This is a genomic window from Sphingobacterium sp. Mn56C, assembly GCF_049319645.1.
In the GTDB taxonomy this organism is placed as follows: Bacteria; Bacteroidota; Bacteroidia; order Sphingobacteriales; family Sphingobacteriaceae; genus Sphingobacterium.
In genome coordinates this window covers 115,344-173,014 of the sequence record NZ_JBMOUC010000002.1, presented here as the reverse complement: position 1 = coordinate 173,014, position 57,671 = coordinate 115,344, and the positions used below count along the sequence as shown (strand labels likewise).

The following is a 57,671-nucleotide window of genomic DNA, read 5'->3' as shown; positions in this document are numbered from 1 at the left end:
GCGGCTATTACAGATCAATTAAGTAAGATTGGTTTTTACTCTAATTCAATTGAGATTCCTGTACAACGACGATTGGCAAATTTATTGGGTGAGGTTTCCGGAAAAACAGATTATACTTTATTTCTATGCAACTCGGGTGCCGAGGCTAACGAGAATGCCTTGAAATTAGCTTCTTTTCATACCGGAAGGAAGAAGGTTATTGCATTTACGAAAGCTTTTCATGGCCGTACTTCGCTAACCGTGGCTGCTACAGATAACCCGGCTATCGTGGCGCCGGTAAATGAAACCGACAACGTCGTTTTTCTTCCTTTCAATGATGAACAGGCGCTGGCCGAAGCATTTGCTTTATATGGGGACGAAATTGCTGCCGTTATTATTGAGGGTATCCAGGGTGTAGGTGGTATCCGGGAAGCATCGGTAAACTTTTTAAGGCTTATTCGTAGCTTATGTGATCAGTTTGGTACTGTATTTATCGCCGATGCTGTACAATGTGGCTACGGGCGTACGGGCCTATTCTTTTCGCACGATTATGCGGGCGTAGATGCCGATATCTATGCTATGGCCAAAGGTATGGGCAATGGTTTCCCTGTCGCAGGTATTGCGATTTCGCCAAAATTTAAAGCCTCTTTCGGTTTGTTGGGCACTACTTTTGGTGGTAACCATTTGGCTTGTGCTGCAGCTGTCGCCGTATTGGAGGTTATTAAAGCCGACTCTTTGATGGAAAATGCGGAGAGGATAGGCGCTTATTTAATCCAAGAACTCCAGAAATTTGATAAGGTGTTAGAAGTACGTGGTCGGGGTTTAATGATTGGGGTGGAATTACCCGTTGAGCTAGCTCATGTGAAGAAAGATTTACTTTTAAAGAATAAAATCTTTACAGGGGAAGCGAAACCTAATGTTATTCGTATTTTGCCGGCATTAAATATTACAAAAGATATTGCCGATCGTTTCTTAACGGCTCTTGACGAAAGACTTAAAGCTTAATATTTTAATTTTTACTTTTAAATTTATACTTTTTCCATGAAGAAGTTCTTTTCTGTAGCCGATGTGGCTGATCTGAGCAGTATTGTACATGAAGCTTTGGAACTTAAAGCCGCTCCGCATGCAAACCAAGCCTTAGGGAAAAATAAAATGTTGGGTTTGGTATTTTTAAATCCCAGTTTACGTACGCGTTTGAGTACCCAAAAAGCCGCTTTAAACCTTGGCATGCAGGTGATGGTCATGAATATGGATAAAGATGGCTGGGCATTAGAAACACAGGATGGGGTTGTGATGAACGGTACCACGGTAGAACATATCCGCGAGGCAGCAGCTGTCATGGGGGAGTACTGTGATATCTTGGGCTTACGCTCATTCCCGTCTTTAAAAGACAAAGAGGCCGACTATACGGAAGATCTTTTTAATAAGTTTATAAAATTCTGTGCTGTACCTGTTGTATCGCTGGAGAGTGCAACACGGCATCCATTGCAGAGCTTAACCGATCTTATCACGATTACGGAACACAAAAAAACGGCTAAACCGAAGGTGGTTTTGGCATGGGCCCCTCATGTTAAGGCATTGCCGCAAGCTGTTCCTAATTCATTCGCCGAATGGATGACGAAGGCGCAAGAGCAAGGGTTGGTAGAATTTACGGTAGCCCATCCCGAAGGCTATGAACTGGCAGAAGAATTTACAACCGGTGCCAATATAACGCATAATCTTCAGGAAGCTTTAGCCGGTGCAGATTTTGTGTATGTAAAAAACTGGTCATCGTATAAGGAATACGGTGCCGTGTATCCGGTAGCGGACAACTGGATGATGGATAATGAAAAATTAAAACTTACCAACGATGCGCGGGTAATGCATTGCTTACCTGTACGTAGGGACTTGGAATTGTCTTCCGAAATTTTGGACGGTCCGAATTCTTTGGTTATTAAGGAAGCTAGCAATAGGGTATGGGCCGCTCAGGTTGTCTTAAAACGTATGTTAGAAGATTTAAATAAGTAATACAAATACAGTACAATATGTCAAATAGCACATTGAATATTATTAAGATTGGTGGAAATGTAATTGATGATGATGTTCAATTAGAGATTTTTTTAGAAAAATTCGCTGCCATACCAGGAAAAAAAATCCTGGTTCATGGTGGTGGTAAAATTGCTACCCGTATTGCTTCACAGTTGAATATTGAGGCCAAAATGGTAGATGGTCGTCGTATTACCGATGAGGCTATGTTGGATGTAGTTACCATGGTATATGCGGGGCTGACAAATAAAAAGCTGGTAGCAACGTTACAAAAGCATCAGTGTGATGCTATTGGACTTAGTGGTGCCGATGCCAATGTAATTAAGGCCGTTAAAAGGCCTGTGCGCGAAATAGATTATGGTTTTGTAGGCGATATTTTGGTCGATTCTGTTAATGGATTAGCGATTAAAAAATTCTTGGATGCAGGGTTTACGCCTGTATTCTCGGCTATAACACACAATGGTTCGGGGCAGCTTTTAAATACCAATGCGGATACTATTGCTTCGGCTTTATCAACAACTTTGGCGCAGCATTACGAGACGTCACTAATTTATTGCTTTGAAAAAAATGGTGTTTTGGAAAATGTTAACGATGAGAATTCGTTGATTGAAACAATCACTGCTGCACAATTTGACGAGTTCAAGGAGAAGGGGATTATCAGTGATGGTATGATTCCGAAATTGCAGAATGCTTTTGATGCCATAAACAAAGGGGTAAAATCTGTTTTTATTGGTAATGCAGCAAATCTGCACCTTTTTCAACAGCAAAAATTTGGGACCTGCTTAACGATTAAATAAATTAACTCAACATATCTATGTTAACAATAATTGGTTCTGGAAATATAGGTTTTTCATTGGCTAAAGGGCTGGTGAAATCTGGACAATATCAGGCACAGGATATCGTGCTTACCAAACGTTCCTCTACAGGGAATGAAGAGATTAGGGCTGCAGGCTTTCAGGTTAGCCATCAGAATAGCGACGCTATAGCTGGTGCTGATATTGTGGTACTGGCGGTTCTACCTCAACAGCTACGTAAGGTAATGGAAGAGATTGCTGATGCTGTATCTCCAAATCAGATTATTGTTTCTGTAGCTTCAGGGGTTTCTTGTGCAGATATTAAAGCTATCCTAGGTACGGATAAGATTGTTGTGCGTGCGATGCCAAACACGGCAATTGCCATTGGACAGTCGATGACTTGTATTGCTACGGATACGGCCGATGAGGCTACGGTAAAGCAGGTTGAGAAGTTGTTTGAGGCGGTAGGGGCAGTCGTGGTGATAAATGAGGATTTAATGACCTCGGCTACGGCACTTTGCGCCTGTGGTATTGCTTTTTTCTTGCGTGCTATTCGGGCCGCATCACAAGGGGGGGTAGAGATAGGTTTCCATGCGCATGATGCGTTAAAGATGGCTATTCAGACGGCAAAAGGTGCAGCGGATTTGCTGCTGCAAACCAAGAACCATCCGGAGAGTGAAATTGACAAGGTTACCTCGCCTAAAGGTTGTACCATTGCTGGACTAAACGAAATGGAGCATAACGGCTTAAGTTCTGCTTTTATTAAAGGTATTAAATTATCGGCGCAGAAAGCTGGAGGTTTATATAATGACTAATATGGAGAATTTAATTGCAGATAGTCAGGCTTTGTTGGTTCAACTTATTGAAACACCTTCTTTTAGTAGGGAAGAATTGCATACTGCTGAAGCAATAGAAAATTTTTTACATAGTCATGGGATACATACCAAGCGGGTAGGCTATAATGTGATTGCCTATAACCAATATTTTGATGCCGCGAAACCTACGATCCTCCTCAACTCCCATCACGATACCGTAAAACCTAATCCTGCGTATACTAAAGACCCTTTTTCTGCTATCGTGGAAGACGGGAAGCTGTATGGTTTGGGGTCTAATGATGCGGGCGGTTGTCTGGTATCGTTGATTGCAGCTTTTCGGTATTATTATTTTCGCGAGGATTTGCAGTATAACCTATGTTTAATTGCTTCTGCAGAAGAGGAGGTGTCTGGAAGTGGTGGTATAGAAGAGGCATACAAGCATGTTGTACCTTGTGATTTTGCGATTGTTGGCGAGCCTACTTTATTGGAGCTGGCTGTTGCGGAGAAGGGATTGATGGTATTAGACTGTGTTGCGCAGGGACAATCTGGACATGCCGCTCGTGAGGAAGGTGTAAATGCCATCTATAAAGCTATGGAAGATATAAACTGGTTCTCAAGTTTTCAATTTCCTAAAGTATCTTCCTTTTTAGGCCCTGTTAAAATGTCTGTAACGCTCATTGAGGCAGGATCTCAGCATAATGTCGTTCCGGCAGTATGCAACTTTGTTGTTGATGTAAGGACGACAGATGTTTATAGCAATGCCGAGGTGTTAGCGCTTATTCAAGATCATGTTCATGCGCGTGTTACCGCACGTTCTACACGGTTAAACTCGTCGACCATACCCTTGACACATCCTGTTGTACAGGCGGGTCTGGCGATGGGTAAAGGGACATATGGGAGCCCTACAATGAGCGATCAGGCTTTATTGCCTATACCGTCGCTAAAAGTGGGCCCTGGTGATTCTGCACGTTCACATACGGCAGATGAGTATATTTATTTGGAAGAAATACAGGCCGGGGTTCGGTTTTATATTGAAATCCTTGGAAAAGTTATTGTATAATCTAATAAAAAAAGGCTGTCATTTGACAGCCTTTTTTTATTAGATTAATTGTTTTAATAGATTATTCCAACCTACTAATTTTGTGATAATCGTATTCAGTTCATCTATTGCTACACGCTCTTGCTGCATGCTGTCACGGTGACGGATGGTAACGGTATTATCTTCCAATGTTTGGTGATCTACGGTAATACAGTATGGCGTACCGATTGCATCTTGACGACGATAACGTTTGCCAATGGCATCTTTCTCGTCGTATTGAATAGAAAATTCCATTTTTAAAGCCGCCATTATCTCGCGTGCTTTTTCGGGTAAACCATCTTTTTTCGTTAATGGTAATACAGCTGCTTTTACAGGAGCTATAGCCGGGTGGAATTTCAATACAACACGAGAATCTTGCTTTTCTTCTGTAGAAAGATCTTCATGTACCAAAGAGTTGGCAAATACCGTTAAGAATAAACGATCCAGCCCTACCGATGTTTCAACAACGTATGGGATATAGTTTTGATTTATCTCGGGATCGAAGTACTGCATCTTTTTCTTCGAAAACTCCTGGTGTTGTTTTAAGTCGAAATCTGTTCTGGAGTGGATTCCTTCAACCTCTTTAAAGCCAAATGGGAATTCGTACTCGATATCCACTGCAGCGTTTGCATAATGTGCTAATTTAACGTGGTCATGGAAGCGATATTTGGACGTATCAGCACCCAAAGCTAAGTGCCATTTTAAACGTGTTTCTTTCCATTTTGCAAACCATTCCAATTCCGAACCCGGGCGCACAAAAAATTGCATTTCCATCTGTTCAAATTCACGCATACGCATAATAAATTGGCGTGCAATAACCTCATTACGGAAAGCTTTACCGATTTGTGCAATACCAAAAGGAATTTTCATTCTTCCTGTTTTTTGCACATTTAAGAAGTTTACAAAAATACCTTGAGCAGTTTCCGGACGTAAGTATACCTGTTCGGCACCATCAGCCATGGCCCCCATCTGCGTAGCAAACATCAGGTTAAACTGACGCACATCCGTCCAGTTTTTAGTTCCCGAAACCGGGCAAACAATATTATGATCTTCGATAATTGTTTTTAAGCGCGCTAAGTCGTCGTTGTTCAGCGCCTCATCAAGGTCATGCTGCAAGGTCGCTGCTTTTTCGGTTTTACCATCTTTCTCGTAGCGATCAATTTTATCTTCAATTAACTGATCGGCACGGTAGCGTTTTTTGGAGTCCTTATTATCAATCATAGGATCGTTGAACCCATCCACATGCCCGGAAGCTTTCCAGGTTGTAGGGTGCATAAATATTGCAGCATCAATACCTACAATATTTTCATTTAACTGCACCATAGATTTCCACCAATAGGCTTTCAGGTTATTTTTTAATTCAGAACCTAATTGACCATAATCATAAACGGCGCTTAAACCGTCATAAATTTCACTCGAAGGAAATACAAAACCATATTCCTTAGCATGTGAAATAATACTTTTAAAAAAATCGTCTGTTTGCTTGCTCATAAGTAGCAAATATAGTATTTACAAGTGAATTTTTAACCACAATCTTTGGGGCATGGCAGAAACTAACGTACCCTTGTAAGGCGCTGTGGCCGCCATAACTACAGGTATAAAATTTTAGGCTTATTTTACCAATTCTAAAATCTGCTGTGCCGCATTTTTGTTGTCTACCTTTTTGATAATATGTTGGATAGTACCCTCTTCATCGATTACAAATGTAGTACGTGCTGTGCCCATATATTTTTTGCCATACATATTTTTTTCAACCCATACTCCGTAATCGTTTACAATTTTTTGATCTTCATCGGCAAGTAGGTTAAATGGCAGCTCATGTTTACTGATAAACTTAAGGTGCGATTGTTCGCTGTCTATACTTACGCCTAAAACCTCAAAATCATGCTTCAGCAACGATTGATAGTTGTCCCTAAAATTGCAGGCCTCTGTTGTACAACCTGGGGTATTATCTTTCGGGTAGAAATATAAGATTACTTTTTTACCCAAAAAGTCGGATAAATGAAGGGTATCTCCATTTTGATTTTTCGCAGTTATGGCGGGGGCTTTATCCCCGATAGCTAATGTTGACATAGCGTTTTGTTTTATAAGGTTTCAAGGATTAGCGTACGAAATTTGCTTCGTACACTTTTTCATTATTTTTCCAGTCTGTAACGATAAGTTTAAAGGTATGCTGTCCCTTGGGTAGTGCAGGGTCAAAGGTATGCCACAGGTGTTTATTTTTGGAATCGTACTCCATTAACACCCATTTGTTATCTATGTACCCGTTAAAAGACTGTATGCCCGAGAAGTTATCGCTAATGGTAAAGTCGATACGATTTTGGTTGCTCACATTTTTTCCAGCACTGAGATTCCGTGCGGTAATATTGGGGGCAATGGTATCTACGACGACATAAAAGCTTCCGAAATTTCGGGTATTTACCGTAACCCATCCGTTTTCATAATTCCCGCCTTCAGCACCATTTTCTGCAGATGCGATAAGCGCCTTATCCTGAAGATGTGGCGGCAATGTAGTGGGTTTTAGCGATAAACTGTAGCTATCGTACAGCGCTGTAAGGTTATTGTGTACCTGGTGTGTAGCAGAATAGGCATGTCCAGGTGAAGTCGTTTTTCTATATTCGAAATCGATGTCATCGTAAAGGCTGCCTTTGGGAATATGTATTTTAACCTCCTCGTTTTCAAAAGTATTTTCTTTTGCATAGGCAAAATACGCTTGGCCATTTCTTTTAGGGGCAGATGTGCTGCTTTTTACGGTATTGACAATAGTAAAATCCAGTTCGCTACAGTTTCCAGCGACATCCTTGACGACATATTTGGCGGCATAGCTTTTATTTTCCTGCAGTTCGATAACGCCATTATTTTTTAATCCTTTAAAAATCGCTAATGGGTTACCCGGATCACGGAAGCTTTTCTGCAGCTTAACTTTATTTTTTTTCCACTGTGGATAGTCTATGTACGAGAATAGGGTACGGGTGGTATTGAAATCCAGCTCTTCAAAAACGACGGTACTTATGGGTTGTCCATCAATAAAAAGCTCAATAGAATATAGTCCATTCTGAAATCCTCCGGCACGATGGCGGTCTATGGCATTTATACCAAAACCAAATTTGCCCGTTACGCTTATGGGGCTATTTTGTGTTAAACTATATACCCCAGAACGGATAGCCTTTACCGACAGTGGTTTTCGTGGGCTGTATTCGTTAAATGGTGCTTCATTTAGGTCATACAACATCAGACTATGGATTGTTGGCGGGAAGTTGTCGGTAAAACGTAAACCAAATAATTGGGGGTTAAGAGGCTTCTGGCTTTGAGTTTCACGAATCTCGAAATGTAAATGTGGGCCTGCCGAACCTCCGGTATTGCCGGTATAGCCAATCTGCTGCCCCTTACTAAGTGGTACTTTATTGGCTGCCACGGTAATATCTACATCAAAACGCTGCTGTTTATATTGTTCTGCACGGACAATGGCTGTCAGCTCATCGTTAAACCGGTCCATATGCAGGTAGGTGGTTGTAAAACCATTGGGATGGTCAATATACACTGAATTGCCACCACCACCAATCTGAACGCGTACGCGGGAAACATAACCCGCTGCTGCTGCATATAGTGGTAAACCGATTTTTTGTTGTGTACGATAGTCGTCACCCCCATGAAAGTGTGTAGCGCGCAGTTCTCCAAAAGTACCCGAAGCATCCATCGGTATATTCAAAGGATTTCGAAAGTACCCTTGCGGATAGTTTCTGGAAGTTATAATATTTTTGTTCTGTGCAAATATATGCGATACGCCAAGGGTTAAGGCTAACACAAAAAATACGGTTTTTTTCATACTATTTTATTTGAGTCACAAACATTTCTTTATCGCCTATATACCCTACTAAGCGGTCGCCGATAGCAACAGGGCCTACGCCTGCTGGGGTACCCGTATAAATCAAATCACCTTTTCGTAGGGTGATGTATTTTGAAATAAAGACAAGGAGGCTATCGATATCAAAAATCATGTCCTTGCTGTTTCCCTGCTGTACAATATCTCCATTTTTCTTTAGCGAGAATCCCAGATTGCCAAGGTCTTCAAATTCTGTTTTAGGAATTAATGGACTAATCACGGCGGAGTTATCAAAAGATTTTGCCAATTCCCAGGGTAATCCCTTTTCTTTATGTTTAGCCTGTATATCCCGCGCGGTAAAGTCTATGCCCAAGCCGATGGCATCATAATATTTATGGGCAAATTTCTGGGATATATGTTTTCCCTCATTACAAATACGGATCACAAGTTCGCATTCGTAATGAATATCGTTTGAAAACTCGGGGAAATAAAAATCCTTATTATCCTTAAGAACCGCTGTGTCGGGTTTCATAAAGATAACAGGTATTTCCGGTACCGGATTGTTCAACTCCTTAGCATGGTCTATATAGTTGCGGCCTACAGCAATTATTTTCATAGTTATATTTTTAACAAAAATAGTAATTATTTGATTTATGGTTGTTTTTAAAGAATTATGCCGCTGCCATCGACTTTTTTGTCGTATTTATTCTATAGTATACATTTAAATTAATAAAATATATAGCGCTTTAAAGGGCAAATCTATTATATTTACTTTATGCATTTCCTAATGCACATTCGACTAACTACAATTTACTAAGTGATAATGATGAAGCCTGATATTGATATTTTCGTTGTTACAGCCTTTGTTTCGGGGGATTCCAAAGCCTTTGCAATTGTTTATAATGCGTATGCGAAGGTAATTTTTAAAAGGCTACTGTACCTGCTTAAAGATGAAAATCTGGCGGAAGAGATGTTACAAAATGTTTTTCTTAAAGTATGGATAAATCGGGAAGGGATTGACGTTTCTAAAAATCTTTATTATTATTTGATAGCAATTGCCAATAATTTAGCGGTGGATAGTCTTCGCAAAGGTATACGTAAACAATTGTTGTATGAACAAATGCGTTTTCGTGCTCCGGTATTAAGTGAATCGGTGGAGGATCAATACCTGCATAAAGAAGATTGGGAAATTCTTAAGGCCGCTATCGCCAGTTTACCGCCACAGCGGCAGGTTATTTTTACGAAGTGTAAAATTGAAGGTAAGTCGTACGAGGAGGTAAGTGCCGAGTTAGCGATTTCTACCTCAACCATAAGCAACCAATTGGTATTGGCCATGAAATCTATACGCATCTTTGCGGCGCAGTATACGAAAGAAATAAAACCCCTTATTTTACTTTTTTTATTAGGAAATTAATTTTTTTCAATTTTCCAATAGTGAATTTTTCTTCTTCATACGTATTATAGTTTAAAAGGGTTCTAAAATACCCCTAACCCCTAATTATGGATTATATACGTATAAAATATCTGTTATCAGGATATCTAGATAATAAGTTGAGCCCTTTAGAACTTGAAGAGTTGGCGACATACATAAATAGGCTTTCTAATGTAGATATACAGCATATAATGGATGAAATAGATACGCCATCGCATATAGAACTCTCAGAGCCTGATACAGATCTAAGTACTAGAATAAACCGGGTGTACAGCAGGTTAAAAATAGATATAGACGCAATTTCTGAGGTAGACTTTAAGGCCGTAGAAAAAACGAAATCTTCAACGAAGCGGCATGTAGTTCGGCTGGCAGCAGTGGCTGCCGTAGCCTGTATAATTATGCTTGGCGCTGGGCTACTATGGATAGACTATAGGACTAAAAATACGAGTAAAGGCGATTTTACGACTGCTGTAGAGGATGTAAATCCGGCTTATGCAAATGCGGTTATTGCATTAGAAAATGGCGATAAAATCCAGATCGACACTTCAAAGGTTGGTTTATTGTATAATAAAAATGGTCTTAAAGTTTTCCAAAATGCCGATGGCGAAATTAGATATGAAAATAGCGACTCTTCTTTAGCGGAGGAGTCTTATGTAACGCTTATCACCCCAAAAGGAGGTTTTAAAAAGATTAAACTCTCGGATGGAACAGAAGTGGAACTGAATGCTGCCTCGTCCTTACGGTATCCTTTAACCTTTAAGCATAAAAAACGGGATGTGTATTTAGAGGGAGAGGCCTATTTTGATGTGCATCCTGACAAGGAAAGTCCGTTTCGTGTAATATCAGACAAACAAACCATCGAAGTGCTGGGAACCTCCTTTAATGTAATAAGCAGTAGCACGCAGGCGAAAACAACGCTGTTGGAGGGTAAAGTAAAGATTCTTGTAGCTAATAAATCGTATATGCTGAACCCTGGAGAGCAGGCCGTTGTAAAAGATGATGTGGTGATAAACGAAGTTAAGGTTGCTGAGGAAGTGGCCTGGAAAAATGACCAGTTTATTTTTGACAATAGCAATTTTATCGAGGTTCTCAAACAGATTGAAAACTGGTATAATGTTCAGCTAATTTTTCCATCTGCAGAAATAAAAAATGTAAAAATGTCGGGGCGTGTATCCCGAAGTGTTAAGCTCTCGGAGTTATTGAAGGTAATCGAATTAAATTCTACGTATAAATTTAAAATTGAAGGAAGGAGGGTTCTGGTCATACAATACTAAGTTTAAATGAAATCAGCATGAATAATACTGGAGGTGTTGGCGCACCCCCAGTGGATGGTTCTAAATCCAATTGACTAACTATTAAATTTTTAACCTGTACAAATATACAAATAGTTCACGAATACTAATTTGTATCCCTTTGTACCTAACTAAGTATTATGAAACATAGAAAGGGTAGGAGGCCTTATGAAATCTTTTCAGATCGCATAAGGAATCGACTAAGCTATTCAACACTTTTAGCGATGAAACTAAGCTCCATTATGGTCTTCGTATTTTGCCTCCAAGCTACAGCTTCAAGTTTTGGGCAGAATGTAAAGTTGGAATTGAGGAACCAACGCCTGGATGTTGCCTTAAAGGAGATTCAAAAGCAAACAGGCTATAGCTTTTTATTAAATTCAAGTTATTTAAAAGACGCTAATCTTGTTAATGTTGTTGCAAACAATGTGGGTTTAATTAAGGTTTTGGATCAAATTTTTGTCAATCAGCCATTTAATTATATTATTTCCAATAATATAATAACCGTAAATCCTGCTACTAAACTTATAGATGCTACGGTTCAGCAGCAGATAACAGGCCGCGTTGTGGATAATTTGGGGAATCCTATAGCTGGTGTAACGGTGATCGAAGAGGGTACCAAAAATGTAACCGCTACAAATGAAACCGGCAGGTTTACCCTTACCCCTACAAAAGCTGATGCTATACTAAAATTTACACTTGTCGGGCAACGATCGGTATCGAAAGCTGCCACAGCCAATATGATCGTAACAATGGTATTGGATGATAAGGATATTGATGAGGTTATTATTACGGGGTATCAGAAAATCGATAAGTCTAAGTTTACAGGTTCTGTGAGTCAGGTGGATATTAAAAATATCGATCGCTCTGGTTCTGTTGATGTATCCCGGATGTTGCAGGGGGCTGCCGCCGGTGTTAGCGTGCAAAATACCTCGGGAACTTTTGGTGCTACTCCAAAAATCCGTATCCGCGGTAACTCTTCTATATCTGCAAATCAAGAACCTTTGTATGTTATCAATGGGGTGCCCATTACTTCGCCTTCAAACGTTGCCGTAAATCAGCTTTATAGTGGCGATCCGGCATCGGTTTTAAGTTCTGCAATTGCCGGCCTTAATGCGCAGGATATTGCCGATATACAGATATTAAAGGATGGAGCGGCTACGGCGCTTTATGGTACCCGTGCGGCCAATGGTGTGATCTCGATTACAACGAAGAGAGGTGCTTTTAACAGTAGAAATATAAACCTTAGTTCGGCAATTTCTTATGGTATAAAGCCCAATGTGAACCAATTTAACTTAATGAATTCCAATCAGGAAATGCAGTTGTATAAGGAGATGTATGACAGAGGTTACCTATCGAATGCGAATTGGCCTTTCTCTACAGGTGCATTTACGGAAACGTATAAACAACTTGCCCTCCGTAATTATACCTTGGGCGATGCATATGCCGAATTAAACAGATCGGCCCGTGCCAACACCGATTGGTTTGATGTGCTATTCCGAAATAATGTCTTGCAAGAACATAGTTTATCGCTTTCGGGTGGTGGAGATAAAAATACCTATTATGTTTCGGGTAGTTATACGAAGGATGATGGCCAAGCTATAGGTTTCGGTATGGAGCGTTTTACCAGTGATGTGCGCACGACTTTTAATTTAACGTCTAGGCTTACTTTGGACGTTAACTTAAACTGGAATTATCGTAGTCAAAAAACTCCGGGAACGCATAATTCTACAACAAGCTACTCCGATATAAACCGTGAGTTTGAGATTAATCCTTTTATATATGCCATGACAACTAGTCGCGCCATGTATCCTTATAACCCCGATGGTTCGTATAAATATTATACCGAGAATTTGGCGCCTTTTAATATTGCAGAAGAGCTAAAGGAGAATTTTAATGATATTCGGGCGCAGGAAATACGGGCAATGGTAAAACCAACCTTTAAAATCTTAAAAAACCTAACCTACGACGGTACGTTTGCTATACGTAAAAATAACAACTCTCAGGAGCATACCATTACCGAGCGCTCTAATGTGGCAAATGCTTACCGTGTTGATTATAATGATGTTTTAAGAAGGCAAAATCCATATCTATACCAAGATCCGGCAGATCCGTTGGGCTACCGGCAGTCGTACTTGCCCGAAGGTGGATTTTTGATAAATCGAAGTAGTTGGCAATCGTATTGGAATGTACGTAATCAGTTGCTATTCAACGATAAATTTGGAGATCATAAAATCGATGCTTTGGTCGGTAGTGAAATAGAAGAGGTGTATATCGATCGATCGTACAATAAAGCTACGGGGTATCTGTATTATGGTGGAAAAATTATTTCGCCAAGTCGCTTAGCAATGATCCGTTCGGTGAATATGGATGATCGTACTTATATAAGCTCTTTTCAAAGAAAACGTAGTGTCGGTTTTTACGCGAGTTTACAGTATGCGTTGAAAGATAAATATAGTTTTGAAATGAGTGGCCGTATGGATGGTAGCAATATGTTTGGGAGGATGACGCGTTCAAAGTTCTTACCCAACTATAGTGCCGGTGTTGCCTGGAATATTAATCGCGAGGCCTTTTTTATGGCCTTGGATCCTGCCGGGGTCGTGAATAATCTTAAAGTAAGAGCCAGTTATGCGTTGCGCGGAAATAGTTTTGAGACTTCGCCGATGCGCGATGCGAATTATATCAACCTTACGCGTTTAGACGCTGTAAATAACAGTAAAGGAATTTCCATTTCCTCCCCTGAACTGTATAATTTGAATTGGGAGAAAGATTATATTACCAATATTGGGTTAGACCTGGGCTTGTTTCAAAGGATAACTTTTGCTGCGGAGTATTATTCAAGAAAACAGAAAGATTTGGTTATACCGTTTAATGTGTCCAACGAGGAGGGCTTTACTTCTAAAACCATCAACTTTGGTACCATGTCTAATAAGGGGGTGGATATTACCTTTGGAATCCGGAATTTATTGAATAAAAAAGATTTTTTATGGGATGTAAATCTTATTTATGGCTATGTTAAAAACAGACTTTTATCTGGAGAGTTGCAGTCGGCTTTGCTAACACAGCTAACGCGAAATGTAGGTTACCCTATTGAGGGGTATCCAATGGAGTCTTTATTTGCTTTTCGCTATGCTGGTTTGGATCAGACCGGACAGCCTACATTTTGGGATGGCGACCAACGCATTAATGGTTTAGTATCCAACGAGAGAAATAGAAACCTGGTGCAATACATGGGTTCCAGACAGCCTTTGGGTACGGGGTCTATTGCCAACTCTTTCCAGTATAAGGGCGTAGAACTTCGTGTGTTTTTGACATATGCATATGGGCACAAGGTTTTCACACAACCTGTTGCGATGCGTAGTTACGATGACTCTGGCGCCAAATCTGCTGATTTAAATTATAGGTGGCAGACCATTGGCGATGAGGCTTATACCGATATCCCGGGCTTAATAAGTACTATTCAACGGGTGCATTTAGGCTCCTTAAGTAATATTGATGATGTAGCCTATAATCGAAGTGATTTTAGAGTGGCCAATGCAAGTAGCCTACGTATTAACGAGATATTGATCGGCTATGATATTGGTAGCTTTTTAAGAAAATCTGTTCCTGCGGTGAAAAATGGACGGATTATGCTCTCCGCAAATAATATTCATTATTGGGCGAGTGGTCGTTTGCGCGGTGTAGACCCTGAGCTCTATATTAATGGGGGTACTTCGATGCCGAATCCACGTTCGTATTCCTTCAGGTTAATTTTAGGATTTTAAAAAGAGAAATAATGAAAAAGCAACTTTTTATCATAGTACTACTTTGTCTTGTAATCTTCTCTTCTTGTTCCAAGTTTTTAGACGCTTCATATGACAATCGTATCGAACTTAAGAGTGTGGAAGATTTGGAGGGCGTTATTGTTAATGCTTACCCTATGCGGGCCGATATGTTTACGGAAATTATGACGGACAATTATCATCATTATGCGAGTGCCATGCAGGCAAGTTTGATTGCAACCTATGTTCCTATGTATCTTTGGGAAGATAATTACTCGGAAGCGATTACAACGGCTACTCCGGCGCATGCATATTCGCATTATTACCGTAAAATATATGAGGCCAATACTGTTATTGAAGAAATAGATAAGGCCTCTGGTTCTGTAGCCAAGAAAAATGCCCTTTTGGGGGAGGCTTTAATTTTGAGGGCTTACAATTATTTTAGTTTAGTGAACTTGTTTGGCTTGCATTACAAGGAGGCCGATAATGCCAAAAACTTAGGCGTTCCTTTAATCTTGGAAGTTCCTAAAGAGAATAGACCCGTTTTTAACAGGGCTACTGTAAAGGAGGTTTACGATCAGATTGATAAGGACTTAAATGCTGGTTTAGCGCTGTTTAAGGAGAATGAAAGCCAATTGTCTCGTAGTCCTTATCGTTTTACTAGCGCCAGCTTGTATGCCTTTTTATCTAGGGTAAATTTGTATAAAAGTAATTGGGATGATGCTGTTAAATATTCCGATTTAGTAGTCTCCGAAAAGGGGACGGTGGTACGTAAATTATCGGAGGATCTTGCTCGTAAGGTAAATACGACAGAAGCTTATTTTGCACAAGAGATTATGAACCCGACAATTCATGCTAATTTATTATTGGTAAATCAAACAAATATCTTCCTTTGTCGGCCTTTTGGTTTCCGTTTAGCTGGGTTTTATTTGGCGCATGATGTTTATTACGATACCCCCAACAATGATCGCAGAGGAGAGTTATTTTTCAGTGGTGGAACGGTGATTGATAGCATTGCTCTGGTCGTGAAATATGCAAACCAGCCCAACAATCCAAATGCTTCACAGGCACGATACGATTGTTTTACTATGGAGGAGGTTTTGTTGAACCGCGCAGAAGCAAACCTTAGAAAAGCAAACCCTGATATTGCCAAAGCTATGGCAGATATCGAGGCCATACGTAAAGAACGTATTGTGCCGTATACGGCGTTGCCCGTTCCTACATCGGTAGAGGCAGCATTGAACATCGTTCTTAAAGAACGTAAGGCAGAACTTATCGGACAAGGGATGCGGTGGTATGATATAAAACGTCTGGGCCTGCGTATTGAGCATCGTAAGGTGCGTACCTCAGCACAGCCCGATGCGGTGTTGTTGCCTAATGACCTTCGAACAGCAATTCAAATACCTTTAGCCGCTAGAAGAGGAAACCCTTTGCTAGAGAATCAATTAAACCCTAGATAATGGATGTTATGAAAAAATTACTATACTTGGTTCTTTGCCTTTTTTTGGTTAGTTGTGTGAAAGACAATAACCCTTTAGGTGAGATTGATGAAAATACAGATTACTTTTCTAAACGAACGATAAAGCCGAAGGCTGAATGGAATGCATTGGATTATCTTTGCGATACCATCCAACGTGAATTTGGTGTGGAGATAATTTATGAATATACCCCTCGTATTATTTCTGGCAACACGTTTTTTATGCCTCCACAATACGATAAGGCATTGCCTTATACGCGTACAATGTTGTATAAGATGTGGCTGCAACCGCTGAAGCAGTCTTTTCCAAAATTCTTTAATACGGAAACGCCAATTGAATTTATTTTGGCGGGTGGTTTTATACACTTCAATGACCCTACTTTAACGGCCACTGCTGCGGGCGCCGGAATGAATGCGCAGTTTTACCGTTTGGGTATGGGGGGCGTAAATAATTATTCCACAAATAAAACTTGGTTGCAAAGTCATTTGGTAACGTTGTACCATGAACATGCCCATCAAATTGATCATAAATATGGCCGTGGAGATACGTACGACCGTATTTCTCAAGGGAAGTATTATGGCTTAGCGGGCTATAGAATAAATCCGAAAACGGGTCTGGAACGTACGGATGCCGAGTCTCAGGCGGATGGATTCTTTAAATCCTATGGTGGGTATGCGCCAGAGGAAGACTGGGCAACGAGTGTGGAATATATGGTGCGCTATCCTGAATCAACCATTAAAACCTTTGTGGCTCGAAGTGTGGATTTAGATAAAAAATATAGAATCGTCTATCAAAGGTATTTAGATATGGGTGTGGACTTGCATAAACTGCAGGGGGTTGTTGATTCTGTGGTGTTTAAGGTTAACTATTAATATTATGGATATGATGACTAATTATATAAAATCTGCGTTCCTGTTATTCTTTTTTTCCTTGTTTTTGACTTCCTGTGAAAAGGATAATGTTGCTAACAGTTATATAGATAATAATCCAGAGCGCATGGATAAAATAATAGCGGATTTAAAGAAGACGATGGTATCCGCAGAACATGGTTGGGTAATGATGGTGAAAACGGGTTTAAACGCTGATGTTTATACACCCATTGTTTTGGAGTTTGATACGTTGAGCAATAAGGTGCATATCACTACGGTTTATGGTGTTAAGGATGAGGTGGATGACTTTTTTCGGATTACTAAGGGTACAGGCTCCCCTCAGTTGATCTTTACAACTGGTTCTATTATGACGACCTTGTATCGTATAGGAACGCAAGCATCGGATATTACCGATCATATGTACAATGTACGTAGTGTATCGGAAAATGAAATTGAAATTCAGCCTTACCGGAGTGGGAAAGTGTATGCGAAGGAGGGGGGAGAAATTTATAAATTATTTAAACGCCCGGCAGATTGGACTTGGGCGGATAGTACTCAAATTTTCGATTGGACAAATCCTGAGTTTACCAATAATTTGGATAATGTGGAGGGCGAAATGACATTGGAGTACTTAAAAACGAATACAACTGTTACGAAAAATTGGCGTTTTTGGAGTTTGCCTAATCCAACCATTTATAGAATCCGTGATCCTTTTTCTGTCTCGTATAATATTGGAACCGGGGGCTTTAAACCTATGGACTATTTTCGTGTAACAGGGGAGGTGACAAATAATGTGAGTACCGTGGTAACGAACGGGTATAATGCGATTTCCTTCTATCCGATTCCGTATAATACTTCAACCAATCAGGCGGTTATTGCTCTGGGTAATACCCTTAAAACGCATTACCTGGTCTTCAAAAACCAAACGCGAAATGGTCGCCATGTTAAATTGGAGTTCGAGGCTTACGATAAGGACGGAAAGGTTATTGTAAAAGCCTTTTACGATAATAAACGCAATTAATTTTAGGTTTTAGGAAGGGGAGCTTATTCCCTTCCTTTTTAAGAGGTGTATGTATAGGATTTTTGGTTTTTATTTGCTGCTGTTGCTAATGGCCTGTGGCTCTACTAAGGAGGATAAGGCTAAAGTTTATTTTTCTGTCCAAAATTTGGCTATTGATTCCGTCGGGTTCAGGCTTTTACATTATATGGACGGCAAGGAGTTATTCGATACGCTGGTTAGTACGAAAGATCAACTTATCTTACCTGCATTACACGAGGATATGTACCTTGCTGTGTTGTATTGGCCGAGAACGTATATTCCACATGCTTTAATCAAAAATAAACTTTTTAACCTCGAGGAGGGCGACGATTATACCCTTACTAAGGCTTTTTACCTGGCACCGAAGGAAAAATTAAATTATACGTTCTATTTAGATTCGCCTTACCCTATAGCGGATATAGAAATACAACATATTAAAGCTATAAAAGTGGATACGGTGGGTTGTGAATCTTGCCGGGTAGCGGAGTTGTTCTGGGATAGGTATAATGCTTTTTTTTCTCGGAAAGATACATTGATTAGGACGGAAGATTTGAATTTTTATGCTGCCGTAGAAAATAAACATCCGGATGCATTGGCGAGATTTAAAACGATTGATTCTATTCGTAAAACGGTATGGATAGATTCTGTTTTTAATAGGCAGTTTGCTGGCTTGGTAAATGCGTATGCAACAAATAAGGCGACTTCTTTTTTTGTTTTTTATCAATTGTATACCGAACGGGATTTCCCGAAGTATAAAACGTTGTTTCATTCCTTATCGGGTGATGCTAAAAATGCTAAGTATTATGTTTTTTCGGATAAGGAATATCGTAAGCAAGCCAAGCGTTAAAAATATATTAATTTTTTTTCTTATCCAGCTCTACTTTATCAGTTATTAGGCAAAATGGCTACCTTTAGGTATGCAAAAAATTAATGCCGTACTTTTTGACCTCGATGGTACATTAATAGATTCTGAATCTTACTACTATGCTGGATGGCAGCCTATCCTAAAAGAAAATTATAACCTCGATATTACGTTTAACGATTGGTTGGATTATTTTGCCGGACATACTTTTTTGGCTAATATCGAGGTTTTGAAAAATCACTATGGCTTATCCGTGGATGAACATTTTATGGATAAAGCTGTTGCTGATTATTATGCTTTAACATCCATGACGCGTCTTGGTCTGATGCCTTTTGCGGAGGAGGCTTTAGCGCATTTTAAAGCTTTAGGAACGCGTATTGGTCTAGTAACCTCTTCTTATCGCAGCACAGTAGATACTGTTTTAGGGGGCTATGGACTGCTGGACAATTTTGAGTTTTTCGTAACCCGCGAAAAGGTTTTTTATGCTAAACCGAATCCGGAACCTTATTTGCTTGCAACGGATTTATTGCAGCTTCCCAAAGAAGAAATAATCGTTGTTGAAGATACCATTACCGGGGCTACGGCAGCCAAAGCTGCTGGTTTATACTGTTATGGTATTAGCCAACATGCCGTTGAACGCGAACGTCTGGTTAAAAAAGTTGATCAACTGTATTTTTCATTAGCGGAACTTATCGCTGCTACTGTAACCGCATAAATAAATTCCATCATTTGTTGTTAAAAGACCGCAATAGATTTGTTGTGTTGTGGTCTTTTAATTTCTTGTGGCTTAAACTGTTGCTTTAAGCTGTCTGCTAGGCTTCGTTGCTATATTCCTACTTATATGCTCAGCATTTCATGTTCACGTAGAAAGAGGATATGCTGTTGTACATTACCTTCTCGGATATTTTATAACCTTTAATTCAAAATTCAACATTTTAAATTCTAATACTAGTACAATATGCTGTAACCCTTTTATTGCTATAAGTTAGTAATTGTAGGTTGTTTATACTTGTTTCTTTACTTACTCGTTTTCAGGCGTCAACGTGTTTAACTATTAAAAGGAAGAATTTTTCTTTTATCAATTGTGTAGTTGTTACATAAACCAACTCAAATGGTATCAGCCCATTTGTCGCTTTGAAAGGGATGGATGTGATACTGCTCAAAGGTTACATCTTTATGATATGACTTGTGTTTTTTACGTTAAAACCTGTGTTTTTTTATGGTCTGTGCATAATCTATACGCGCTGTTTTTTATTTATTTAACGGCATTTGTTTTTTTTAATAATGGGCTTATAATTTGTTTGTTATCAATCGTTTACTGTTGATTTAACATTATTTCACATTTTTCTTGCTAAAACGTATTAAATTATCTTACTTAGTGATTAATAACTAATTATAAACCAAAATCGGACGATAAACAATTCACCTCTCCGCTTCTGTGTTGATACTAACTAAAACTTTTTTAAACAAAACTAGCTATGTGGAACACTAACAAATTTCATTTTGTGAAAGGTAAGTGCTGGATTATTCCGCTTACCCTATTAGCTACCTGTTATGGAACTGCCTTTGCAAGTAATCCGGTTTCCGGAATGTCCTTATCCAAGGAGCTTGTTAAACAGCAATCTATTTCGGGTACTGTAACGGATGCTGTATCAGGGCAACCTATCTCCGGAGTTACCATCACGGTAAAAGGTACCAATGAATCGGTACAAACGGATAACACTGGACGCTATTCCATCGAAGCCCGTGTTGGACAAACGCTTGTAGCTAATTTTTTAGGTTATAAACGCCAGGAATTAACGGTCGGATCGGGTTCGGTAAATTTTTCGCTTAGTACTGAACAAGAGAATTTGGATGAGGTAGTTGTCGTAGGCTATGGTACGATGCGGAAGTCTGACGTTACCGGTTCTATAGCGCTGGTAAAAGGTAGCGATATGATTAAAAATCAAAGTTTCTCGGCTTTGGAGAACCTACGTGGTAAGGCTGCGGGTGTAAATATCTACTCCAACTCGGGACAGCCGGGTGCGTATGGCAGTAAGGTGGTTATTCGTGGAGCAGCAACGGTAATTGCATCTTCAAACCCTTTGTATATTGTGGATGGCGTTGCCATGGAGAATTTTAATTTAATGAATCCTAATGATATTGAGGATATTCAGGTATTAAAAGATGCCTCCTCGGCAGCAATATATGGTGCTCGAGGTGCCAATGGTGTAATCATTGTAACAACAAAGCGTGGCGGTAAGGGAGGGGGCACCAACGTAAGTTATTTAGGTTCTGCAGGTGTTAGCTCTGTACAGCGTTATATGGATTTGTTATCCGGACAACAATGGGTTGATGCCTTTATGATTGGCTTGTCTAATGAAAATAAATACCAGGATAAAGCCTGGTCGCTCGACAAAAAAGATTGGTTTAACGATCCAAACTATTTTGATAGCAATGGCAACCCTTTGTATAATACGGATTGGCAAAGAGAGGCAACACGTACTGCGTTCTCGCATAATCATCAATTAAATATTCAGCAGGGTGGTGAAAACTCCTCGGTAGGTGCTTTCTTGAATTATACCGATCAGCAAGGGGTGGCGAATAATATGTTTAGTAAGCGTGTCAACGGTAAATTAGCTTACGATGCAAAACCAAAAACTTGGTTGTCTACAGCGGTCAATTTAAGTGTGAATCATACTTGGGCAAATTTTACGCCTGAGGATGGTGGCGGACAGGATGCTCGCCGAACTATGATTGAAATGTTGCCTTGGTTGCCTGTTTATGAACCTAACACGGATGTATTTACCAACTCTTCCTCTTCAACAGTGTCTGGTAAGCTGGGTTTTGAGGGGATGGCTAATCCCGTTTCAATTTTGGATTTACAAAAAAGAATGCGTTATACTACTCAAATCTTTGGAAATGCGGCGCTCACATTTCATTTAGCTGATGGTTTGGATTTAAAAACCCAGTTTGGGGTTGATCATCAACGGAGGGATAATAAAGCATATTCATCGATAACGTTAAATAATATCTCAAGACCGCGTGGTTGGGCAGAGTTAAATTATGAGAATATCTATTATTGGCAAGAGGAAACCTATTTAACGTATAATAAAATCTTCGATAAACACCGTATTAATGCGATGGCGGGTTTATCGTGGCAAGAACGTATACGGAATTACTCATCGGCCAGAACGGAGGGTTTTGATACGGATTTCTATGAATGGAATAATATGAATGCCGGAACGCTACCTTCTTCACCGGGGTCGAGTTATGAGCGCTGGGGGATGAACTCGTATTTTATGCGTGGCGCTTATACTTACAATGATCGCTATTCGCTTACGGTAACAGGGAGATATGATGGTTCATCTAAATTTGGTAAAAACAATAAATACGCTTTTTTCCCTTCCGTTGGTTTAGCATGGAATGTGGGTAATGAAGACTTTTTTAAGGGTAGTGAAGTATGGAGTAACTTAAAAATACATACTAGTTATGGTAAAACCGGTAACTCCGAAATAGGAACGTATAGGGCATTAGGTAATGTGACTGCAGGAACTATACTATTGGATGGTAAACGTGCTGGTTTCTCGTATATTAACAACATGCCGAATCCTGATTTAAAATGGGAAACTTCTAAGCAGTATGATTTTGGTGTAGAGTTTGGTTTATTTAATAATCGTTTAAATTTTGATGTATCCTTCTATAACAAAAAAACGGTTGATTTATTGAATGAAGCTCCTTTACCTAGAACAACAGGATATGCATTTGTTGTCAAAAATATTGGCGCTATGCAGAACCGTGGTGTAGAGATGTTAATAAATGCGTATCCAGTTCGAAATGAAAACTTTACTTGGAGTACAATCTTAAATGCTTCTTATAACAAAAATAAAATTTTAGCCTTAGGGGATAATAATGAGGATATCCAGCGTTTATGGTGGGTTGGTGGTCCAAATCAGGTGCTTCGCGTAGGTGAAAATGCAAATAGTTTCTATGGTTACATTCGAGAGGGTATTTATACCATTGAAGATTTTGAAGCTGGTATTATTACCAAGGAGAATGTTGGTCGACCAAAACGTTCTGCAGATCGACATATTTTAGGTAAAGGAACTCCAGATTGGACGGGTAGTTTTATTAATACGTTAAATTATAAAAACTTTGATTTAACGGTAGATCTACAGTTTGTGTATGGTGTAGAAACTATGCAACAGTTTTATCATTCTACCTATGACCGCTTTGGTATAACAAATGGATTAGTAGAGATTTTGACGGATGCTTATAACGGCAATAATCCCAATACTATGCAACAAGCAATATACTTAAGTAATACCGGGCATGCGGGGCAGAATACTTATGTAGATTCATCCTGGGTGGTTGATGGTTCTTTTTTACGGGTAAACTTACTACAATTAGGTTATACTTTAAAACCAGAGTTTATGAAATCTCTACGTTTAGGGAGTGCTCGACTATTTGCTTCAGCAAGTAATCCTTGGTTATTAACGTCCAAAGCATTTAAAGGTTATGACCCGGAGAGTTCCTCACAAATCGAAGATAACTTTGGGCAGAATATAACCTTTTTCTCCTACCCCCGTGCAAAGACATTCACCTTTGGTGTAAATATTAACTTTTAGTCACAAGTATCATGAAAAAACATAAAAAATTACTATATATTTTAGTGATAGCTGGGATGTTTTCAGCTACATCTTGTACCAAATTTTTAGAGGAAAGTCCGCGGTCTGGTGTTACGAAAGATTCTTATTACAGGACCGAAGAACAGGCCATCGCACAGGTAAATGCTTTATACCGGCGTGGTGCTCCGCAAAGATATGCCTTGGCGGGATCTGCATATCTTGGGCCTACAGCTTCTATAAATACCATGTTGACCGGTTATTTTACCAATAGTTACGAAGGGCAGGAGTTGGTCTGTATGTATGCGAGGCAACTTAATCGGCAACAACATGTGAGTATGGTTTCGGGTACCATGAATGGGGTTTGGGATCAAGCGTATGAAGCCATTAATATTGCCAATGCGGGTATTAAGTATATTCCACAAATTAACATGAAGGCAGACCTTAGAAAGACCTTAGTTGCAGAAACAAAATTCTTCCGCGCATTTAATTATTTCTACCTGGTAAAAACATTTGGTGCTGTACCTTTGATCACAGAGCCCTATGAAAGTTTGGATAATCTTTATCCGGAGCGGATAGAAACGGTTAAAGTTTATGAACTTATAGAGGCAGATTTGAAGGAGGCGTTGGATGTCCTACCAGCTACACTTTTTAAAGAGAACGGGCATCGTATTACGAAGTATGGGGCAGCTATGGTCTTAGCGAATGTGTATTTGCAACAAGGGAAAAGTGCTGAAGCAGCGGCTACTGCAAAAATAGTTATCAACTCTCCACATAAAATGACGGTTAATGTAAATCTGGAAATGGAGTCTGCTTATAATACTTTGCGCAAAACGGATGATTTAGACGAGGTAATATATGCGCAAGAATATGACGCTACGGTCAATAATAGTGGGGCTTGGCCTACCTATGCATTTAATGCCTCCGCTACGGCAATTTTTAACAAGTATTCCATCTTTGAACGTGTTTTCGGTCCGACAAAACAATTTTTAAACGTATACGCAGCTGATGATTTACGAATTCAGCCCAATCAATTTTTCCATTGGGAATATACTTTGCCCAGTGATCCGACAAAGAAATGGTCGTCGGATATGGCTGGAGTATGGTATTATTTTGATGAAAATGCAACCTTAAATACAGGTGTAGGTACAAAAGACTGGAATTTCTATCGGTATCCTGAGGCTTTATTGATTGCTGCGGAGGGAATTGCGGCATCGACTGGCGTTACGGCTGAAGCAGCGGGCTATTTAGCTCAAGTGCGTGCTAGAGCAAGCACGACCGGAAAGACGGTGGCCAATTATACGACTGCGTTAATGGCTTTGAGTAGGGAAAAATTTATTGAAGAGGTGTGGAACGAAAAATTACGCGAGTTTCCATTGGAATTTAAGATGTGGGATGATATTATACGTACAAAAAAGTTTCCGGTAATATCAAATAGCATTAAAGGAGATATTCGGTATGTTGATCTTATTGGTGCACAAAATGGCTCGGGTGCTACCTTTAAAGAGTCGGATCTGTTGTGGCCGATTTCTATTGACGAATTACAAAGAAACCCTGCATTAGGAGGTAATAATCCGGGGTATTAATTCGTATTATTTTATGCTTTGCTTAGGGCTGTCCACAAAATGGGCAGCCTTTTTTGTCATCCTGTTTTTGGGCTATATGGTATCCTTTTATACTTTAAATAATACTTTATCAGGAATTTAGTTGTTATTTAATCTTTTTACAGCCCCCTTAGGCTTAGTTTATCTGCAATGCCACTGATTTTGCTTCCGTTTTTATTAATCTATTCGTTATCCATAGTTAGTATTTATTTTTCCTTTAAAAATGCATGCTAAATCGTATAAATAGTTACAAAAGTTGAATTTCCCATATAATTTTTACATTCTTTTTTTATTTTTTAAATAGTTGTAATCTAAGGTATTATGCGGATATTGTTAATTTTCGTTAAAAAATTGTAGGCTATTAACTTGCTAAATCGATTAAAATAAAGTTATTTAGTAAAGTTGTAATTGACACTAATATAAACCATTATGATTTTTTTGTTTTAGTGCTCAAAAGATTACACCCATAAACCTTCTATTTAAGAAAAATTAGCACACAACTAACAACTAACTAAATAATAAACATGTGGAACACTAACACACTAAAATGTATGAAGGGGAAGCTCTGGATTCTTCCGCTTTCACTTTTGGCTACAAGTTATGGTTATGCACACAGCAGTAAACATCATTTTGAAAGTTTTCATGCTACGGTTCTAGCCAACCAACAATCTGTAACAGGGCAGGTTAAAGATGCAAACACTGGGGAGCCTTTGGTAGGCGTAACAATTGCGGTCAAAGGAGAGAACAAAGCCGTACAAACGGATGCAAACGGTAAGTTTAATTTGGCCGTACAAAATGGCCAGATTTTACGGATAACCTATTTAGGTTATGTAACACAGGAGGTTACTGTAAAACAAGGTAGTATCCAAATTGCTTTGGTATCCGAAGATGCAGCTTTAGAAGAAGTGGTGGTAGTCGGGTATGGTACACAGAAGAAAAGCGAAATTACCTCTGCCGTTGCCTCTGTCAAAGAGAAAGATTTTAACCAGGGTGGTATGCGTAGTCCTTTAGATCTCGTACAAGGTAAAGTGGCGGGTCTAAATATTACACGAACTCAAGGTAGTAACCCAAATTCAGGAACAAGTATCCAGTTGCGTGGAATTTCGTCCATCAGCGGCTCAACATCGCCTCTAGTTGTTATTGATGGTATACCAGGTGGTAACCTTGATTTGTTAAAACAAGGGGATATTGAAACCATTGATGTATTGAAAGATGGTTCTGCTGCAGCTATTTATGGTACACGTGCAAATGGTGGGGTAATCTTGATAACGACAAAAAAAGGAAAATCAGGAAGTTCAACATTTGATTATATGACTTACGGACAACGTGAATTCGTAGGTAAAAGACCTCAAATGCTATCTGCCGACCGTTTTCGTGAATTAGTGGTTAAGGGATTAGATAGACCTGACTTGGACTTTGGCGCATCTACCGATTTATATAATGAAGTAATCGATAAAAATAATTTTTCGCATTTTCATAATTTTAGTGCTTCCGGTGGAGGAGAAAAATCCACGTATAGAGCATCCATTAACTATGAAGATGCAAATGGTATAGCCAAGCAAAATGGGAGAAAACAATTTGGAGGTCGTTTAAATCTTACTCAAACAGGTTTGAAAGATAGGTTGACATTGAGTACAAATATTGCGGCAAATTTTAATAAGTCGAACTTATTAGGAGGAAAAACGGAATACTTTGAACAAGCGATACAACGAAATCCGACGGCACCTATTTATAACTCAGATGGTACCTTTTTCCAAACACAGGGATGGAATAATTTTAACCCTATGGATCGTCTTGCCAATCGTATCGATGAAAGAGACCAGCAAACATTCTCTGGGGATGCAAGTTTGCGTTTAAAAATCATAGATCAACTTTCGGTAAAAGCTTTTGGTTCTTATGTAAGAGATAACTGGAACGATAGACAATATAGATCTACCAAAGATTGGGATCAACGTTTAAATACAGATTATCAGGGTATGGGGTATGCATTTAAACGTAACGAGTTATCGTGGACAAAAACGTTTGAGTCGACTATCGATTATAACCAAACCTTTAATGATGTGCATAAGGTAACCGGTTTATTAGGTTATAGTTACCAGTATAGTACATATGAAAATTTTCAATTGTCGAATAATGGTTTTACAACCGACGCCACATTGGACTGGAACATGGGATCTGGTACAGCGATTAATAACACCAAATTACCGAGACCAGGATTAGGGTCATTTAAAGAAGATAATACCTTGGTCGCGTTTTTTGGACGGGTTAATTATGCCTTCGCCGATAAATATTTCGCAACCGCAATTTTACGTCGTGAAGGATCATCTCGATTTGGTTCAAATAATAAATGGGGAAATTTCCCTGCGATTTCTGCAGGATGGAATATTAGTAGAGAAGAATTTTTTACTAAGAATAACATCGTTAATGATTTGAAATTGAGAGTAGGATATGGCGTTACTGGTAATCAAGGATTCCCTAATTATCAATCTTTAATACTTTTAGGAACAGGTGGGGTTTATCCAATTGATGGGGTTTATTTTCAAACCTATGGGTTAAATAGAAATCCTAATCCAAATTTACAATGGGAGCAAAAAGCTGAAACTAATATTGGTTTAGACTTCAGTCTTTTCAATAGTCGTATATCAGGATCATTGGATGTTTACAAACGTAATACGTCTAATTTATTATTCCAATATCAAACCCAGCAACCTGCATTTGTAACTTCTGATATTTGGTATAATGTTGGAGAAATATCGAATAAAGGGGTTGAATTAACATTAGCAGCAACAGCTTATCAGCGTGGTGATTTTAAATGGGACATTCAGTTTGCAGGAAATTATCAGAAGAATAAAATTGTAAAATTATCTAATGACACTTTTAAAAGTAGTTGGATAACTTCCGGTGAACTACCAACTCCAGGAGCTTTAGGTGATGCAATTCGTGTAGAAGAGGGAGGGGAAATTGGTAATTTCTATGGCAAAAGATTCGCTGGTTTTAATGAGTCTGGAGAATGGTTGTTTTACAAGGCTGATGGTAGTAAGGGAAAAGCAACTGAAATGAACGAGAATGATTTAGGTATTATTGGAAATGGTGTGCCAAAGTATCAAGCATCGCTTTCTAATAGGTTTTATTACAAAGGATTTGATTTAACTGTGTTTTTACGAGGTAAGTTTAAATATGATATTTTAAATACAGGAGACATGTTCTTTGGAAATAAAAAATGGTTACCCAATAATGTCTTCGAAAGTGCTTTCGGTAAAAATGATAAGTTAGACGACAGTCCACAGTATTCGAATTATTACTTAGAGAATGGCTCATTTGTGAAATTAGATAACGTTACTTTAGGCTATACCTTTAAATTAAAAAATGATTATATCCGTAATCTAAATATTTATGTATCTGGAAGAAATTTAGCGGTCATTACTAAATATTCAGGTTTGGATCCAGAATTAAAAGATACTGGTTTTGACTCAGGCATTGATTCCAGAAGTTTTTACCCTAGAACACGTTCTTGGGCTGTAGGTTTAAACGTGAGTTTTTAATTGGACATAATTTAAATATTAGATGATGAAAAATATTTTTAATGGTGGCGTTATAGCTGTCCTATGCTCCAGTTTGTTAATTGGGTGCACAAAATTAGATGAAAAAGTCTATTCTTCTATAGAATCGAAGAATTTTTATAATAATAAAAGAGAAGTCTACCAAGCAGCGCTGAGGCCTTATACACACATGCAAGCCTGGTTAGCTCCTACAGGGCAAAATGGTCATTTTTATCATTCTGAATTGGCTGCAGATCAATTAGCTTGGCCACAGAAAGGTAGACATGGCTATGATGGTGGGGATCACTTTCGCATGCATTACCACACCTGGACGGCTAATGAAGGAAGACAGCGTGATGCATGGCGATTGATGTGGCAAGGTGTAGGTTTTATTAATAACGCGATTTCGGATATTAGTAATGTCGATTTAGCCCGCCTAGGTATGAGTGTTGAAGAGCATGAAACCGTATTAGCCCAGCTGCGTGTATTACATGCCATGCATTATATAAAGTTGATGGATATGTGGGGTAATATTCCTATTGTCACCAAGGTTGCAGATCCTATTAATCCAGAAACAAAATCAAGAGCTGAGGTATTCGAATTTATCGAGAAACAACTAGTAGATAATGTAGAGAAATTACCTTTAACTTCTGCCCAAACTATTGGTCAGATTTCGAAGAGTACAGGTTATGCTATTTTGGCCGAATTGTATTTGAATGCTGAAAAGTGGTCTGGGAAAGCAAGGTGGGATGATTGTATTGCTGCTTGCGATAAGATTATTTCCGGACAAGGCGGAGGAATTGGTGGAGCACCTAAGTTGGCGAACGATATTAATTCATTATTTAGTAATACTAATGATGCAAATCCGGAATCCCTTTTCCAATTTCAGTTTAGTAGAAAAGGGGGCTTTACCTTTGAATGGGGAGGTTTCTTTATGGGTTATGATAATATAAAGGATGCTTTAAAAGTATCGTATGGAGGCTGGAATTCCTTCGTCGTAATCCCTACGGCTTTCGATGCTTTTGCTGAAAATGACCTTCGAAAAAAAGATTGGTTTTTATTTGGCCCTCAATACAAATATGGAACGGATATACCTATTTTAGGTACGGAGGAATACGAAGGAAAGCCTTTTGTTTATGTTAATTCTATTCGTAAGGAAAGTAAAGGCGACCTAACCTCAGAAGGCTCTATGGCTGATGGTGAAGAAAATTCGGGTGCTCGTTTTAATAAGTATAAATCAGGTACAACTGATGACCCTAACTACCAGGAAAATGACTATATTATTTACCGCTTAACGGAGATATATTTTAATAAAGCCGAGGCATTGATGCGTAAGAATGCTGGAAAAGCGACTACAGAAGCCGTTAATTTAATCAATGAATGCCGTAAGCGAGCCTTTAAAGATGAAGACTGGTCTAAAGCTCAATATACCACAGCCACCCTTACGATGGATGAGCTGTTAGCAGAACGTGGACGTGAGTTTATATTTGAAGGTAAGCGTCGTACAGATTTAATTCGCTTCGGCAAGTTTACTACAGCATCATGGTGGGATCATAAGGCCACAAATGATCCAAACAAAGAATTATTTGCTGTACCATACACACAGCTGAACTTAAATCCAAACCTGAAACAAAATCCAGGTTACTAATAAAACAGCTCTTGCTAGTACGTGCAAAAGCTATTCCGCAAAAAGGCTGTTTTCCATTTGGAAAACAGCCTTTTTTATACGGTTATAAAAACAAAGCTTAAATATCCACTACGGCATCAAGCTCAAAATCTTCATTTTTAAGGTGAACGATTTCCGTTGCCTTTTCGTAGTTTGTAGACTTTTTCGAGAAGAAGTCGTGCTGAGTAGTTTCGGTATTCAAACCATTTAATACAATAGGATTTACCTGTTTAACTTCAAAAATAGGTTCGAAACCCAAATTCATTAAGGCCTTATTTCCATTGTAACGCACATATTCTTTTACCTCAGCGGTAAGCCCAACCACAGTATACAGCTCCTCGGTATATTTGATTTCGTTTTCGTATAAATCGTTCAATAAGGTTAAGAAACGTTGCTTCACCGCCTCTTTATTCTGCAATCTGGCAAATACCTCTTGACCAATAAGCCCTACAAACACCCCATGGATAGACTCGTCGGCAACGATTTTTTTAATAATATCGGCCGAAGCGACCATCTGTCCCTGTCCGCATAACCATAAAGGCAAGAAGAAACCCGAGTAGAACAAGAAAGACTCTAAAAGTACAGAAGCACCTAAAGCCATAAACAATTCCTCGTCGGTAATATCTTCCTTGTCTATAGCGCGGTAGTAACTATCGATGGTTGCTGCCTTAGTTTGCAGGAATTTATTTTCCGATACCCAACCGAAAACATCGTTTATTTCATTGGTCGTAGATACCGTTGTAAAGATGGTGGAGTACGATTTGGCATGTATAGCCTCCATCATACACATATACGATAATACAGCTTTATTCTGTAAAGAGTCGATATGGTCAATAATTTTAGGCATGCCCGTATGGCTCTGTAAAGTATCCAACAAAGTTAAACCACCCAATGCCTTTTTATAACACTCCTTCATATCCCAGCTTAAGCCTTTCCAGCTATCGATATCTTTGGAAGGGATATATTCCGTATCGATCCAAAACTGGCGTATATTCTGTTCCCAGAACATCAACGCATAATCGTTGTCAGGCGTGTTCCAGTTTACTGCAGTAAATTGTTTCATTATAAGATTAATATTTTAGAAAAGAAATCAGGGCAAAATGTTTAAACGCTTTGCACCTTGCCCGATGATTCTTTTATGCCGAACAAGAAATACACTCTTCTATGGTCGACTTACGTGTACGTGTATAATATAAAGACTTCAATCCTAACTTATGCGCATAGATATAGTACTTGGCCAAGTCGCGCGTACTATCCTTCGAATTGGTATGTAAGATCGTCGAAACCCCTTGGTCAATATGACGCTGTACTACCGAGATAAGCTTCAATACCTTCATCTGATCCATATCGTAGGCCGATTTAAAGTAGAAGTAATTATCGTTTGTCAAATAAGGCATAGGGTAGTAGGTTGTACTATCGCCATATTCACGAACCTCAATAATATCTACGATGGGCATTACCGACGCAGTAGCGTTCATAATATACGATGTCGACTGGTTAGGTGCAATGGCCAAGCGATACGCATGGTAAATACCATTCTCCTGAACCAATGCCTTTAGGTTATTCCAATCTTCAATCGTAGGAATATAAACCCCCTCAAACAATTCTTTTACCTTATCCGATTTCGGTAAATAATCACGCGAAAGGTATTTGTCGAAGTACGTGCCGTCAGCATACGCCGATTTCTCGAAACCTACGAATGTACTACCCCGCTCTTTAGCGATTTCCATGGAAGCCTCTATAGAGTAGTAGTTCATCATCATAAAGAAGGTATTTGCAAAATCCAAGGCCTCATTAGATTCGTACATAATAAAGCTCTTTGCCAAGAAGCCATGTAAATTCATGGCACCTAAACCCACCGAATGTAACTCCCGATTTGCCTTTGCAATAGAAGGCACCATATCGATGTTGGTAATATCGGTTACAACAGTTAAAGCACGCATAGCCGTTTTTACCGTCTCTTTGATACGCTTGTTATCCATTACCGTAGCAATATTCAAGGATCCCAAGTTACAAGAGATGCCGTAACGGATGGTATCTTCTTGTCCGTAGATGGTAATATCCGACACCTCTGATACCTGCATAATTTCGGTACATAGGTTAGAAAACTTCACACGGCCAATACCATTTAAAGCATGTTCGCGGTTCGTATTCTCTTTAAAGAAAATATAAGGATAACCCGACTCCTTCTGTGTTTGTGCAATTTTCACCAATAAATGGCGGGCATTAATTTTTTTCTTCTTAACGTTTGGATTGGTAATTAGCTCATCGTACATAAGGTCCATATCCATTTCGTCCAAGTACTTACCATAGGCTTGCATTACCGTATGCGGGTAAATTAAATAGCAAGGTTCATCCTTTTCCGCCAGTTCCATAAACTTATCAGGAACAATAATCCCGATGGATAAAGACTTAATACGTACCTTTTCATCGACGTTGATTTTTTTACAGTCTAAAAACTCTTCGATATCCGAGTGAAAGATATTTAAGTATACTGCACCAGCTCCAGGGCGCTGTCCCAATTGGTTCGCATAGGAGAAAGTATCCTCCATAATTTTCATAATTGGAAGTACACCACCAGCGCGGCCTTCTACCCCCTTGATTGCTTCACCACGGGCACGGATTTTGGAAATATTAAACGACACACCACCACCAATAGAGGAAAGCTTCATCGCCGAGTCTACAGCATAACCAATACCATTTAAGTTGTCGCCAATTTCATCCAAGAAACACGATACCAGCTCGCCCGAACGTTTTTTTCCTGCATTTAAGAAAGTCGGTGTGGCCGGTTGATACTCCTGGTTTATCATGATCTCGGCATACTCTATCGCCTTTTGTACCCCCTCCGAGCGTGCTAAGAACAACGATACTGCCACCACACGGTCCTCATACCGTTCTAAAAATTTCTCTCCCGAGTCATCGCGCAGGGCATAACTCTGGAAGAATTTAAATGCCGCCATAAACGACTGAAAACGGAATTTTTTCGCGTATACAAAGTTGTATACCTCCTGCATCTCTTCAAAGGTGAACCATTGATAGAAATCGGTATAATAATTTTGCTCAATCAGATAATCAATTTTCTCTTTAAGCGTATAAAAGAACACCGTGTTCTTATTTACATACTCCAAGAAATAGGCGCGTACAGCTTCCTTATCCTTATGTAAGCTATACTCGTCATCATGTTTGATCATGATTTCGTTATTAAGCAATATCCAGTTTTTTACTACGTCGTTTGCTATCATAATATTGATTCTTAATTATTTCTATAAATTGATTAATATCTTCCATTGTTCCCGAGAGCTCAAATTTAAAAGCCAGCGGAATATCGTATGTAGCAGCAGTTTTATCCGCTGCGACGCCAAAATTTCTTCCCCAGTTGCGGTTTCCACTAGACGTTACCGAATACACTTTTCCGGGGTTATTTTTTAGAAACTCCTCCGTTAAGGCAGGTATTTGTCCGAAGTTGGTGGTAAACGTAACCAAATGGCCCGCCTCATCCACTATCATGTCTTTTTGTATGCGCTGTGCATTCCAACCGGTTATTTGTAACACCTTGTCAATAAAACGTTGTACGTTACCGGTTTTACTGTCGTAATATATCTGTATCATAATAGCTTAAGGGTTAAAAATTAAACGCAGCATACGATAACTATTGCGCTATAGCACCATCTAATTCCTCAGGTTTAAAACCAATAATACGATGTTTAATTTCTTCCCCTTCCAATACGATAACCGTAGGGACGGTACGCACCTTGAATCTAACCGCCAACTCCGGCTCATCGAAAGGGTTTATGGTTTCGTAAGAAACACCTTTATTATCCAAATAAGCAGATACCTGTGCGCAAGGTGCACAGTCGTTTTTCTCGAATTTAATGATTCTTGCCATGTGTTATATGTTACTTTAAAAAACACTATCTGTGCTGATAGCATTTGGGATTTTAATAATGTATACTGCTATGTTTACAGTTGTAGAACTTTTAGTGAAACAAATATCCTAATATTTGCTGTCTAGAGTTAACCATACTTTTCCACATCGTTTAAAGAAATGGCCTCTAAATACCCTTGGTAGATGTGTGTTCTTTGTAATCGCTTGTTATACAGCATAAATAATATGTTGATAACTTTAAAAAGGCAATTTAAACCTATCGTAAAGCTATAAAAATTTTGGTATTTTTAATGTCATAAAATAGCCCCCCTGTTCTTTAAATATCAATAATATTACGTATATTTTCTGTCCAAATTTTGAATGTTTTTTAGAAAAAATTAATTTGTGCAATTATTAAAATAACATGAGAAAACTAATCTTTATTTTGTTCCTTTTATCTTCTGTTCAGCTTTATGCCCAGGAGAATGTTACCTTTCAAAAACCCTCCTCTGAAATTCTAGCTTTAGCAGATTTTGAACGCCCTCCGGTAATTCAAATCAGTCCCGATAAAAAGTGGGTATTATTTATGTACCGTCCGACCTACAAAACATTGTCGGAATTAGGGCAGGAGGAGCTACGCCTAGCCGGCCTTCGTATCAATGCAAAAACAAAAGCATCCAGCACCGAGATATATTACAACAAATTACGTCTTCGCGAGGTATCCACAGGTAAGGAGTTTGCTATAACAGGCCTGCCGGCCCAAGCATCTTTGGCAAATGTATCTTTCTCTTTAGATAGCAGAAAAGTTGCGTTTACCAATACGAACGATACCGGCATGGCGCTCTGGTATATTGCACTCGATAGCAAGGAGGCCAAGCAACTTACACCGTACCAGCTCAATGCTGTTTTAGATAACCCCTTCCGCTGGAGTAAAGATGGCAACCAACTGTTGGTGCGTTTAAATCCAGCCGAAAGTAAAGCCCTAATAGACCATAGCCAAGATCTACCTACAGGACCTGTAGTTTCGAGCAGTGACGGTCGTGTATCTCAACTACGTACCTATCAAGATCTGTTAAAAAACCCACAAGATGAGCAAGATTTTGAAACCCTATCACGGGCTGAACTCCATTGGATTGATCTTAATGGTAAGAGTCGGAAATTATTAAATGCCGATTTATATACCAACGCATCTGTATCGCCCGATGGTAATTACGTATTGGTAACCAAGGTTAAGCGTCCGTTTTCCTATGTCGTAGGATATAACTCCTTTCCGCAAGAAACTGCCGTATACACAAACGAAGGAGCGTTAGTGAAAGTCGTGAACGAAAGCCCGCTATTAGAGGTTATGCCGAAGGGTTTTTCGTCTACAAGAGAAGGAAAACGTAGTATAAGCTGGCGCCTAGATAAACCAGCAACCTTATTTTTTGTACAGGCATTAGACAAAGGTGATGCCAATACAAAGGTAGATTTTAGAGACGAGTTATTCACCTGGGATTTCCCCTTTGCCGATAGTCCAAAAAGCATTTTCAAGCTTCAGGATCGTTTTTCTACGGTGGTATGGGGCGATGAGAGTCACGCTTTGGTATACTCCTCTTGGTATGACACACGCAATTCGAAAACCTATTTACTAAACCCAAGCACAGGGAAAAGCCAAGTTATAATCGACCGTAATAATCAAGATATCTACTCCGATCCAGGTACCGTATACCGCGACCGCAATTCGTACGACGCCTTGACCATGTATATCGATAAAGGTAAAACCTACTGGTTAGGGAATGGGTTTACCAAAGAAGGGGAGTTTCCATTTATCGACGAGTTAGATCTTAAAACGTTAAAGAAAAAACGCCTCTATACGGCTAAGGAATCGGACATGCAGGAGCGTATTTTCCAGATTGTAGACCTTAAAAATGGGGAGATTCTCATTTCGTTGCAGTCGGCAAAAGACTACCCGAACTATTACTTAAAAAATATTAAAACCGGTAAACAAAAGGCCGTAACCGCTATTGAAAACCCCTTCAAGTCTTTAGCTGCTGTACATAAAGAAGTATTAAATTATAAGCGTAATGACGGTGTAGATCTTTCTGGAACGTTATACCTACCTGCGGGTTATGATTTCAAAAATAAGGAGAAATTACCCTTGTTGATTTGGGCGTACCCACGGGAGTATAAAGACAAAAATACGGCCGGACAGAGTACGGCTAATCCAAAAGAATTTACATTTCCAAGTTATGGTTCTTTCATTTACTGGGTAAGTAAAGGATACGCCGTTTTGGATAATGCGGCATTTCCAATTGTGGGCGAGGGCAGCCAAGAGCCGAATGATACCTTTATTCCGCAGTTGGTAGCAAATGCAGAAGCGGCCATCGATGCGGTTTATAACTTAGGGTACATCGACCGTAAGAAAGTCGCTGTTGGCGGGCACTCCTATGGTGCGTTTATGACGGCTCACCTCTTATCGAATAGCAATCTTTTTGCAGCTGGTATTGCACGTTCAGGAGCTTACAACCGTACGCTTACTCCATTTGGCTTCCAGTCGGAGCAGCGCAATTTTTGGGACGATACGGATTTGTATTTAACGATGTCACCCTTTGTAAGTGCAAATAAGATGAAAACACCTTTATTATTGGTGCATGGTGCTGCGGATAACAACCCAGGTACCTTTACTTTACAAACGGAGCGTTATTTCCAGGCCTTGAAAAACCTCGGCGCTCCGGTACGTATGGTTATTTTGCCGAGAGAATCTCACGGTTATGCCGCCCAGGAGAATATATTCCACCTACTATGGGAGCAAGAACAGTTTTTGGATAAATATTTAAAAAATAAAAAATAAGAATTAAAAAAAACAGGGTGCCTACGTAGGCACCCTATTTTTTTATATAATAAACCGCTATTATAGGTATGCTAGCGTCCATGACTGAAGCCAGCCAGACCGAGGGCCGAGCTTCAAGCTTACCTTATGCTGTTTTATTTATCCTGAGCAAAAATCGCTATTGCAGCACCACCGCCAGGGGCTAAATACTGCTTCAATACCGTTTTGTGGTCTACCTTAATCTTCTTTATCTGGTAAGCCTGCGGGTTATGCTGCCAATGGCTATCCTTAGTATCCGTATATAAAATAGCCTCATACTTTAAATCCCTATTCAAAAAATCCAATGGAATTATTGCTGTACGCGCCTGTTCGGCAGTTATGGCACCTATAAACCAATTATTACTACCCTTAGCCTTCCGCGCTACAGTAATAAACTCGCCCGGCTCGCCCTCCATGTACCTCGTATCGCTCCAGTCTACCGCAACATCCCGAATAAATTGAAAAGCATCCGGATATAAGCCATAATTATCAATTTCATCCGACACCATTTGGAAAGGGCTGTATAACGTTACGTAAAGAGCGAGCTGCTTACTTAAGGTCGTATGCACCTGCCTTTCCGGGTCGTCGGCAAAGTAACCTTTAAGCTTAAAAATTCCAGGGGTATAATCCATGGGTCCGCCAATTAAGCGCGTAAACGGAAGGATGGTTTCATGTGCTGGCGGGCTCCCCTTACTGAAGGCATTATATTCATTCCCACGACCAGATTCTGCGGCCATCCAGTTGGGGTAAGTACGATGCAAACCTGTAGGGCGTACCGACTCATGCGAGTTTACCATAACCCGATGTTCAGCCGCTTTTTGCAATACCCTTTGGTAATGGTTCACCATCCATTGACCATCGTGAAACTCTCCCCGAGGAATGATTTTCCCTACATAACCCGTTTTTACAGCCGGGTAGCCATACCTGTTCATAAACTTGTACGCCGTATCCAGCTGTCTTTCATAGTTTGTTGCCGAGCCCGAGGTTTCATGATGCATCACTAAGCTTACGCCCTTATTTCTAGCGTAATTTTGTAAGGCAACAACATCAAAGTCAGGATACGGTTTAACAAAGTCAAACACATCCTCCTTCCAGTTGCCAAACCAATCCTCCCAGCCATAATTCCAACCCTCCACCAGCACCCCCTGTATACCGTTCTCTGCTGCGAAGTCGATATATTTTTTCACCTGTGTGGTGTTGGCGCCGTGGCGACCATTCGGAATTAGGTTTCCTTGCGCATCTACCTCCCGTGCCGAGTTGGCATAATTCCAGGTACGTTTTCCCGTTTGGTATGCCCACCAGATCCCCACAAATTTCATGGGTTTTATCCAGTCGGTATGCGCTATTTTACTGGGTTCGTTCAGGTTCAATATCGATGTCGAAGCCAGGATATCCGTAGCCTTATCGCTGACAAGCAAGGTACGCCAAGGGCTTAAAGCTGGTGCCTGTAAGTAAGCCTTATTGCCGACTGCATCGGGCACCAGGCGTGCCTTTAGGCTATTGGTTGTTGTTTCTACATGCAGCTGCAAGGCGGGATAGTTGACTAAAGCAGCCTCATGAATATTGAGGTAGATACCCGCATCAGTTATCAACATCAAGGGCGTTTGCACACCCGTAGGGTCGTCGCCCGACTGCGTAAACATCTCCGTCGTAGCATTCTTAGCTTTTACAGCATCGACCTCACTCAATCGGGTTTTGTTGTGTAAATATTCATTGGTATCATAATCTGCAGGAATCCAAAAAGCATGGTGGTCACCCGTAAGGTTAAACTCCGTAACCTCGTTTTGTAAGATAAAGTAATTTAAATTCGGCTGTTGTGGAAACTCGTAACGGAAGGCCACGGCATCATTAAAAACCCGAAATATCAAATTCAACTCCAATTTGTTGGCTGTTTTTTGGCGCAGCTGCACACGCAATTCTTCATGGTGGTCCTGAATGCGCGCATACTCCCCCCAAATAGGCTGCCACTGATCTTTAACACTTTTTTTTTCCGTTGCTAACACCTCAAAATTCCCTGTTAGCATTACATCAGCCCCCAGTTCTACACCCAGTTTCGACGGTAATAAAATAGCCTTATCCTTATATTTCACTGCATATTGTAGACCAGATGTTTGGTTAAGCACCTCCAGTACAATATTTTTATCAGGAGATAAAACCTCATATTTTTGGGCAAAAGCAGATACAGACAGTCCCAGGAAGAAGACAGTCCAAAATAGTTTATGGTTGTTCATAATCGCTTCGTTTAACGCTTATTTATTCTATAGTTGATAATAATTTTTCAGCTTCTTCAAGTTTTAAAGCCACTAAATAGTAAAAAACCTGATCGAGCTTTTTTTGTACAGCAGGCAATGTTTTACGCTTTTGCCGATATTGATAAAGCTGTAACACCATCTGTAAATCCTTCTCTTGGATAGCCTTAACTTTTAATTTTTGCTGTAAGCTTGTTAAAAAGGAAAAACCAAACTCCTGCGTAGGCTCCAGCATGGTACCCTCGCCATAATCGTTCCAGGTAACCAGCTGCAGGGACGGGGCAGCATGCTGTAGTGCCAAATCTAGCGTGGTCAGAAACGTTTCCAGACTTGTGGTAATATGGAAAGGATTGGTACCCCATCCGCCCTCTGTATAAAAAGCTTGGAACCCGGGATAGGCCGATGCCATTTTTGTACCGTTATAGGTTTTATTATAAAACGCCTGTAGATCATGAACATGGTTTTTATATACCCAAGCAAATTCTCCACGGGCATGGCTGCCAGCCTCGTGCGACTCATTCCACAGGGTGTAGAAGCTCGGTTTTGGGTTTAATCCCGAGAAGATTTGTGTCCATTCCGCTTCCGTTTCGAAAGTCTGCGGTCCAAATACCAACAGTAGGGGGGCGTCTCCTTCCTTGATATAACTATCCTTACTAAAATAATTAGCCGACACATACGCCATATCTTTTTTTGCTGCAGTAATTTTATCGCTTATCACTTTATTGTTAAAAGCAATATTAATATTCTGATCCTCGTATACAACGGCAAATTTTAAGCCCACATCCTTTATTTTGTCGATAATTTTTTCCGTATTACGCACCAGTAAAGGGTAATCGTAGAGCCTCGTAATACCAGGCCAATCGATTAAAACACCATCAATACCCGAAAGTTTCATCAATAACAGCTGATACTCAATGATATCAGCATCTCCAGAAGCATAAGGCCCTGTTAAGGGGTAAAAATGCGCCGCTATCTCCCTTTTACCCGTGGCGGTTAATATATCCGGATTTTTGGTATTCATCGTCCAATGCTGGCCCCATTTTCCGGGTACATCGTTTGTAGTTTTATCCTCAAACCAAGGCATAAGGTGTACATACACCTTTTTGTCGACCTCCTTTGTTAGGGGTACAGGCGCATAGCGCACAACCTCAAAATCGTTGACATCGGAATCCTTTGCAGAGGAACTATCTCCGCCATTTTTATTACAGGCGGAGCATATTCCAATCGCTATTAAAATTAGCAAATCTATTTTCATGACCTAATTTTAAAGGTTTTAATAACCAGGGTTTTGCGTTAGCCGGCTATTTTTTATCATCTCCTGCCTTGGGATAGGGAAAATAGCCGTATGTTTATCTGCCGGGCCGGCGCCTTTTTCCCACCAAGCTTTGAAAAATGAACCGAAGCGAATATTATCCGTCCGTCTATGGTCTTCAAAAACAAACTCCCGTCCCAGTTCATCCTCAATAAACTGCAAGTCAATTGTTGCCGGCATAGGCAAGCCAATACGGTTACGAATCTGTTCGATAAAAGGTTTGGCAGCCGCAGGGTTGTTCAACCGAACATGGCATTCGGCCTGCATCATTAAAACTTCCGCATACCGCATCAACACCAAATCATAATCCCGCTCCCACACATCCCCGGCTTTATCCTCATATTTGTTTAAGCGTGCGCCCTCATTTTGTTGTGCCGTAGTGATACTATTAATTTCCGGCGTATAAATCAAAGGATTACCATCCCTGGGCATCACAAGCGTAGCGCCGGTCCGAGCATCAATCTGTGGGCCTACGCGCAAGGACTTTCTGCGGATATCATTCTCCTCAAATAAGGCATACAGCTGCGGTTGCGCCACAATACCGTTTCCACACCACGGATAATTATCCTGCTTATCAAAAACCCATTTCTGTTCATAATGGTAAGTCATCGACGCGAGATAATTCCCTACCGTACCGGCTTTACTATCGTAAGGGATACTAAAAATTATTTCGGGGGATTTCTCGTTATCACTTTTAAAGCTGGCAAAGTAATCCGGACTTAGCTGTCCGGCTATTTTGCTACACTCCTCCAAACAATCCTGCCAACGCTGCTGTCCGATATAAATTTCCGAATTTAAATACAAACGTGCCAAAAGCAGGTGCGCAGCATTTCGCGTGAAGCGCCCATATTGATTTTGGGGCAGATATGGAATACTGTTTTTAAGTTCTTTTTCGATAAATTTATACAGCTCCGCTCTTGGCGATGTTGCAGGTACCTCCTTGGCCGAATACGTGGTGTCCAAGGGTATATTGCCATACCAATCCATAAGTTTATAATAATAATACGCCCGCAGAGCTTTAACTTCTGCTTCCATTGGTTTACGTATTTTAGCATCCAGGTTAGCATTTTCCAATTGGTGGAGAATAGCATTTGTCGAAGCGACACCATTATAACCATATTTCCATGGGGCCCATAATTTAGGGTTATCCGGCGTCCATGTATGTTTCTGCAATTCTAAATACACCCCACCATCTCCCCAATCTCCGCCCACACGAGTGGGGATAACACACTCATCCGACGATACCGCATTCACAAAGAAAACAAATTCGCCAGTAGGGTAGAAGTGCACCCCGTCGGCGCTCCCCCCGCGTAAGGAGGCATAAGCTTTCCCCAAAATGGTTTCTATTTCCGACGTTGTGTTTCCATAGTCTATAGCGCTTACCTTATCATAAAGTGTTTCAGATAAGTCGGTACAGCTACAGAAAAGTAAGGCAGCAGTAGCGGTATACAGTATTGATTTAAGTTTCATAACAGATAGATTTAAAGGTCAAGTATTAAAATGAAAGGTTAACGCCAAAAGAATACGTTCTGGCTCTCGGGTAATAATAATTGTCGCTTACATTAGAAGGGTCAATAGCCTTGTCAATCCCCGGGCTACGGAGTCCGGTAATATTCACTTCCGGGTCTATACCCGAGTATTTGGTGATGACGAAAAGATTTTCGCCTGTAGCATAAACCCGTATCCGTTTAAACCAATTGTTGGACACCGGAATATTGTATCCTAAGGTCAAGCTTTGTAAGCGTAAGAAATTACCCTTTTCAATCCACTGATCTGAAAACACAGGGCCATCCTTAGAAGGGTCACCGACATAAGAGTCTAAAATATTTTTTTCCGGGAATCGGCCATAGAAACTGATATTCATGCGCTGCGCATTAAGAATTTTTTGTCCGAACATGCCGTTGGTAGCCACATTTAAATCCAGCCCTTTATAAGCAAAATACATCGTAAATCCGGTCGTTAGTTTAGGCTGTGCATTTCCCAGATACTGCTGCATAACATTACCGTCGGCATCCTTCTCCAGCTCCACTTTTTTATCCTCATTAAGTCCAACATATTTAGGGCCCCAAAAGGTACCGACAGCATACCCCTCTTTTAATATTTGCGTGTATACCCCCGTCATCCCCGTTAAGCCATGCAAGTTTCCTGACGATAGGCTCTCGGTTTTATACAAGTCGTTGGAAAGGCGATCAACCACCTGCTTGTTGTGCGCTAAAACAAGGTTCGCATTCCAGGTAAAGTCATTGGTTTGTATGATATTGGCACTTACTGAAACCTCTATACCCTTGTTGGTCAAATCGCCAACATTTGCGAGCATACGATCGTGCAGGTAGGGCGGTTGCGGTACGGTATAAGTATATAATAAATCCGATGTTTTCTTGATGTAAGCATCTACCGTAACATTAAAACGATTGAATAAGGAAAAGTCCAAACCGATATTGGTTTGTGCTGTAGACTCCCATTTTAAGTCCGCATTTGGATTTTGAATAATACTATACGACTGCTTCCAAGAGTTGCTGGCATAATCGTAATACACACCACCACCAGTGCCCATCAGCGATTGCGATTTATACTCACCGATACCGTCTTGATTTCCGGTAACACCATAGCCCAGACGAAGTTTAAGGTTGTTAAGCCAGCTATGTGTTGCCGCCATAAAATCCTCCTGCGATATTCGCCATGCTGCAGAAATGGAAGGAAACCAGCCCCATTTATGGTTAGGTCCAAAACGGGAGGAACCATCTCTGCGTAAGGTACCCGTAAGCATATAACGATCGTTGAATATATAATTAGCGCGGCCAAAGAAAGAGATCAGCTTCGCTTCACCTTTATACGAAAATACATCCCCCATACGTGCATCCGTGCCGGCGCCAATATTATTATAACCAAAAAAATCAGTATCAAAACGGCGGCGTTCCGCACCAAAACCTTCGTATTGATTTTTTAAGTACGAGTATCCAGCCATTACATTCAGTTTATGTACAGCATCAAAAGTTTTGTCGTAGTTAAGGTATGATTCCAGTTGGAAATTCTGGTAGTCGCCCAATGTTCTACGGCCATACCCCTTGTCGGCATTACCCTGGAAGGAAGAGGCCGGCGCATAAAACCGTACCTGTTGCGCATTGTATTCATAAGAACCCGTTGCCGTAGCTTTTAAGCCCTCTAAAATCTCCAGCTCCGCTTTGCCATATCCCAGCAAGCGGTTTCTGCTCTGGTCGTCTCTTCTTTTCATCAGGATCTCCACCGGGTTATTATTCCAATCGCCACCGATCTGGGTATACGACCCGTTTTGCATTACCGGCAGGGTAGGGTTAAGGTTGTAGGCATGTTGAAACACCGTAATATCAATAGGGTGATAATCATCGCGATTAGCATAAACACTAGCCTCCAGGCGGAGTTTATTGTTTAAGCCATACTGGTAGGCATTCAGCGTACCCGATAGTCTTTTTAAGCTACTGGTTTTTATAACGCCTTCCGAATTTAGATAACCCAAGGAAGCCCGCATACCACCTTCTTTACCACCATTGGCAAAAGAAAGGTTATGCGCATTTGTTGTTGCAGTTCTTTCCAATTCTTTCTGCCAATCGGTATGGCCACCATAATCTACAGCAGCCTTTAAGTCCTGGTCGCGCACCAACTCCCGCCACTGGTTGGCCGAGAGTAAGTCCAAGTTTTTAGCCACATTCCCTACAGCCACATAACCAGTATAATCCATGGTTTTGGTTCCGTTCTCGCGGTTCGTGGTGACAATAATTACCCCGTTGGCACCGCGAGAACCATAAATTGCTGCTGCCGAGGCATCCTTAAGAACATCTATAGAAACAATTTCTGTAGGCTGCACCGTATTCATGTCTACACCCGGCACACCATCAACAACAATTAAGGGGCTGTTGCTCGCCGATAAAGATGTTCCCCCGCGCAGACGCATTGACGAACCCTGTGTAGGATCGCCACTCGGCTGGTTTACCGTTAGGCCGGCGACCTTACCCTGCAAAAGCTGTTCGGCAGAGGTGATAACACCTTGCCGTAGATCTTTAGCTGATACGGAGGTTATGGCGCCCGTTAAATCCGATTTACGCATAGTACCGTAGCCTACACCAACAACCTGTATAGCATCCAGCTCGACGGTATTTTCTTCCAATACAACCTGCATATTTGTTGCGGAGTTTACCGATCGCGGAAGATAGCCGATAAAGGTAAAACTCAACACCGCTCCATCCTTACTCGCCAAGGTAAATTTACCGCTGGCATCTGTTTGCGTCTTATCCCCATCGGTATTACTTACTGTAACACCTTTTAACGGAAACAGGTCCTTGTTGACCACGGTTCCAGAAGCTGTAATCTGGCGCTGTGCAAACGCAGCTGTTATAGCTAGAAGCATAACCAATAAGGTCATGCAAATGTATCTTGTGCTTTTCATAGTCCTCATAGCTTATTTGGTTACACGATCCACTTCAACGAATGGAATTTCTTTATCATAGATTACATTATCGTTTTGGTCTTTTACTGTAATCGTAAGTTTTTTACCATTATCGTCTTTAAATGCCTTTGCCAAATTAAAAGAAATACGTTTTTGGTCTGTCGTTCCCGGTATTTCACCACGCAGCGTGGTACTTCCCCCTTTCAGTGTATAGAATAACTGCTGGCCTTTGGGGTTATTGTCGCGCACTAACGTAAGGATATCATTCTTACTGAATTTTTGCGGAAATACGCTGAAAACAGGTGCCGCAGGAATGGGGACATTCGCGGCATACAAAATACCATCTGGCGCCGTATTCGCCCAATCTTTCACCACGGCTAAGAAGGTTATATTCTCCAAAGGATAATCATCGTCGACCTCAAAGTATTCAAACGGCGTGAAGTCTATTCTAAAAATACCCTTACCCATATTTACCATTTTTGTTTTCGCACTTCTTTCCGGTTGGGCAGCATGATACTCCATGGATACCTCCCAATTGTTTAATCCCGCATGGAGGTGTACACTGGTAGCATTTAAAAAAGCGTCTTTATTATTTGTTAGGTTGGCATTAAACAAAATCGACATCGGTGTTTTTACCGTAAACGATGCAGGTACCGCGGCATACATGGTTTCGGATTGCGCAAAGCCTCCGACATCGGGTTTAGGAATACTGAATACATCTGTTTGCTGCGTGCCTTTTTTGTCCTTAATCCGCATCCAGAATCCATCCGAATTATAAATTTCATCAACCGTTCGCTTGAAATATTGCGTAGGCGTAATCTCCATGCGCCAGGTCATATCTTTAACGTAAGTAAGTTTAGCAAAATCCGATGAGTTGGCCCAGTTGCCAACATCAGGCTCCGAAGGCGACCAGGCCCATAAATACAAGTCCTGGCCCTTGGTAAAAAGCGTTCCTTCCAAATCGAAATACCAGTTTACTTTCTCGTCGGTATTATAGACCAGCGGATAGGTCCAGATTGCCGCCGGACTGCCTGCAGCTTCTGTTGTCTGTGTTTTTCCCAGCATTGGGATTAACATAATCCCAAAGAATAAAAGGTATAGTATCTTTTTCATAATGTTTTAGGTTTTAGGAGCCTGCGTTATTTGGTGGATAGTTTGTAATGATACGACACATATGCTACCCCTTCCGCATAGCGTGTCAGCACAATATCCATTTTATCCGCTGTTCCAGGTATGGTCGTAACATGAAGCTTAGCCGTAAGGTTACTTTTTTCAGCATCGCTATATAATAAAAGCTGGGGCGATGTACCGTTGGCTTGAATAAAGGCAACGTTAAGCTCCCAAAAGCCCGAATTAGGAAATAATTCCGGCGCATTGCCTAATACCTCATACGATGTAGGAGCATTCTTGTCGTCTACATTAAGCTTCAGCTGGAAGGATGGAAACCCCAATTCGGTATACATATCCAGCTCCTTGTGCTTGCTGTCGAGCTCCTGTGCGATATGGTCAATCTGTGTTATATCATCCAATTTCCAAGTTCCTTTTACCTTTTCATAGAGGGTGATAGGTTCCACAAATGAGCCATCTTTGGTTTTATTACAGCCCGTTTGTTGAATCAAGACAAAGGCGAAAACCACGGCTAGCAGTGATGTTTTGTTTATCATAGCATATAGGTTAGTAAATAATTTATAATGGTTACAGGTTGTAAACGGCCAAGTTGTTCCGGGCAGTTTACAAAACAAAGGAAACAATGAATTTTTCAGACTGCAAGGGGAGCCTTGCGGAATATAGAAAAAATAACCCTTAGTGTAGGTGTAATCTATTGATAGTAAGGTTGTTTATCTTTTAATTTAGGTTTGAAAATATGAACTATAATTACCCTACAAGCCTTTAATTTTTAATATATAATCTTCAAATTCATTATTTGGAACAATCGCTTTATTTTTAATCCGGTTTTTATATGCATAAATCGTATTGACGGAATAATCTAAAATCTGTGCAATGGTATTGCTATCGGTAATACCCATACGGATTAAAGCAAAAATGCGCAGCTCCGTGTTCAGCTCGCCATTTTCGGGCAGCTGAAATTGATCTTCAAGCTGGAAAAGCAGGTTAAAATCTCGTAGAAAATCTGGAAATATCTGTAAGAAAGTTTTGTCGAACTGTAAGTATAAATTTTGTCTTTCCTTGGAAGGATTTATCTTTCCTACGATAAGCTTAATAGCCTCATATTCCTTATGTTTTAATTTATTTTCAACACTTTTTTTTATATGCTCAAGTTTATCGATGTATTCCGAGTTGATATTGAAATAATAGCCCACATACTCCTCTTTAATTTTATCCGATTCCTTTAGTTTATCAATGGTCAAGTTCAGCGAATGGTTTGTCTCCCGGATTAGGGCATCCGCTTTTCGTATTTTTAAGAGCTGCCGGTAAAATACCAGCACAAAAACAATAATAATAAGCGATAGGATAGATAAGGCAATGGTAAATTGGGTCATAATACGGCGCTGCTCATCCACCGAATTGACTTTGCTCGTGGCAATAATCTTTAGGTTTGCACTTACCTGAAGCTTGCGCTGACGGGCCCCATAGTAATTGGCATCGTCCATCGCTTCGTTTATAAAAAGGTATGCGTTTTTAAGGTCTTTTTTTTGGAATAATAATAAGGAGAGGTTCAGCATAGCTGCGGCCTCCTTTGTCGATGATTTAATATCTGCCATCGCTGCGGTAGCAAGTAGGTCGATGGCTTCGCCAATTTTACCCCCTTGAATAAATATATCACTCAGCGTGGAAGTTACGATAGCCTTTTGGTGTTCACTAAGATCCGGCTGTTTAGCGATACCCGTCAGTCTTTCCTGCGCCAAGCCTATTTTTCCTTCTTTAAGTAGCTTTAAGCCAAGGTAATAATTGTAGTTAAAACCTGTAGAATCCGTAAGTGCCAGGGCTCTACTTATATTTTCTCCGGCCAGAATATTATATTGAGGGGCATAATACTCGTCTTTGGTATAATCGGCTAAATCGTAATAATTTCTTGCCATTAAGGTAAAGAGGTCTATTTTTTCATGAACGGTTAGCAGAGCCTCATCCACCTGTAATAAGGCGTCTAAAGACTCTTTATACATCCCTGAAGACACCAGGATAAAGGCCAGTTTTATTTTAGCGGCACTGCGTCGCTGGTCGTTATTTTGCAGCTCGCAAAGCTGCTGAACCTTTTTAATGTAAAAAAGCGCTTTATTAAATTCATAGGTTTTATATTCTTCGTATAAGGCCAAATAGGTTTGGTATTGAGCTTCGGCATTTTGTGGACTAATTTTAGCTAATTTCTTCTCCAATAGTTGTATACGCGCTTTCTTCTGTCCGTCGTATACAGATTTTTTCTGGATAATACTGTTTAGGCAGTCAATTTGGGTAGATGCTGCTTTCGTTTGATAGAAAAACAGTAGCATAAACAAAGTAACGGCTAGGTTCAACTTTAGGTTCATGGTTGTTCTAATGGCTGTTACTAAACTAACGAAATCTTTTAGCTTTTACAAACCTGATAGCGATTAAAAAAAAGCCTTAACAAGGTCTGTTAACCCAAAAAGCCATCCTGTTGAAGATGGCTTTTTGAGTATGGATAATGCGGTAAATAGTTTACACTAAATACTCAAATAAAGTTTGATCTTTATTGATCTCGATATAATCAAATTTATACGCTTTGAAACGTTCGATTAGTGCAGTATAATCTTTTGGACTATTTAACTCAATACCAATTAAGGCAGGGCCTCTTTCACGTTCTGTTTTTTTAATATACTCAAAACGTGTGATATCGTCTTTTGGCCCTAAAACCTCGCTAACCAATAAACGTAAGGCACCGGGACGTTGCGGAAAACGTACAATAAAATAATGCTTAAAACCTTCATACAATAACGACATTTCCTTTATCTCGCTCATGCGGTCGATATCATTATTTCCTCCAGACACGATGCACACCACTTTTTTACCTTTAATCTCCTCTTTATGAAATTCCAAGGCCGCGATGGATAGTGCTCCGGCAGGTTCGGCAACAATAGCATCCTTGTTGTACAGCTCCAATATAGTTGTACATATTTTCCCTTCCGGGATAGGTTTTACCCCTGTCAATAACTGACAGCTTATTTCGTAGTTTAAGGCGCCAATTTTTTTTACGGCAGCACCGTCGACAAATTTATTAATCTTTTCAAGCTCTATAGGGCCATTGTTGTCTATGGCAGCCTGCATGGATGGGGCACCTTCAGGCTCTACACCATATATTTTGGTGCTTGGCGATGCCTTATGCATATGGTAGCTTATGCCAGAAGATAAACCACCCCCACCGATAGGCACCAGTACCACCTCCACATCAGGAAAGTCCTCCAATATTTCTACAGCCACAGTTCCCTGTCCTTCAATTACCTTAAGGTCATCAAAAGGAGGGATAAACGTCATGTTATGCTCTTTACTGTAGGTTAAAGCAGCCTTTTGGCAGTCGTCGAAGGTATCGCCGACAAGAATAATTTCTATATTGCCATTGCCCCACATTTCCGTTTGGGTAATCTTTTGTTTTGGGGTAGGGCCAGGCATAAAGATAACCCCCTTAATATTCAGCTTTTTGCACGATAAAGCTACACCTTGCGCATGGTTTCCAGCGGAGGCACAGACCACACCCTGAGCCCTTTCGGCATCGCTAAGGCAGCTGATTTTATTAAATGCGCCTCTAAGTTTGTAGGAGCGAACAACCTGTAGATCCTCTCTTTTTAAATAAATCTCGGCACCGTATCTTTCGGATAAGTGTAAGTTGTATTGCAAAGGAGTACGGTTGATAATTTCCTTTATACGAGCCTTGGCTTTAAGGGAATCGATTTCTAGGGTATTTAGATCCAAGGGCATAATGCGTACGAATGTTTTAAGGTTATGATTTTTAGGATAATAATATATAGCATAGCGTAAAGCCCCATACAGGCATTACGCTATACCAATTTTTTATAATAACGACAGAAGATCTTGGTCGTTGATATCTTTTTTAGCGTCGGCAAGCACCAAAAAACGCTGGTAAGTATCTGCAAGGCTATCCTTGTCCAAATGATGACCAAGGCGCTCTAAGTGGTGTTTTAAAGCATGTCTACCCGAGCGTGCTGTTAAGATAATATCGGCTTCTAATAAACCCACATCTTCCGGACGGATAATCTCATAATTTTCGCGGTGTTTTAAAAACCCATCCTGGTGAATTCCAGAGCTATGCGCAAAGGCATTGCGCCCTACAATAGCTTTGTTAGGTTGCACCGGCATATTCATCATTTCGCTAACCTTACGCGATAGGTAAGTAAACATACGGCTGTCGATATTAGAGCTTAAGTTTCCAAAGGCCTGGCTATGCACCTTCAGCACCATAGCGACCTCTTCTAAAGAAGTATTTCCGGCACGTTCGCCGATACCGTTAATCGTACACTCCACCTGTCTGGCTCCGTTTTGGATGGCAGCAATAGAGTTTGCAGTTGCTAAGCCCAAGTCGTTATGGCAGTGTGCCGAGATAATTGCCTGGTCAATGTTTCGAACATTTTCCTGCAGGTATTTTATCTTTGCACCGTATTGATCGGGAAGGCAATATCCATTGGTATCGGGAATATTGACTACCGTTGCTCCAGCGGCAATTACAGCTTCAATCATTTGCGCTAAGTACGCTAAATCCGCACGGCCAGCATCTTCCGCATAGAACTCCACATCCTCAACATAAGATTTCGCATGTTTAACCGCTGCCACAGCACGTTCTAAGATTTCCTCCCGTGTAGCGTTAAATTTATATTTAATATGCATATCAGACGCGCCGATACCGGTATGGATACGCGGTCGTTTTGCAAATTTTAGCGCCTCTGCAGCTACATCGATATCATTTTTATTCGCTCGTGTTAAGGCGCAGATAATAACATCGTTTACTGCTTTTGATAATTCTACTACCGACTGGAAATCTCCGGGGCTAGACACCGGGAAACCCGCTTCGATCACATCAACGCCCAAGCGCTCCAAATCTTTGGCAATTTCAATTTTCTCAGGCGTCGTTAACTGACAGCCCGGAACTTGCTCGCCATCCCGCAATGTGGTGTCGAAAATGTATAAGTGATTAGGATCGTGTAACATAATTTTTCAACTTAAAAATAAAAAGACTGCTGTTTTTTTAAGGTATAAGCTTACCCTAAGCCTCCATAAATCTTCTTGTGTGTATACTTGGTTATTTTATTTCAAGAATTCTAGTACTTTCGCCCCCATTTCATTGGTTCCCAAAATATTTGCTGCAGCAGTATTCGTATTCGCAATATCGCCAGTTCTCCAGCCCGCTTTTAAGGTGTCAGCAACAGCAGAAGTTACCAATTTAGCCTCCTCTTGTAAACCAAATGCAATATCCAACAGAAGGGCAGCAGAAAGAATTGATGCCAAAGGGTTGGCTTTATTTTGTCCTGCAATATCGTGCGCCGACCCGTGGATAGGCTCAAAGAAACCCGTACCATCACCTACAGATGCCGAGGCCAACATACCCATAGAGCCTGCAATCTGCGAAGCTTCGTCGGTAAGGATATCACCGAAAAGATTTGCCGTTAGTACCACATCAAATTTCTTCGGGTTTTTTACCAACTGCATAGCAGCGTTATCAATAAACATATGCTCCGTTTCCACATCAGGATATTGCTGTGCAATTTCTTGTACCACCTCTCTCCAAAGACGGGAAGTTTCCAAAACATTGGCTTTATCTACAGAGCATAATTTCTTGTTACGCGTGCGTGCCGCCTGGTAGGCTTTATGCGCAATGCGTTCCACCTCATAGCGGTTATAGTTCATTAAATCCGAAGCGAAGGTATTATCTGCATTCCGATTTTTTTCGCCGAAGTACACATCACCCGTTAATTCCCGGAAGAAAAGAATATCTGTTCCACGTAACACCTCCGGTTTTAAGCTTGAGGCATCCAACAATTCATCAAACAATAAAATTGGGCGTAAGTTAGCGTATAAGCCCAGCGCTTTACGTATTTTCAATAAGCCTTGCTCAGGGCGCACTTTTGCTGAAGGATCATTATCATATTTGGCATGACCAATAGCGCCGAATAAGATTGCATCAGCCGCTTTCGCTTTCGCTAAAGTTTCATCTGGCAACGGGTTTCCGGTTGCTTCAATCGCAGTGTGCCCCATAATGGCTTCATCAAAACTAAATTCATGCCCATATTTTGTGGCGATAGTTTCTAAAACATGTTTACCCCATACGGTTACCTCTTGTCCAATTCCGTCACCTGGAATAATTAGAATATTCTTTTTCATATACTGTTATACGGTTTCAACTCTATTTTCTATGGCTATTACTGTGCCCTTCTCTAATACAATTCTATGGTCGATACATTTGGGCAACTGGCTTTCATAATGGCCCACATAAATTAATGTTTTACCATACTGTGCCAATTCATCCACTACATCGTTAAAATATTGGGTTTGTTGTTTGTCTAACCCCTGACATGGTTCATCCAGCACCAATAGGGGCGGATTTTTAATTATTGTTCGCGCCAGTAAGGCCAAACGTTGCTTGCCTAAAGGCAAGGTATGTAAAAGCTGATTTTTATGTTCAGTAAGATCAAAAAACTCCATCAGCTCTTCAATCTGTTTTTTTTCTTGGAATTTAACATCGATAAACCAGCCTATACTATCGTAAAAACCGGATGCAATGGTATGCCATACGGTGGCCTGCTGGTCGAAGTACCAGTGCATTTCTGGCGATATAATGCCGATTTTTTCCTTAATATCCCAAATACTCTCGCCAGAGCCTCTTTTCTGACCAAAAAGATGAATATCCAAACCATAAGATTGCGGGTGGTCGCCATTAATAAGGCTAAGCAAGGTAGACTTACCCGATCCATTATGCCCCTGTAGCAACCATTTTTGACCCACTTTAACCTCCCAGGAAACATCCTTAAGGACTTCCTTTTCGCCATAGCGGATATAAATATTCGATAGTCTGGCCACCGTGTCATACGCCGTTACAGGAATACCTTTTAAAAATGCGGGCAATTCTTTTTTTGTACGTGCTGCATCCCTTTCCAGAAGCGCTGCCGATGCCACCTCCTCAATTTTACCCTGGTTGATATGTACATAACGGTTTATGGCCGACGGCAGTAGGGTATCGTTCGTTATCAGAATCAACTGCACCCCATCCGCTGCGAGATCATCCAGCCAGTTGTTCAACACCTGTCTGGAATGGGAATCTAAACCCGTATACGGCTCGTCGATAATCAGAAGCTGCGGTTTGGCCCATAAACCACGGATTAACTGCAGTTTTTTATGCTCACCACTGGAGAGCTCAATTAACTGAGATTGCTGTACATTTTCGAAGCCAAAATCCTGAATACGATCGGCTATGTCATCAAAGGACAAATTATGCTGCTCCCCAAAATGCGTAAGTTCAGCCTTTACGGTCAACGTATCCTGCTGTTGATGGCGGTTATAGCGTTGCTGATAATAGAAGTTTCTATCGCCTTCGAGGTTTGTAAATTGAAACCAATTGGCTATATAGATCACCTCTTGCGGCAAGGCACTATCCGCATCGAAATTCAATTGTATGGCATCTGCAGTAGGCAATAAACCAGCGATTGCTTTTCCTAGGGAAGTTTTACCAGAGCCACTTTTCCCACCCAGCACAATATGATCACCCCTATAAATATTCCACGACAAACCATCCAATACCACGCGTGGTGGATATTGGATAGAAAGGTTTGCTATATGTACAAATGGTATACCCATCGATTAATAAAATGAAAAAGGTCTTGTTTCTTCATAATTCTCTATCGTCGCCTTTTGGCTCAAGATAAAGTCAATATCATCGTATCCATTTATTAAACACGATTTTTTATATGGATTGATTTCAAACTCAAAACTATCGCCAGTTGTGGCAATAGTGACGGTTTGAGCTTCTAAATCCACTAGTATTTCTGCCGTAGGGTCTGCAAAGACCTGAGCAAATATTTTTTCTAAGAACTCCTCAGGCACAGTAATAGGCAGCACCCCATTATTGAGGGCATTTCCTTTAAAGATATCCGCAAAGAAGGAGCTGATAACAACATTAAAGCCATAATCCTGAATCGCCCAAGCGGCATGTTCCCGGGAAGAGCCACAGCCAAAGTTTTTTCCGGCGACCAATATTTCACCCTTATACGTTGGGTTGTTCATAACGAAATCCCCTTTAGGCTGATTTTCGCTATCGAAGCGCCAGTCGCGGAAAAGATTATCACCGAAACCATCTCGTGTTGTCGCCTTTAAAAAGCGTGCCGGAATTATCTGGTCGGTATCCACATTTTCAATCGGCAATGGTACTACCGTTGAAGTTAATTTTTCAAATTTTTTCATCTTACGAGGTAAAAAACGGCGTATTAAAAATTAAAAATAGAAGCCGTCAGCATTTATAATTTTTAACATTTCCATTTTATTTTTTTAAATTAATTCTCTAACATCTACAACTTTACCTGTAATTGCTGCTGCTGCTGCCGTTAAAGGGCTTACCAACATGGTGCGTGCGTTTGGCCCTTGGCGGCCTTCAAAATTTCGGTTCGAGGTAGACACGCAATATTTTCCTGCAGGAATTTTATCTTCATTCATACCCAGACACGCCGAGCAACCAGGTTCACGAAGTTGAAAACCTGCCGCTTCGAAAACTTTGTCGATACCTTCTTCTATGGCCTGTGCTTCCACCTGTTTAGAGCCTGGAACAATCCAAACCTCTACGCCATCAGCCTTTTGTTTTCCCTGTACAAAGGCTGCTACCTCACGAAGATCCTCAATACGGGAGTTGGTGCAGCTGCCAATGAACACATAATCTACTGCTTTATTTAATACCGACTCGCCATCGTTGAAGCCCATATAATCCAGTGCTTTTTGGTACGATGGGCGTTCATTTTCAGGTTGTGAAACGGTGGTCGGGATAACTTCAGTAACGCCGATGCCCATTCCCGGGTTGGTACCATAAGTAATCATCGGTTGTATGTCTGCCGCATCGTAGGTTAAAACCGCATCAAATTCAGCATCCACATCCGAGTACAATGTTTTCCAGTACGCTACAGCCTTATCCCAAGCTTCACCTTTAGGGGCAAACTCACGGCCATTGATGTAATCGAATGTCGTTTGGTCGGGAGCAATTAAGCCACCACGTGCACCCATCTCGATACTCATATTACAAATTGTCATGCGTCCTTCCATACTCAAAGAGCGTATTGCCGAACCTGCATATTCCACAAAATAACCTGTACCACCAGCGGCAGAGATTTTGGAGATAATATAAAGGATAATATCTTTGGCACCAACACCTTTACCCAGCTCGCCATTCACCTCAATCTTCATGGTTTTAGGCTTCTGCTGCAGCAAACACTGCGTAGCAAAAACTTGCTCTACCTGTGAAGTACCAATACCGAAAGCAATAGCGCCAAAAGCACCGTGCGTGGAAGTATGACTATCGCCACATACCATCGTTTTACCCGGTAGGGTAATACCCAATTCAGGGCCAATAACATGGACAATACCTTGGTAAGGATGCCCTAAGCCGTAAAGCTCAATACCAAATTCATTACAGTTTTTGGTAAGCATATCCACCTGGTAGCGGGATAATTCTTCTTTAATTGGTAAGTGTTGATTTAAAGTCGGGACGTTATGATCCGCAGTAGCTACGGTTTGTTGCGGGCGAAATACGGAAAGCCCTCTTTTGCGTAAACCATCAAATGCCTGCGGCGAGGTCACCTCATGGATAAGGTGGGTATCGATATAAATAATATCAGGAAAACCTTCTTGGCGCTTGACGACATGTGCGTCCCAAATTTTTTCTACTAATGTTTTACCCATTTTCTCTCTTTCTCTATATGATTTGTAATTTTTTAAGGGGATAAATTATGATATTCTTAAATTTATCCCCATTAAGTTTTATAAAATTACGAAAATTTTAAATTGTTTTAATAGCTTTCATGGCAGTCATCGCCTTACGCAATTTTCTACCAACGATCTCTACAGGGTGATCACGCAACACCTCATTTATTTGAACTAACTTGATGTTATCTACGCCGTTATCTTTACCGTCGTTAAAGTTTTTACCCACCACGTCAGTATCGATATTCTTCATAAAATCGGTTAGTAAAGGTTTACAAGCCTGATCAAACAAGTAACAGCCATACTCTGCAGTATCCGAAATCACACGGTTCATTTCGAACAATTTTTTACGAGCAATAGTATTTGCAATTAATGGTGTTTCGTGCAGCGACTCGTAATAAGCAGACTCCGGTTTAATACCCGCTTCTACCATAGTTTCGAAGGCCAATTCTACCCCGGCTCTAACAAAAGCAACCATCAAAACATAGTTGTCGAAGTACGCTTGTTCTGTGATTTTAACATCGCCAGCAGGTGTTTTTTCGAATGCTGTTTCCCCCGTTTCTGCTCTCCACTTCAATAAATTGGCATCACCATTTGCCCAGTCTTCCATCATAGTCTTGCTGAATTCGCCCGACATAATATCATCCTGGTGTTTTTGGAATAAAGGACGCATAATATCCTTCAACTCTTCCGAAAGCTCAAAAGCTTTCACCTTAGCCGGGTTACTTAAGCGATCAAGCATACCGCTAACACCGCCATGTTTTAAGGCTTCCGTAATTACCTCCACACCATACTGAACCAATTTTGAAGCATAACCCGCATCGATACCTTTTTCAACCATTTTGTCGAACGAAAGGATAGACCCCGTTTGCAACAAACCACATAAAATAGTTTGCTCGCCCATTAAGTCAGATTTCACCTCGGCAACGAAAGACGATTTTAAAACGCCAGCGCGGTGCCCACCTGTACCCACACAGTAAGCTTTTGCTTCAGGCCAACCCTTACCTTGCGGGTCATTTTCAGGGTGAACAGCGATTAATGTAGGCACGCCGAAACCGCGTAAATATTCTGCACGCACTTCCGATCCTGGGCATTTAGGCGCCACCATGATAACCGTAATATCCTTACGGATCTGCATACCCTCTTCTACAATATTAAAACCATGTGAGTAGGAGAGTGTAGCTCCCTCTTTCATTAAAGGCATTACAGCATTAACCACCGCGGTATGTTGTTTATCTGGCGTAAGGTTGATAACAACATCTGCCGAAGGAATTAACTCCTCATAAGTACCTACTGTAAAATTATTATCTGTAGCATTTTTCCAAGAGTCTCTTTTTTGCTCAATAGCTTCTTTCCGTAATGCATAAGAAACATCTAAGCCACTATCTCTTAAGTTTAAACCTTGGTTTAAACCCTGCGCACCCGCTCCTACGATTACG

40 protein-coding genes (2 of these 40 cut by a window edge) are annotated in these 57,671 nt (G+C 40.5%); 18 read left to right on the top strand and 22 right to left on the bottom strand.

Annotated features, from left to right (window positions below; translation table 11 throughout):
* The 5 genes in view from ACL9RF_RS08110 to ACL9RF_RS08090 are tightly spaced (at most 36 nt apart) and all read left to right on the top strand, a layout consistent with a single transcriptional unit that may run on beyond the window.
* Positions 1 to 984, top strand: the 3' portion of a protein-coding gene (locus ACL9RF_RS08110; RefSeq protein WP_422800120.1) for an aspartate aminotransferase family protein. It extends 150 nt beyond the left edge of the window; only the last 984 of its 1,134 coding nucleotides appear in the window; its start codon lies off the left edge, out of view; it ends in the stop codon at positions 982 to 984.
* Positions 985 to 1,020: 36 nt separating this feature from the next.
* A complete protein-coding gene (locus tag ACL9RF_RS08105) occupies positions 1,021 to 1,986 on the top strand; it encodes an acetylornithine carbamoyltransferase (protein WP_422800119.1) in 966 nt (321 codons plus the stop codon).
* A 17-nt stretch (positions 1,987 to 2,003) separates the two neighbouring features.
* Positions 2,004 to 2,801: an acetylglutamate kinase gene (gene argB, locus ACL9RF_RS08100; protein ID WP_422800118.1), complete on the top strand. Its 798-nt coding sequence runs from the start codon at positions 2,004 to 2,006 to the stop codon at positions 2,799 to 2,801.
* Between the two features lie 11 nt (positions 2,802 to 2,812).
* Positions 2,813 to 3,613, top strand: a complete 801-nt coding sequence (gene proC / locus ACL9RF_RS08095) for a pyrroline-5-carboxylate reductase (RefSeq protein ID WP_422800408.1) — start codon at positions 2,813 to 2,815, stop codon at positions 3,611 to 3,613.
* Complete coding sequence (locus ACL9RF_RS08090) at positions 3,606 to 4,673, top strand: M20 family metallo-hydrolase (protein WP_422800117.1); 1,068 nt, start codon at positions 3,606 to 3,608, stop codon at positions 4,671 to 4,673. The genes proC and ACL9RF_RS08090 overlap by 8 nt, the downstream gene beginning before the upstream one ends.
* 39 nt (positions 4,674 to 4,712) lie before the next feature.
* Here the strand turns inward: ACL9RF_RS08090 and ACL9RF_RS08085 are convergent, their stop codons facing one another.
* From ACL9RF_RS08085 to ACL9RF_RS08070, 4 genes are all read right to left on the bottom strand, one after another.
* Positions 4,713 to 6,182, bottom strand: a complete 1,470-nt coding sequence (locus tag ACL9RF_RS08085) for a glycine--tRNA ligase (protein ID WP_422800116.1) — start codon at positions 6,180 to 6,182, stop codon at positions 4,713 to 4,715.
* A gap of 120 nt (positions 6,183 to 6,302) precedes the next feature.
* Positions 6,303 to 6,764 (bottom strand): thioredoxin-dependent thiol peroxidase, encoded by a 462-nt coding sequence (bcp, locus tag ACL9RF_RS08080; RefSeq protein WP_422800115.1) that lies wholly within the window; start codon positions 6,762 to 6,764, stop codon positions 6,303 to 6,305.
* 28 nt (positions 6,765 to 6,792) lie between these two features.
* Positions 6,793 to 8,517 carry a M23 family metallopeptidase gene (locus tag ACL9RF_RS08075; protein WP_422800114.1) on the bottom strand — a complete coding sequence of 575 codons (1,725 nt, stop codon included), beginning with the start codon at positions 8,515 to 8,517 and terminating at the stop codon, positions 6,793 to 6,795.
* A gap of 1 nt (position 8,518) precedes the next feature.
* The gene (locus tag ACL9RF_RS08070; RefSeq protein ID WP_422800113.1) at positions 8,519 to 9,130 is read right to left on the bottom strand and encodes a fumarylacetoacetate hydrolase family protein; all 612 of its coding nucleotides are present in this window, start codon (positions 9,128 to 9,130) and stop codon (positions 8,519 to 8,521) included.
* 207 nt (positions 9,131 to 9,337) lie between these two features.
* Here ACL9RF_RS08070 and ACL9RF_RS08065 point away from each other — a divergent pair, with 207 nt between their 5' ends.
* From ACL9RF_RS08065 to ACL9RF_RS08010, 12 genes are all read left to right on the top strand, one after another.
* Positions 9,338 to 9,928 (top strand): RNA polymerase sigma factor, encoded by a 591-nt coding sequence (locus tag ACL9RF_RS08065; protein ID WP_422800112.1) that lies wholly within the window; start codon positions 9,338 to 9,340, stop codon positions 9,926 to 9,928.
* An 86-nt stretch (positions 9,929 to 10,014) separates the two neighbouring features.
* Positions 10,015 to 11,220: a FecR family protein gene (locus ACL9RF_RS08060; RefSeq protein WP_422800111.1), complete on the top strand. Its 1,206-nt coding sequence runs from the start codon at positions 10,015 to 10,017 to the stop codon at positions 11,218 to 11,220.
* 158 nt (positions 11,221 to 11,378) lie between these two features.
* Positions 11,379 to 14,999 (top strand): SusC/RagA family TonB-linked outer membrane protein, encoded by a 3,621-nt coding sequence (locus ACL9RF_RS08055; protein ID WP_422800110.1) that lies wholly within the window; start codon positions 11,379 to 11,381, stop codon positions 14,997 to 14,999.
* 11 nt (positions 15,000 to 15,010) lie between these two features.
* On the top strand, positions 15,011 to 16,456 hold the full coding sequence (locus tag ACL9RF_RS08050) for a RagB/SusD family nutrient uptake outer membrane protein (protein WP_422800109.1): 1,446 nt from the start codon (positions 15,011 to 15,013) through the stop codon (positions 16,454 to 16,456).
* Positions 16,457 to 16,464: 8 nt separating this feature from the next.
* Positions 16,465 to 17,346 carry a putative zinc-binding metallopeptidase gene (locus ACL9RF_RS08045; protein WP_422800108.1) on the top strand — a complete coding sequence of 294 codons (882 nt, stop codon included), beginning with the start codon at positions 16,465 to 16,467 and terminating at the stop codon, positions 17,344 to 17,346.
* Between the two features lie 124 nt (positions 17,347 to 17,470).
* A complete protein-coding gene (locus tag ACL9RF_RS08040; RefSeq protein ID WP_422800107.1) occupies positions 17,471 to 18,364 on the top strand; it encodes a DUF4302 domain-containing protein in 894 nt (297 codons plus the stop codon).
* 49 nt (positions 18,365 to 18,413) lie between these two features.
* Complete coding sequence (locus ACL9RF_RS08035) at positions 18,414 to 19,229, top strand: hypothetical protein (RefSeq protein ID WP_422800106.1); 816 nt, start codon at positions 18,414 to 18,416, stop codon at positions 19,227 to 19,229.
* 70 nt (positions 19,230 to 19,299) lie between these two features.
* On the top strand, positions 19,300 to 19,959 hold the full coding sequence (locus tag ACL9RF_RS08030) for an HAD family hydrolase (RefSeq protein WP_422800105.1): 660 nt from the start codon (positions 19,300 to 19,302) through the stop codon (positions 19,957 to 19,959).
* Between the two features lie 763 nt (positions 19,960 to 20,722).
* Positions 20,723 to 23,851, top strand: coding sequence for a SusC/RagA family TonB-linked outer membrane protein (locus ACL9RF_RS08025; protein ID WP_422800104.1), 3,129 nt, complete (start codon positions 20,723 to 20,725; stop codon positions 23,849 to 23,851).
* A gap of 11 nt (positions 23,852 to 23,862) precedes the next feature.
* Positions 23,863 to 25,434 carry a RagB/SusD family nutrient uptake outer membrane protein gene (locus ACL9RF_RS08020; protein WP_422800103.1) on the top strand — a complete coding sequence of 524 codons (1,572 nt, stop codon included), beginning with the start codon at positions 23,863 to 23,865 and terminating at the stop codon, positions 25,432 to 25,434.
* A gap of 569 nt (positions 25,435 to 26,003) precedes the next feature.
* Entirely contained in the window at positions 26,004 to 28,994 is a 2,991-nt protein-coding gene (locus ACL9RF_RS08015; RefSeq protein WP_422800102.1) for a SusC/RagA family TonB-linked outer membrane protein, read from the top strand.
* Positions 28,995 to 29,016: 22 nt separating this feature from the next.
* A complete protein-coding gene (locus ACL9RF_RS08010) occupies positions 29,017 to 30,639 on the top strand; it encodes a RagB/SusD family nutrient uptake outer membrane protein (protein ID WP_422800101.1) in 1,623 nt (540 codons plus the stop codon).
* 97 nt (positions 30,640 to 30,736) lie between these two features.
* Here ACL9RF_RS08010 and nrdF read toward each other — a convergent pair whose 3' ends face one another.
* The 4 genes from nrdF to ACL9RF_RS07990 form a co-directional block, all read right to left on the bottom strand.
* Positions 30,737 to 31,720, bottom strand: coding sequence for a class 1b ribonucleoside-diphosphate reductase subunit beta (gene nrdF, locus ACL9RF_RS08005; protein WP_422800100.1), 984 nt, complete (start codon positions 31,718 to 31,720; stop codon positions 30,737 to 30,739).
* A gap of 73 nt (positions 31,721 to 31,793) precedes the next feature.
* Positions 31,794 to 33,899: a class 1b ribonucleoside-diphosphate reductase subunit alpha gene (gene nrdE, locus ACL9RF_RS08000; RefSeq protein WP_422800099.1), complete on the bottom strand. Its 2,106-nt coding sequence runs from the start codon at positions 33,897 to 33,899 to the stop codon at positions 31,794 to 31,796.
* Positions 33,859 to 34,266 (bottom strand): class Ib ribonucleoside-diphosphate reductase assembly flavoprotein NrdI, encoded by a 408-nt coding sequence (gene nrdI / locus ACL9RF_RS07995; protein WP_422800098.1) that lies wholly within the window; start codon positions 34,264 to 34,266, stop codon positions 33,859 to 33,861. The genes nrdE and nrdI overlap by 41 nt, the downstream gene beginning before the upstream one ends.
* A gap of 40 nt (positions 34,267 to 34,306) precedes the next feature.
* The gene (locus ACL9RF_RS07990) at positions 34,307 to 34,543 is read right to left on the bottom strand and encodes a glutaredoxin family protein (protein WP_422800097.1); all 237 of its coding nucleotides are present in this window, start codon (positions 34,541 to 34,543) and stop codon (positions 34,307 to 34,309) included.
* Positions 34,544 to 34,946: 403 nt separating this feature from the next.
* Between ACL9RF_RS07990 and ACL9RF_RS07985 the strand changes: the two genes are divergently transcribed.
* Positions 34,947 to 37,352, top strand: a complete 2,406-nt coding sequence (locus tag ACL9RF_RS07985; RefSeq protein WP_422800096.1) for a S9 family peptidase — start codon at positions 34,947 to 34,949, stop codon at positions 37,350 to 37,352.
* A gap of 134 nt (positions 37,353 to 37,486) precedes the next feature.
* Here ACL9RF_RS07985 and ACL9RF_RS07980 read toward each other — a convergent pair whose 3' ends face one another.
* The 14 genes from ACL9RF_RS07980 to ilvC form a co-directional block, all read right to left on the bottom strand.
* Positions 37,487 to 39,601, bottom strand: coding sequence for a glycoside hydrolase family 97 protein (locus tag ACL9RF_RS07980; RefSeq protein ID WP_422800095.1), 2,115 nt, complete (start codon positions 39,599 to 39,601; stop codon positions 37,487 to 37,489).
* A 22-nt stretch (positions 39,602 to 39,623) separates the two neighbouring features.
* Positions 39,624 to 40,874, bottom strand: coding sequence for a glycoside hydrolase family 71/99-like protein (locus ACL9RF_RS07975; protein WP_422800094.1), 1,251 nt, complete (start codon positions 40,872 to 40,874; stop codon positions 39,624 to 39,626).
* An 18-nt stretch (positions 40,875 to 40,892) separates the two neighbouring features.
* On the bottom strand, positions 40,893 to 42,401 hold the full coding sequence (locus ACL9RF_RS07970; protein WP_422800093.1) for a RagB/SusD family nutrient uptake outer membrane protein: 1,509 nt from the start codon (positions 42,399 to 42,401) through the stop codon (positions 40,893 to 40,895).
* A gap of 25 nt (positions 42,402 to 42,426) precedes the next feature.
* Positions 42,427 to 45,351 (bottom strand): SusC/RagA family TonB-linked outer membrane protein, encoded by a 2,925-nt coding sequence (locus tag ACL9RF_RS07965; RefSeq protein WP_422800092.1) that lies wholly within the window; start codon positions 45,349 to 45,351, stop codon positions 42,427 to 42,429.
* Positions 45,352 to 45,363: 12 nt separating this feature from the next.
* The gene (locus ACL9RF_RS07960) at positions 45,364 to 46,464 is read right to left on the bottom strand and encodes a hypothetical protein (protein WP_422800091.1); all 1,101 of its coding nucleotides are present in this window, start codon (positions 46,462 to 46,464) and stop codon (positions 45,364 to 45,366) included.
* A gap of 26 nt (positions 46,465 to 46,490) precedes the next feature.
* Positions 46,491 to 47,015 (bottom strand): DUF5004 domain-containing protein, encoded by a 525-nt coding sequence (locus ACL9RF_RS07955; RefSeq protein ID WP_422800090.1) that lies wholly within the window; start codon positions 47,013 to 47,015, stop codon positions 46,491 to 46,493.
* Between the two features lie 216 nt (positions 47,016 to 47,231).
* Positions 47,232 to 48,836 carry a DUF6377 domain-containing protein gene (locus tag ACL9RF_RS07950; protein WP_422800089.1) on the bottom strand — a complete coding sequence of 535 codons (1,605 nt, stop codon included), beginning with the start codon at positions 48,834 to 48,836 and terminating at the stop codon, positions 47,232 to 47,234.
* A 151-nt stretch (positions 48,837 to 48,987) separates the two neighbouring features.
* Entirely contained in the window at positions 48,988 to 50,241 is a 1,254-nt protein-coding gene (ilvA, locus tag ACL9RF_RS07945; RefSeq protein WP_422800088.1) for a threonine ammonia-lyase IlvA, read from the bottom strand.
* A gap of 93 nt (positions 50,242 to 50,334) precedes the next feature.
* Positions 50,335 to 51,486 carry a 2-isopropylmalate synthase gene (locus ACL9RF_RS07940; protein ID WP_422800087.1) on the bottom strand — a complete coding sequence of 384 codons (1,152 nt, stop codon included), beginning with the start codon at positions 51,484 to 51,486 and terminating at the stop codon, positions 50,335 to 50,337.
* 96 nt (positions 51,487 to 51,582) lie between these two features.
* Positions 51,583 to 52,656, bottom strand: a complete 1,074-nt coding sequence (gene leuB, locus ACL9RF_RS07935) for a 3-isopropylmalate dehydrogenase (protein WP_422800086.1) — start codon at positions 52,654 to 52,656, stop codon at positions 51,583 to 51,585.
* A 6-nt stretch (positions 52,657 to 52,662) separates the two neighbouring features.
* Positions 52,663 to 54,126 carry an ATP-binding cassette domain-containing protein gene (locus ACL9RF_RS07930; protein ID WP_422800085.1) on the bottom strand — a complete coding sequence of 488 codons (1,464 nt, stop codon included), beginning with the start codon at positions 54,124 to 54,126 and terminating at the stop codon, positions 52,663 to 52,665.
* A gap of 3 nt (positions 54,127 to 54,129) precedes the next feature.
* On the bottom strand, positions 54,130 to 54,729 hold the full coding sequence (gene leuD, locus ACL9RF_RS07925) for a 3-isopropylmalate dehydratase small subunit (RefSeq protein ID WP_422800084.1): 600 nt from the start codon (positions 54,727 to 54,729) through the stop codon (positions 54,130 to 54,132).
* Positions 54,730 to 54,813: 84 nt separating this feature from the next.
* Positions 54,814 to 56,211, bottom strand: coding sequence for a 3-isopropylmalate dehydratase large subunit (gene leuC / locus ACL9RF_RS07920; protein WP_422800083.1), 1,398 nt, complete (start codon positions 56,209 to 56,211; stop codon positions 54,814 to 54,816).
* A 97-nt stretch (positions 56,212 to 56,308) separates the two neighbouring features.
* Positions 56,309 to 57,671, bottom strand: the 3' portion of a protein-coding gene (gene ilvC / locus ACL9RF_RS07915) for a ketol-acid reductoisomerase (protein WP_422800082.1). It continues 119 nt past the right edge of the window; only the last 1,363 of its 1,482 coding nucleotides appear in the window; its start codon lies beyond the right edge, outside the window; its stop codon occupies positions 56,309 to 56,311.

Excerpts from the sequence above, each read along its gene's own strand:
- ACL9RF_RS08105 (WP_422800119.1), top strand. The coding sequence starts at position 1,021 with ATGAAGAAGTTCTTTTCTGTAGCCGATGTGGCTGATCTGAGCAGTATT.
- argB (WP_422800118.1), top strand. The coding sequence starts at position 2,004 with ATGTCAAATAGCACATTGAATATTATTAAGATTGGTGGAAATGTAATT.
- ACL9RF_RS08090 (WP_422800117.1), top strand. The coding sequence starts at position 3,606 with ATGACTAATATGGAGAATTTAATTGCAGATAGTCAGGCTTTGTTGGTT.
- ACL9RF_RS08085 (WP_422800116.1), bottom strand. The coding sequence starts at position 6,182 with ATGAGCAAGCAAACAGACGATTTTTTTAAAAGTATTATTTCACATGCT.
- bcp (WP_422800115.1), bottom strand. The coding sequence starts at position 6,764 with ATGTCAACATTAGCTATCGGGGATAAAGCCCCCGCCATAACTGCGAAA.
- ACL9RF_RS08075 (WP_422800114.1), bottom strand. The coding sequence starts at position 8,517 with ATGAAAAAAACCGTATTTTTTGTGTTAGCCTTAACCCTTGGCGTATCG.
- ACL9RF_RS08070 (WP_422800113.1), bottom strand. The coding sequence starts at position 9,130 with ATGAAAATAATTGCTGTAGGCCGCAACTATATAGACCATGCTAAGGAG.
- ACL9RF_RS08065 (WP_422800112.1), top strand. The coding sequence starts at position 9,338 with ATGATGAAGCCTGATATTGATATTTTCGTTGTTACAGCCTTTGTTTCG.
- ACL9RF_RS08060 (WP_422800111.1), top strand. The coding sequence starts at position 10,015 with ATGGATTATATACGTATAAAATATCTGTTATCAGGATATCTAGATAAT.
- ACL9RF_RS08055 (WP_422800110.1), top strand. The coding sequence starts at position 11,379 with ATGAAACATAGAAAGGGTAGGAGGCCTTATGAAATCTTTTCAGATCGC.
- ACL9RF_RS08050 (WP_422800109.1), top strand. The coding sequence starts at position 15,011 with ATGAAAAAGCAACTTTTTATCATAGTACTACTTTGTCTTGTAATCTTC.
- ACL9RF_RS08045 (WP_422800108.1), top strand. The coding sequence starts at position 16,465 with ATGAAAAAATTACTATACTTGGTTCTTTGCCTTTTTTTGGTTAGTTGT.
- ACL9RF_RS08040 (WP_422800107.1), top strand. The coding sequence starts at position 17,471 with ATGGATAAAATAATAGCGGATTTAAAGAAGACGATGGTATCCGCAGAA.
- ACL9RF_RS08035 (WP_422800106.1), top strand. The coding sequence starts at position 18,414 with ATGTATAGGATTTTTGGTTTTTATTTGCTGCTGTTGCTAATGGCCTGT.
- ACL9RF_RS08030 (WP_422800105.1), top strand. The coding sequence starts at position 19,300 with ATGCAAAAAATTAATGCCGTACTTTTTGACCTCGATGGTACATTAATA.
- ACL9RF_RS08025 (WP_422800104.1), top strand. The coding sequence starts at position 20,723 with ATGTGGAACACTAACAAATTTCATTTTGTGAAAGGTAAGTGCTGGATT.
- ACL9RF_RS08020 (WP_422800103.1), top strand. The coding sequence starts at position 23,863 with ATGAAAAAACATAAAAAATTACTATATATTTTAGTGATAGCTGGGATG.
- ACL9RF_RS08015 (WP_422800102.1), top strand. The coding sequence starts at position 26,004 with ATGAAGGGGAAGCTCTGGATTCTTCCGCTTTCACTTTTGGCTACAAGT.
- ACL9RF_RS08010 (WP_422800101.1), top strand. The coding sequence starts at position 29,017 with ATGATGAAAAATATTTTTAATGGTGGCGTTATAGCTGTCCTATGCTCC.
- nrdF (WP_422800100.1), bottom strand. The coding sequence starts at position 31,720 with ATGAAACAATTTACTGCAGTAAACTGGAACACGCCTGACAACGATTAT.
- nrdE (WP_422800099.1), bottom strand. The coding sequence starts at position 33,899 with ATGATAGCAAACGACGTAGTAAAAAACTGGATATTGCTTAATAACGAA.
- nrdI (WP_422800098.1), bottom strand. The coding sequence starts at position 34,266 with ATGATACAGATATATTACGACAGTAAAACCGGTAACGTACAACGTTTT.
- ACL9RF_RS07990 (WP_422800097.1), bottom strand. The coding sequence starts at position 34,543 with ATGGCAAGAATCATTAAATTCGAGAAAAACGACTGTGCACCTTGCGCA.
- ACL9RF_RS07985 (WP_422800096.1), top strand. The coding sequence starts at position 34,947 with ATGAGAAAACTAATCTTTATTTTGTTCCTTTTATCTTCTGTTCAGCTT.
- ACL9RF_RS07980 (WP_422800095.1), bottom strand. The coding sequence starts at position 39,601 with ATGAACAACCATAAACTATTTTGGACTGTCTTCTTCCTGGGACTGTCT.
- ACL9RF_RS07975 (WP_422800094.1), bottom strand. The coding sequence starts at position 40,874 with ATGAAAATAGATTTGCTAATTTTAATAGCGATTGGAATATGCTCCGCC.
- ACL9RF_RS07970 (WP_422800093.1), bottom strand. The coding sequence starts at position 42,401 with ATGAAACTTAAATCAATACTGTATACCGCTACTGCTGCCTTACTTTTC.
- ACL9RF_RS07965 (WP_422800092.1), bottom strand. The coding sequence starts at position 45,351 with ATGAAAAGCACAAGATACATTTGCATGACCTTATTGGTTATGCTTCTA.
- ACL9RF_RS07960 (WP_422800091.1), bottom strand. The coding sequence starts at position 46,464 with ATGAAAAAGATACTATACCTTTTATTCTTTGGGATTATGTTAATCCCA.
- ACL9RF_RS07955 (WP_422800090.1), bottom strand. The coding sequence starts at position 47,015 with ATGATAAACAAAACATCACTGCTAGCCGTGGTTTTCGCCTTTGTCTTG.
- ACL9RF_RS07950 (WP_422800089.1), bottom strand. The coding sequence starts at position 48,836 with ATGAACCTAAAGTTGAACCTAGCCGTTACTTTGTTTATGCTACTGTTT.
- ilvA (WP_422800088.1), bottom strand. The coding sequence starts at position 50,241 with ATGCCCTTGGATCTAAATACCCTAGAAATCGATTCCCTTAAAGCCAAG.
- ACL9RF_RS07940 (WP_422800087.1), bottom strand. The coding sequence starts at position 51,486 with ATGTTACACGATCCTAATCACTTATACATTTTCGACACCACATTGCGG.
- leuB (WP_422800086.1), bottom strand. The coding sequence starts at position 52,656 with ATGAAAAAGAATATTCTAATTATTCCAGGTGACGGAATTGGACAAGAG.
- ACL9RF_RS07930 (WP_422800085.1), bottom strand. The coding sequence starts at position 54,126 with ATGGGTATACCATTTGTACATATAGCAAACCTTTCTATCCAATATCCA.
- leuD (WP_422800084.1), bottom strand. The coding sequence starts at position 54,729 with ATGAAAAAATTTGAAAAATTAACTTCAACGGTAGTACCATTGCCGATT.
- leuC (WP_422800083.1), bottom strand. The coding sequence starts at position 56,211 with ATGGGTAAAACATTAGTAGAAAAAATTTGGGACGCACATGTCGTCAAG.